38 protein-coding genes and 1 tRNA gene are annotated in these 43,357 nt (G+C 41.7%); 24 read left to right on the top strand and 15 right to left on the bottom strand.

Annotation, left to right across the window (positions count from 1 at the left end; all coding sequences use genetic code 11):
* From PHQ42_01300 to rpoC, 7 genes are all read left to right on the top strand, one after another.
* Positions 1-1,879 (top strand): peptidylprolyl isomerase (locus PHQ42_01300; GenBank protein ID MDD5071350.1); only part of this gene is annotated, 1,879 nt, incomplete at its 5' end.
* A 125-nt stretch (positions 1,880-2,004) separates the two neighbouring features.
* Complete coding sequence (gene secF / locus PHQ42_01295; protein MDD5071349.1) at positions 2,005-2,901, top strand: protein translocase subunit SecF; 897 nt, start codon at positions 2,005-2,007, stop codon at positions 2,899-2,901.
* 169 nt (positions 2,902-3,070) lie between these two features.
* On the top strand, positions 3,071-4,117 hold the full coding sequence (locus PHQ42_01290) for a peptidoglycan bridge formation glycyltransferase FemA/FemB family protein (GenBank protein MDD5071348.1): 1,047 nt from the start codon (positions 3,071-3,073) through the stop codon (positions 4,115-4,117).
* 97 nt (positions 4,118-4,214) lie between these two features.
* Positions 4,215-5,651 carry a UDP-N-acetylmuramyl-tripeptide synthetase gene (murE, locus tag PHQ42_01285; protein ID MDD5071347.1) on the top strand — a complete coding sequence of 479 codons (1,437 nt, stop codon included), beginning with the start codon at positions 4,215-4,217 and terminating at the stop codon, positions 5,649-5,651.
* Positions 5,652-6,143: 492 nt separating this feature from the next.
* Positions 6,144-6,623 (top strand): hypothetical protein, encoded by a 480-nt coding sequence (locus PHQ42_01280; GenBank protein ID MDD5071346.1) that lies wholly within the window; start codon positions 6,144-6,146, stop codon positions 6,621-6,623.
* A gap of 26 nt (positions 6,624-6,649) precedes the next feature.
* Positions 6,650-9,658, top strand: a complete 3,009-nt coding sequence (locus PHQ42_01275; protein ID MDD5071345.1) for a DNA-directed RNA polymerase subunit beta — start codon at positions 6,650-6,652, stop codon at positions 9,656-9,658.
* Between the two features lie 173 nt (positions 9,659-9,831).
* Entirely contained in the window at positions 9,832-13,791 is a 3,960-nt protein-coding gene (gene rpoC, locus PHQ42_01270; protein ID MDD5071344.1) for a DNA-directed RNA polymerase subunit beta', read from the top strand.
* A gap of 105 nt (positions 13,792-13,896) precedes the next feature.
* Here the strand turns inward: rpoC and PHQ42_01265 are convergent, their stop codons facing one another.
* The 3 genes from PHQ42_01265 to PHQ42_01255 all read right to left on the bottom strand — a co-directional run bounded on the left by PHQ42_01265 (position 13,897) and on the right by PHQ42_01255 (position 15,829).
* Positions 13,897-14,370 carry a hypothetical protein gene (locus tag PHQ42_01265; GenBank protein MDD5071343.1) on the bottom strand — a complete coding sequence of 158 codons (474 nt, stop codon included), beginning with the start codon at positions 14,368-14,370 and terminating at the stop codon, positions 13,897-13,899.
* 7 nt (positions 14,371-14,377) lie between these two features.
* Entirely contained in the window at positions 14,378-15,019 is a 642-nt protein-coding gene (locus PHQ42_01260) for a trimeric intracellular cation channel family protein (protein MDD5071342.1), read from the bottom strand.
* Between the two features lie 81 nt (positions 15,020-15,100).
* Entirely contained in the window at positions 15,101-15,829 is a 729-nt protein-coding gene (locus PHQ42_01255) for a hypothetical protein (protein ID MDD5071341.1), read from the bottom strand.
* 252 nt (positions 15,830-16,081) lie between these two features.
* On the opposite strand from PHQ42_01255, the gene PHQ42_01250 reads away from it, so the two are divergent.
* A complete protein-coding gene (locus tag PHQ42_01250) occupies positions 16,082-17,533 on the top strand; it encodes a hypothetical protein (protein ID MDD5071340.1) in 1,452 nt (483 codons plus the stop codon).
* A gap of 55 nt (positions 17,534-17,588) precedes the next feature.
* Here the strand turns inward: PHQ42_01250 and PHQ42_01245 are convergent, their stop codons facing one another.
* Both PHQ42_01245 and PHQ42_01240 read right to left on the bottom strand, forming a co-directional pair.
* A complete protein-coding gene (locus PHQ42_01245; GenBank protein ID MDD5071339.1) occupies positions 17,589-17,792 on the bottom strand; it encodes a hypothetical protein in 204 nt (67 codons plus the stop codon).
* Between the two features lie 26 nt (positions 17,793-17,818).
* Positions 17,819-18,010: a hypothetical protein gene (locus tag PHQ42_01240; protein MDD5071338.1), complete on the bottom strand. Its 192-nt coding sequence runs from the start codon at positions 18,008-18,010 to the stop codon at positions 17,819-17,821.
* Between the two features lie 138 nt (positions 18,011-18,148).
* Here PHQ42_01240 and PHQ42_01235 point away from each other — a divergent pair, with 138 nt between their 5' ends.
* The 10 genes from PHQ42_01235 to PHQ42_01190 all read left to right on the top strand — a co-directional run bounded on the left by PHQ42_01235 (position 18,149) and on the right by PHQ42_01190 (position 30,925).
* Entirely contained in the window at positions 18,149-18,337 is a 189-nt protein-coding gene (locus PHQ42_01235; GenBank protein MDD5071337.1) for a hypothetical protein, read from the top strand.
* 17 nt (positions 18,338-18,354) lie between these two features.
* Positions 18,355-20,271: an acetate--CoA ligase gene (gene acs / locus PHQ42_01230; protein MDD5071336.1), complete on the top strand. Its 1,917-nt coding sequence runs from the start codon at positions 18,355-18,357 to the stop codon at positions 20,269-20,271.
* A gap of 83 nt (positions 20,272-20,354) precedes the next feature.
* Positions 20,355-23,039, top strand: coding sequence for a GNAT family N-acetyltransferase (locus PHQ42_01225; GenBank protein MDD5071335.1), 2,685 nt, complete (start codon positions 20,355-20,357; stop codon positions 23,037-23,039).
* On the top strand, positions 23,036-24,688 hold the full coding sequence (gene murJ / locus PHQ42_01220) for a murein biosynthesis integral membrane protein MurJ (protein MDD5071334.1): 1,653 nt from the start codon (positions 23,036-23,038) through the stop codon (positions 24,686-24,688). The genes PHQ42_01225 and murJ overlap by 4 nt, the downstream gene beginning before the upstream one ends.
* A 177-nt stretch (positions 24,689-24,865) precedes the next feature.
* Positions 24,866-25,723 (top strand): 4-hydroxy-tetrahydrodipicolinate reductase, encoded by an 858-nt coding sequence (gene dapB, locus PHQ42_01215; GenBank protein ID MDD5071333.1) that lies wholly within the window; start codon positions 24,866-24,868, stop codon positions 25,721-25,723.
* 226 nt (positions 25,724-25,949) lie between these two features.
* Positions 25,950-27,791, top strand: a complete 1,842-nt coding sequence (gene lepA, locus PHQ42_01210; GenBank protein MDD5071332.1) for a translation elongation factor 4 — start codon at positions 25,950-25,952, stop codon at positions 27,789-27,791.
* A 70-nt stretch (positions 27,792-27,861) separates the two neighbouring features.
* Positions 27,862-28,299, top strand: coding sequence for a GxxExxY protein (locus tag PHQ42_01205; GenBank protein ID MDD5071331.1), 438 nt, complete (start codon positions 27,862-27,864; stop codon positions 28,297-28,299).
* 154 nt (positions 28,300-28,453) lie between these two features.
* On the top strand, positions 28,454-30,172 hold the full coding sequence (gene recJ / locus PHQ42_01200) for a single-stranded-DNA-specific exonuclease RecJ (GenBank protein ID MDD5071330.1): 1,719 nt from the start codon (positions 28,454-28,456) through the stop codon (positions 30,170-30,172).
* Between the two features lie 33 nt (positions 30,173-30,205).
* Positions 30,206-30,616 (top strand): ribonuclease HI family protein, encoded by a 411-nt coding sequence (locus PHQ42_01195; GenBank protein ID MDD5071329.1) that lies wholly within the window; start codon positions 30,206-30,208, stop codon positions 30,614-30,616.
* Between the two features lie 235 nt (positions 30,617-30,851).
* Positions 30,852-30,925: transfer RNA gene (locus PHQ42_01190), tRNA-Val, on the top strand.
* Positions 30,926-31,128: 203 nt separating this feature from the next.
* Here PHQ42_01190 and PHQ42_01185 read toward each other — a convergent pair.
* The 10 genes from PHQ42_01185 to PHQ42_01140 form a co-directional block, all read right to left on the bottom strand.
* Positions 31,129-32,061: a thiamine pyrophosphate-dependent enzyme gene (locus PHQ42_01185; GenBank protein MDD5071328.1), complete on the bottom strand. Its 933-nt coding sequence runs from the start codon at positions 32,059-32,061 to the stop codon at positions 31,129-31,131.
* 21 nt (positions 32,062-32,082) lie between these two features.
* Positions 32,083-32,469, bottom strand: a complete 387-nt coding sequence (locus PHQ42_01180) for a four helix bundle protein (protein MDD5071327.1) — start codon at positions 32,467-32,469, stop codon at positions 32,083-32,085.
* Between the two features lie 35 nt (positions 32,470-32,504).
* Positions 32,505-32,720, bottom strand: a complete 216-nt coding sequence (locus PHQ42_01175; GenBank protein ID MDD5071326.1) for a DUF2283 domain-containing protein — start codon at positions 32,718-32,720, stop codon at positions 32,505-32,507.
* Positions 32,721-32,822: 102 nt separating this feature from the next.
* The gene (locus tag PHQ42_01170) at positions 32,823-33,041 is read right to left on the bottom strand and encodes a DUF4258 domain-containing protein (GenBank protein MDD5071325.1); all 219 of its coding nucleotides are present in this window, start codon (positions 33,039-33,041) and stop codon (positions 32,823-32,825) included.
* An 11-nt stretch (positions 33,042-33,052) separates the two neighbouring features.
* Complete coding sequence (locus PHQ42_01165) at positions 33,053-34,120, bottom strand: pilin (GenBank protein ID MDD5071324.1); 1,068 nt, start codon at positions 34,118-34,120, stop codon at positions 33,053-33,055.
* Positions 34,121-34,125: 5 nt separating this feature from the next.
* The gene (locus PHQ42_01160) at positions 34,126-34,914 is read right to left on the bottom strand and encodes a pilin (protein ID MDD5071323.1); all 789 of its coding nucleotides are present in this window, start codon (positions 34,912-34,914) and stop codon (positions 34,126-34,128) included.
* Positions 34,915-35,131: 217 nt separating this feature from the next.
* Positions 35,132-36,355 carry a pyruvate ferredoxin oxidoreductase gene (gene porA, locus PHQ42_01155; protein ID MDD5071322.1) on the bottom strand — a complete coding sequence of 408 codons (1,224 nt, stop codon included), beginning with the start codon at positions 36,353-36,355 and terminating at the stop codon, positions 35,132-35,134.
* Positions 36,356-36,458: 103 nt separating this feature from the next.
* On the bottom strand, positions 36,459-36,725 hold the full coding sequence (locus PHQ42_01150) for a 4Fe-4S binding protein (GenBank protein MDD5071321.1): 267 nt from the start codon (positions 36,723-36,725) through the stop codon (positions 36,459-36,461).
* 44 nt (positions 36,726-36,769) lie between these two features.
* Complete coding sequence (locus tag PHQ42_01145) at positions 36,770-37,312, bottom strand: pyruvate ferredoxin oxidoreductase subunit gamma (GenBank protein MDD5071320.1); 543 nt, start codon at positions 37,310-37,312, stop codon at positions 36,770-36,772.
* Positions 37,313-37,400: 88 nt separating this feature from the next.
* Positions 37,401-38,099, bottom strand: a complete 699-nt coding sequence (locus tag PHQ42_01140; GenBank protein ID MDD5071319.1) for a thioredoxin domain-containing protein — start codon at positions 38,097-38,099, stop codon at positions 37,401-37,403.
* A gap of 298 nt (positions 38,100-38,397) precedes the next feature.
* On the opposite strand from PHQ42_01140, the gene PHQ42_01135 reads away from it, so the two are divergent.
* The 6 genes from PHQ42_01135 to PHQ42_01110 all read left to right on the top strand — a co-directional run.
* A complete protein-coding gene (locus PHQ42_01135; protein MDD5071318.1) occupies positions 38,398-38,547 on the top strand; it encodes a hypothetical protein in 150 nt (49 codons plus the stop codon).
* Entirely contained in the window at positions 38,544-38,987 is a 444-nt protein-coding gene (locus tag PHQ42_01130; GenBank protein MDD5071317.1) for a DNA polymerase ligase N-terminal domain-containing protein, read from the top strand. Before PHQ42_01135 ends, PHQ42_01130 begins: the two co-directional genes overlap by 4 nt.
* A 207-nt stretch (positions 38,988-39,194) precedes the next feature.
* Positions 39,195-39,947 (top strand): exodeoxyribonuclease III, encoded by a 753-nt coding sequence (locus PHQ42_01125; GenBank protein ID MDD5071316.1) that lies wholly within the window; start codon positions 39,195-39,197, stop codon positions 39,945-39,947.
* A gap of 20 nt (positions 39,948-39,967) precedes the next feature.
* Positions 39,968-40,090: a hypothetical protein gene (locus tag PHQ42_01120; protein MDD5071315.1), complete on the top strand. Its 123-nt coding sequence runs from the start codon at positions 39,968-39,970 to the stop codon at positions 40,088-40,090.
* Between the two features lie 113 nt (positions 40,091-40,203).
* A complete protein-coding gene (leuS, locus tag PHQ42_01115; protein MDD5071314.1) occupies positions 40,204-42,645 on the top strand; it encodes a leucine--tRNA ligase in 2,442 nt (813 codons plus the stop codon).
* 146 nt (positions 42,646-42,791) lie between these two features.
* Positions 42,792-43,357, top strand: a 566-nt coding sequence (locus tag PHQ42_01110; protein MDD5071313.1) for a hypothetical protein, incomplete at its 3' end; no start/stop codon positions are given.

Genomic DNA, 43,357 nt, shown 5'->3' with positions numbered 1-43,357 from the left:
TGAACCGATAGTCCAGGTTAACAAAACGACCATGGGCGATTATCGGATCATTGTGGAGCTGGCCGGCATTAAGGATGTGGATGAGGCTATAAAAATGATCGGCGAAACCCCGCTTTTGGAATTTAAAGAAGAGGGCGCGAGCCGAGAGTTAACGGATGAGGAGCGGAAAAAAATTGATGATTTTAACAAGGCCGCCGAAGCTAAGGCTGAAGAAGTTTTGGGCAAGATAATATCGGGCGGCGACTTTGCCGCTCTGGCCGGGCAGTACAGCGAAGACGAAGAGACCAAAGACAGGGGCGGCGATTTGGGTTGGATTATGGAAAGGGACAATCCGGACATCATTTCTTTGGTTAAATCTTTAAAGCCGGGCCAGACTACGCGGGATTTGGTCGCGGGCAATAACGGTTACGAGATTGCCAAGCTTGAGAACAAGAGGATAAAAAAAGACCCTTTTAACAATCAGGAAGAAATAGAGGTGAAAGCTTCCCATCTTTTGGTTTGCTACGAGGGCAGCCAGAGATGCGAAAGCGGCCTGCCCAAGGAAGAGGCTTATGAGAAAATTAAAAAATTAAAAGACGAGGCCACGCCCGGTAATTTCGTTGATTTGGTGAAAAACAATTCCACCGAACCGGGCGCCGAAACCAGCGCCGGCGATTTGGGCTGGTTCGGTTCGGGAATGATGGTCAAACCTTTTGAGGACGCGGTTTTTTCCCAAAAAGCCGGAACGATTTCCGAGATCGTGGAAACCGAATTCGGCTACCATTTAATTTATAAACAGGAAGAAAGAAAAATAGAAGAATATCAAGTTAGCCTTATTTTGATAAAAACAATGAGCAGGGAGGACATTGTGGGAAAGGAAGGCGAATGGAAGAATACTGAATTGACCGGCAAGTATTTAAAGCGGGCTTCAGTTGAATTCAACCCCAATGACAATTCCCCGGAAGTGGCCCTAGAATTTGACGGCGAGGGAGCGAATTTATTTGAAGAAATAACCGCTCGCAATGTCGGGAAGCCGGTGGCTATATTTTTGGACGGTTATCCTATCAGCGTCCCGACGGTGAATGAAAAAATTACCGGCGGCCGGGCGGTTATTACCGGCAATTTTAACATTAAAGAAGCTAAATTATTGTCCCAGCGCCTAAACGCCGGCGCTTTGCCCGTTCCTATCGTTTTGGTTAGCCAGAGCACAATCGGCGCCAGCTTGGGCCAGCAATCAATTTTTAACAGCTTAAAGGCGGGTATTATCGGCTTGATTTTGGTGGCGCTTTTTATGGTTGTTTATTATCGCCTTCCCGGCCTGTTGGCCGTTCTGTCTTTGGCGGTTTACGGCATATCGGTTTTGGCTTTCTTCAAAGCTATGCCGGTTTGGCTCTCTTTGATTTTAATAATTTTAATAAGCGGATTGCTGATTTCCACTTTCAGCGAGTTGAAATTTTTAAACGCCGGCTTGGCGGCCCTGATCATATTGGCGGGGATATTATTATTCTCTTTTGCTTATAGTTCCGTTACTTTGACTTTGGCCGGTTTTGCCGGATTTATTCTGTCTATCGGCATGGCCGTTGACGCCAACGTTTTGGTTTTTGAGAGGATGAAAGAAGAGCTTATGGCCGGCCAGCTCCTGCCCGCGGCGATTGATGAAGGATTTAAGCGGGCCTGGCCGTCAATCAGAGACGGGAATATCACGACAATTTTCATTTGTTTGGTTTTGATGACTTTCGGGACCGGTTCGGTCCAGGGGTTTGGCACAACCTTGTTTATCGGCGTGACCATTTCCATGTTTTCCGCAATTGTGGTAACAAGAAATTTTCTCCTTTTGGTCGGCCGGGAGTGGTTGGAAAAAAGAAACTGGCTGATTGGAGTTAAAATTAAAAATGAATAATTAAAAATGAATAATTAAGATGTCGCCCGTCTGCGCAGGCAGGCTATTGCGACAGAATTACTAAATAAATTAATAAGCAAATACAATAATTATTCATTATTCATTTTTCATTTTTAATTATTATTATGTATAAAATAATTCAAAAAAGAAAAATCTGGCTGTCCTTTTCCGGAATTCTGGTCGCCTTGTCGATTATCGCTTTATTTATGTGGGGACTGAACTTTGGCATAGATTTTACCGGCGGCAGCTTGTTGGAAGTAAAATTTTTGGAAAGCCAACCGTCCGTGGCTGATCTTAGGGAAAGTTTTAAAGACGCGGGTTTAAGCAGCTTAATAATTCAGCCGACAGAAAGCGACTCGGTTATTTTGCGGTTTCGGGAAAATTCCGAAGAAAAACATCAGGCCATAATGTCTAAATTAAGCGGTTATGATGCTGAAGGCGGCAGCGCTGTGGAAGAATTGCGTTTTGATTCAATCGGACCCTCAATTGGCAAAGAACTCAAAAGCAAATCTTTTAACGCCATAATTATTGTCTTGGTTATAATTATCGCTTATATCGCTTTTGCTTTTCGGAAAGTTTCCAAACCGGTTGCTTCCTGGAAGTATGGCTTATCGGCTATTATCGCGCTTTTTCATGATGTTTTAATCACCTTGGGAATTTTTGCGATTCTTGGCAAATTTTGGGGAGTGGAAATAAACACGCCTTTCGTAGCGGCGATTCTAACGGTTTTGGGCTATAGCGTCAATGATACGATTGTGGTTTTTGACCGCATCAGGGAAAACCTTCCCAGAAGCGAAGAAGATTTTGAAGGCACGGTTAACACCAGCGTCAATCAAACTTTAACCCGCTCCTTGAATACTTCTTTGACGACTTTGCTGGTTTTGCTTTCTATTCTTTTTTGGGGCGGGAATACGATAAGGGATTTTGTTTTGGCTTTGTCCATCGGCGTTTTTATCGGCACCTATTCTTCAATTTTTGTCGCCTCTCCGGTTTTGGTAATCTGGGAGAAATTAAAGAAGTAAGAAGGGGAGTGGATTAGGGGGAGGAAAAATCCCTCCTAACCCCCTTTGCCGAAGGGGGGCAATTTGAAGGGGAGCGGTTTTTCTGCTTCCTTTTCTTTTTGCCCGATGTGTTATAATCTAATAGCTTTTAGCTGTTAGCTTTTAGGTGTAGTGTGTTATAATAACAGATATGGAGATTATTGAAATAAAAGACAAGGATAAACTTGATGGTTTTGCCGCTGGTCAGAAACATAGTCAATTTTTGCAGTCTTTCTTGTGGGGAGAGTTCCAGAAAAAAGTGGCGGGCGAGGTTTTTCGTTTGGGAGTGGGAGAAGACCAAGACTTAGCCGCGGCGGCCACGATTGTAAAAAAATTTTTGCCCATGGGCAAGAGTTATTTTTATTGTCCACGCGGACCGGTTATTGAAAAATTCCGAATTCCGAATTCCGAATTCCGAACAAATTCAAATAACCAAATTCCCCCGGCCTCGCCAAGCGAAGCGGGGCGGGCGAATTCCAAACAAGTTGTTGAATTGTTGTTTTATGAGATAAGAGAATTGGCGAGAAAAGAGGGGGCGATGTTTTTAAGGTTTGAGCCGGAAGTTGAATGCAAGCTGGAGAACTGGGAAATAGAAAAAACTTTGGATGTGCAGCCGAGCAGAACTTTAACTTTAGATCTGATGAAAGCTGAGAATGAATTATTGGAGGATATGCGCCCCAAAACCAGATACAATATTCGGCTGGCGGAAAAGAAAAAAATAAAAGTGGAGGAGTCGGGAATTGAAAGTTTTGACAAATTTTGGGAATTAATGGGCCAGACAAGCGACCGCGATAATTTCCGTTTGCATGGGATTGATTACTATAAGGAGATGTTGAAGTTTGGCCGCGATTTTATAAAAATATTTTTTGCCCGGCACAAAGGCGAACCTATTTCCACCGGTATTTTTTCTTTTTTCGGCAATACCGCCACTTATATGCACGGGGCTTCAAGCAATGCCAGCCGCAATTTAATGGCGCCTTACGCCTTGCAATGGGAAGTTATAAAATTGGCCAAAAAAATGGGTTATAAATATTATGATTTTTTTGGAATTGATGAGAAAAAATGGCCGGGCGTGACAAGATTTAAAAAGGGTTTTGGCGGCCAGGAAATGAATTATCCCGGGACTTTTGATTTGATTTTTGATTCCGGCTGGTACAGCGTTTATAAAATGGTCAGGAAGGTGCGAAGGACTTTCTAAAATAAAAAATTAAATATAAAAAATCAAAAATTATGAATCCCGCCAGCAGGCGGGATGAGTAATTTTTACAAATATTTTTTATTTTTACTGAGCCTTTATGGACAAACTTTTACATATAATAAAAAGACTAATACCCCGCAAAATATTCAAAGCTCTCCAGCCGGCTTATCATTTTATTTTTAGCTTTTCAGCCGCTTTGTTTTACCGCTTCCCGAGCGAAAAATTAATCGTCATTGGCATAACCGGCACCACGGGTAAAACCACGAGCGCTTATTTAATTTCCAAAATGCTTAAAGCTGCGGGACATAAAGTCGGCTATACTTCCACGGCCATGTTTTCGGACGGGGAAAAAGAGTGGCTCAACGACAGAAAGATGACGATGCCTGGCCGTTTTTTTACCCAGAAAATTTTGCGCCAGATGGTTAAGCATAAATGCCAGTATGCCATTATAGAAACGACTTCGGAAGGAATAAGGCAGTTCCGGCACCGCTTCATAAATTATGACAGCCTGATTTTTACCGGACTTTATCCGGAGCATATTGAATCGCATGGCAGTTTTGTCGATTATAAAAAAGCCAAAGGAGAATTGTTTAAGCATTTGAAAAGAGGGAAGATAAAATATGCCGATAACGAAAAATGCGTTTGCTCGTCCGATTCGGGAATCAAAAGAACGGATTTGAATCGAGTGAAAAAAATTATTATCGCCAACGGCGACGACAAAGAGGTTAAATACTTTCTGGATTTTTGGGCGGAAGAAAGGATGGTTTATACGAAAAAGGGCGATTTAGGCCTGCCCAAAGCCGAAGAGATAAAGTATTCTGAAGTGTTTGCCGGCAGAGAGGGGACGAGTTTTTTCGTAAATAACCGCCGTCCGAGCCATAACCAAAGCCACCGCCAAGGCGGGGCAGGCGGAGCAAGTTCAAAAATCAATTTAAGGCTTTTGGGCGAATTTAACGCGGCTAACGCTATGGTCGCGGTTTGCGTCGGATTGTCAGAAGGCTTGGATATGAAAAAAATCAAGGAAGGCCTGGAAAATGTCGCAGGCGTGCCCGGTCGTTTTGAAAAAATAGAGGCCGGACAGAATTTTACCGTGATCGTTGATTACGCTTTTGAGCCGAAAGCGGTTGCCAAGCTTTATGAAACCGTTGAATTAATTCCGCGCGGAAAAATTATTCATGTCCTAGGCTCGGCCGGCGGGGGCAGGGATAAAGCCCGCAGGCCCAAACTGGGCGTCTTGGCCGGGCGGCATGCTGATTATATAATTATTACCAATGAAGACCCTTATGACGAAAACCCTCAAACGATTATTGACGAGGTGGCCCGAGGAGTCAAATCAAGCAAAAAAGTTTTTAAAATACTGGACCGGCGCGAAGCTATTCGCAAAGCCTTATCTTTAGCCGAAGAAAACGATATTGTTTTGATAACTGGCAAGGGGAGCGAGCAGGCGATTTGCGCGGCCAATGGTGAAAAAATAAAATGGGATGATCGGGAAGTGGCGAAGGAAGAGCTGGAACGCATAACGCATAACGCATAACGAGATTGATGTAGAATAAATAATTAGAAATAAATAAGTTAAAATATGGATAAGTGGAGATAATGGAAAAACAGAATTGGTTAGGGTGGCTACAGTAGCGCTAAAATTATTTTTGTTGTAGCCTGTGGATAACTTTTTTAGAAAAATTAAATTTTAGCTAGAAATAAAGAAAAAATTGGTAAATTTGATTTATTTTAATTATTTTGCTTATCCACCTTGACAAGCTTTTTCATATCTGTTAACATAAGAGAAATAATAAACTAATATAAGTTATATACAAAACGTTATAAAAAACGGAAATATTTGCGTCTTTAGTTTACGCTTGTTTAGCCGTTTTTTTGTTTTATTTTTTTGCCGAATATAACTCCCCATGCTTTTTAATTTTAAAAACCTCCCAAGGTGATTTATTTCTCTCTTTCTAACTTAATTAAATAACTTTTTCCAACTCAACCTAATAAGTGTTGAGGTTTTTTGTTGTCTGAAATTATTTTTATGCCCACCACTAAGACACAAAATATAAAAGTTGAAAAAAATACCATTGGCCTAGGAGAAACAATGCCCATGCCCGATCTGATAGAAATTCAGAAGGATTCTTATAATTGGTTTTTGAAAGAAGGACTGGCCGAACTTTTTGATGAAATTTCTCCGGTCACGGATTTTATCGGCCGGGATCTAGAATTATATTTTGAAGATTATTATCTGGACGAGCCGAAATTTAATGAAACGGAAAGCAAAACCAAAAACACGACCTTTGAGGCTTCGCTTCGTGTCAAGACTCGGCTTTCCAATAAAAGGACCGGGGAAACCAACACCCAGGAAGTTTTTTTGGGCGACTTTCCTTTGATGACAAAAAGAGGAACTTTTATAGTGAATGGCATAGAGAGAGTGGTTGTTTCCCAGCTTATCCGGAGCGCGGGCGTTATTTCACTTCCGACTTTATCAAGGGCAAGAAATGCTATGGAGCGAAAATAATTCCCAACCGCGGCGCCTGGCTGGAAATAGAGACCGACACCAATAAGGCTATTTGGGTAAGAATTGACCGAAAAAGAAAAGTGGCCGTAACCTCTTTGTTGCGGTCTTTTGGCTATGACAGCGATGAAAAAATAAAGGAACTGTTTGCCGCCAAAGAAGGATTTATTATCCCGGGCAGGGAAGAATCCAACAAGAAGGTTACGGATGAAGAGATAGCCAGTTATGTGGAGGCGACCATTTCTCGGGATGCGGCAAAGAATGAAGCCGAGGGATTGCAGGAAGTTTACAAAAGGATTAGGCCGGGAGATTTGGCCGCGACCGACAATGCCCGGCAACTGATTTATTCAATGTTTTTCCGGTTTGACCGCTATGATTTCGGTCGAGTCGGTCGTTACAAATTAAACCGGAAATTCGGTTTTGATATTCCCAACAACAAAGAAACCAGAATTTTAAGAAAAGAGGATTTGGTGGCGGTGATAAAAGAAGTTATAAGGCTAAATATTACCGGGGAGCAGGAAGATGATATTGATCACCTGGGCAATCGGCGCGTCCGGGCGATCGGGGAATTGATCCAGAACCGGTTTAGGGTAGGCTTGGCGAGAATGGAAAGAATTATTAAAGACCGAATGAGCACGGCCGACATTACCAGCTTAACCCCGAACAAACTGATTAACGCCCGGCCGGTTATTTCTGTGGTCAAAGAATTTTTTATGTCTTCCCAGCTTTCCCAGTTTATGGATCAGACCAATCCTTTGGCCGAATTGGAACATAAGCGCCGGCTATCCGCCATGGGTCCGGGGGGCTTAACAAGAGAACGGGCCGGTTTTGATGTTCGCGATGTACATACGACTCATTACGGCCGCATTTGCCCGATTGCCACTCCGGAAGGTCCGAATATCGGTTTGGTCGGCCATTTGGCCAGTTATGCCAAGCTTAATAAATATGGGTTTCTGGAAGCGCCTTATCGGCGGGTGCTTCATGATTTAAAAAATGACCCAAAAATTATTGCTGGCCAGATTGCCCGCCAGGATATTTGCGAGGTAAAAGAACTTTCTTCGGAAGATTTGGGCGGGGAGATGGAAATTTTTTACGCAAAAATTGAAGACAAAAAAAAAGGCGCTGTTATTGCCAAGGAAGGAGAAAGGATTAACAAAGCCCAGGCCGAGGAAATAGCAAAAAAGGTTGATAGCCGCGTCCTCATTCCCGTTAAGCCGGTAGTGACCGACGAGATTGTTTATTTAGATTCTTTTCAGGAAGAAAAATATATTACAACCGCGGCTACGACGCCGATTGACGCCGACGGCCATTTTTTGGTTGATAAATGCGAAGTTAGAAAATTCGGACAACCAGGGACAGAAGAAGTCTCAAAAATTGATTTTTTAGGCGTGGCCGCCAATCAAATTATCTCTATTGCCACCTCCTTAATTCCTTTTATGGAGCATAATGACGGGCAAAGAGCTTTGATGGGAACGAACATGCAACGCCAAGCCGTGCCTTTGATAGAGAATGAGGCGTCAATTGTCGGCACCGGAATTGAAGCCAGGGCGGCCCGTGATTCAGGGCACGTTATAATAGCGGAAGAAGACGGGGAGATAGTAAAGGCTGACGCTTCGACGATTGAGATAAAAAATAAAAAAGATAAAATAGCAAGATACGAATTAACGAAATTTTTACGGTCAAATTCGTCCACCTGCATAAACCAAAGGCCGGTTGTTTCTGTCGGCGACAAGGTAAAAAAAGATCAGATTGTAAGCGATGGTCCGGCCATTGCGGAAGGCGAACTAGCTTTGGGAAAAAACGCTTTAGTGGCTTTTATGACCTGGGAAGGCTTTAATTACGAGGATGCGATTATTATTTCCGAGCGCCTGGTCAGAGACGATATTTATTCTTCAATTCATATAGAAAATTACACGATTGACGTAAGGGACACAAAGCTTGGCCCGGAGGTGGTAACTAGCGACATCCCCAATATCAGCGAAGAAAAATTAAAGAATCTTGATGAAGAGGGCATAATTCGCATTGGCGCCGAAGTTTCTTCCGGCGATATTTTAGTGGGGAAGATTACGCCTAAGGGTGAAACCGAGTTGTCGGCCGAGGAAAAATTATTGCGGGCGATTTTCGGGGAGAAAGCCAAGGACGTGCGCGACTCTTCCCTTTATCTGGAACATGGCGAGCACGGCAAAGTAGTTGATATAAAGATTTTTTCCCGGGAAGAGGGCGATAAACTCTCTGCCGGAGTATTAAAGTCAATTCAAATATCAGTCGCCAATTTGAGAAAAATTCAGGTCGGGGATAAAATGGCGGGACGCCACGGCAATAAGGGCGTTATTTCCAAAATTGTCCCGGTTGAAGACATGCCTTACCTGGAAGATGGAACGCCGGTTGATGTAATTTTATCTCCTTTGGGAATTATTTCCCGCATGAATTTGGGGCAACTTCTGGAAACTCACCTTGGGTTTGCCGCTAAAAAACTTGGATATCGCATAGTAACTCCAGCCCTAAACGGCATTGGCGAAGCCAAAATAAAAGAAGAATTAAATCGCGCCGGTTTGCCCGAAGATGGAAAAATTATTTTGAACGATGGCAAAACCGGCGAGCCCTACGACCATAAAATCGCCGTGGGTTATATGTATATGTTGAAACTTAACCATATGGTTGAGGACAAGATCCATCAGCGTTCTATCGGTCCTTATTCCCTGATAACCCAGCAACCTTTGGGCGGAAAAGCCCAATTCGGCGGCCAGCGTTTCGGAGAAATGGAAGTTTGGGCATTGGAAGGCTATGGCGCCGCCCATACTTTGCAAGAAATTTTAACCATTAAATCAGACGATGTTCCTGGCCGGAGCAAGGCCTACGAGGCTATTATAAAGGGCGAGACCATAAATAAACTTAACGTTCCGGAATCTTTCAATGTTTTGGTGAGGGAATTAAAAGGTTTGTGTTTGGATGTGGATTTGTTGGGTGGAGAGAAAAGGGCGGAGAGCGACATTGATTCAGGGGGTGATATTAGGGAGAGGCATGAAAAGAAGCGATAAGAATATATACAGAAAGTAGAATTCCTAATTCACCTAATTTCTAATTTCTAATAAAATGTCTAAGGCAAAAATTTTTAATGTCAAAAACGTTTTTAATTTAGAAATTAGACATTTTGGAATTTGGAATTTTATTAGGAATTAGGTGAATTAGAAATTAGAAATTATTAAATATTATGTTAAATCCTATAAGAACAACTGATTTTGACGCTATAAAATTAAAATTGGCTTCGCCTGAAGTTATTTTGTCATGGTCTCACGGCGAGGTTATCCGGCCGGAAACAATAAACTACCGGACGCAAAAACCGGAAAAAGACGGGCTTTTTTGCGAAAAAATTTTTGGGCCGGCCAAAGATTGGGAATGTTCTTGCGGTAAATATAAAAAAATACGCTATAAGGGCATTATCTGCGATAAGTGCGGCGTGGAAGTGACTCGTTCAATTGTCCGGCGGGAAAGAATGGGCCATATTACTTTGCAGTCCCCTTGTTCCCATATCTGGTTTTTGCGGGGGATTTCTTCCAAGATCGGCCTAATCTTGAATTTAAGCATCCAGGCCCTGGAAAGAGTTATTTATTTCGCGAGTTTTATAATTACAGATGTGGACGAGGGCTTAAAGGCGGCTACTTTGGAGCAGATAAAAACAGAGTACAAGCAGAAAAAGAAGTCAATCGAAAATGACTTTAACCGGCAGGTTGGAGAAATAAAGAATAAGAAAGGGAAATTATTGCAGGAAAGCCGCAAAGAGGAGGAAATTGACGAAAAGCTTTCTTCGGAAATAGACGCCATAGCTTCAGCCAAGGAAGAAAAGATAGCCAAGCTTGATAATGCTTTTAGCCAGGCCCAGAAAGAATTAAGGGAATTAAAGCCGCTTTTGATTATTTCAGAAGATACTTACCAGAATTTAAGCATAAAATACGGCCATATTTTTGAAGCCGGCATCGGAGCCGAAGCAGTTAGAAAATTACTGGCAAGAATTGATTTGGAAAAGGATATAAAGGAATTGGAAGAGGGTTTGAAGATTGCCATTGATTCAAAGAAAGATAAAATAATAAAGCGCTTGAAGCTATTGAAGAGTTTGGCGGCTAATAATATTCGGCCGGAATGGATGATTCTAACAACCGTTCCCGTAATTCCGCCCGACCTGCGGCCGATGGTGGCTTTAGATGGCGGCCGTTTTGCCGCTTCCGACCTAAACGACTTATATCGCCGCGTAATCAACCGAAACAACCGGCTAAAACAGCTAATCGGCCTGAACGCGCCGGAAGTTATCTGCCGCAACGAAAAAAGAATGTTGCAGGAAGCGGTTGACGCCTTAATTGATAACTCCGCCCGCCGAAGCAAAACCGTGGTGGCTTCCACCGGGCAGAAACGCCAGCTTAAATCTTTGGCCGATTCCTTAAAGGGAAAACAAGGCCGTTTCCGCCAGAATTTATTGGGCAAAAGAATTGACTACTCCGGCCGAAGCGTTATTGTCGTAAATCCAAAGCTTAATTTAGACCAGTGCGGTTTGCCCAAAATTATGGCCCTGGAATTATTCAAGCCCTTTATTATCAGCAAATTGATAAAAAAAGAAGTTGTCCATAATGTCCGCAGCGCTTCCCGTTTTATAGAAGCCGGTTATGACGAGGTTTGGGATATTTTAGAAGAAATTGTAAAGAAATCTTACGTCCTTCTAAATCGGGCTCCGACCCTGCACCGTCTGGGCATTCAGGCTTTTAAGCCGGTTTTGATAGAGGGAAAAGCCATTCAAATTCATCCTTTGGTTTGCAGCGCTTTCAACGCCGATTTTGACGGAGACCAAATGGCGGTTCATGTGCCTTTAACGCAAGAGGCTTTGTCTGAAGCTAAAAATATTATGCTTTCTTCCCATAATTTATTAAAACCGGCAACCGGAGATCCGGTCGTAACTCCCAACCAAGATATTGTTTGGGGCGCTTATTATATGACGGGGGAAAGAGCCTCGGATAAGCCGGAGGAAAAACTAAAAAGTTTTACCAGCGAAGAAGAAGCGGAATTGGCCTATGAAACTGACCATATTCTTCTCGATGAGCCCATCAGAGTGCGGCTTGGAAAAGATGAAAAATTAACCAAGACCACAATCGGGAAAATAATTTTTAACAGCCTCCTTCCCGAGAAATTGCGTTTTATAAATAAAATTGTGGGCAAAGGAGAATTAAAAAATTTGATAAAAGATTGTTTGCGCCTTTACGGAGAAGAGGTGACGGTAAAAACCATTGACGGATTGAAAAACAAAAGTTTTGAATTTATCACCAAAAGCGGCCTTTCCTGGGGGATGGGAGATTTGCCGAGTTTGCCTAAAAAAGATGAATTAATTTCCAAAGCCAACGGGCAGGTGGAAATCATCCAAGAACAATTTGAAGAAGGGCTTTTGACCGAAAGCGAGCGTTATAGCAAAATTATTGAATTGTGGACCGGCGTCAAGGAACAAATAGCCGGTATCTGCAAAGAGGGTTTGCCCAGCGACGGTCCGGTATATTCTATGATTGAATCGGGCGCTCGCGGCTCTTGGGCCCAGCCAGTCCAAATTCTCGGCATGAAAGGTTTGGTAACTTCTCCCTCCGGCGATATTATTGAGTTGCCGGTAAAAGGCAATTTTAAAGAAGGTTTTGGAGTTTTGGAATATTTTATTTCCACCCATGGTGTCCGCAAAGGCTTATCCGATACGGCTCTGCGAACCGCTAACGCCGGTTATTTGACCAGGCGCTTGGTTGATGTCGCCCAGGACGTTATTATCACCGAAGAAGATTGCGGCGATACGGAAGGCATAGTTATTACGAAAAAAGAAAGTGATGAAGCAATGGGAGAAGATTTTTTCAAAAGAATTGTGGGCCGTTTTCTCGCTAAAGACATTAAAAGCAAAACCGGAAAAATTTTAATCAAAGCCGGCGAATTATTATCCGAAGAAATAGTGGAAAAATTAAAAAAGGAAAATATAGAGGAAATTTGCTTGAGGTCAACTTTGTCTTGTCGGCTGGCCAAGGGAGTCTGCGCCAAATGTTACGGCTATGACCTGGGCTATAATAAGCCGGTCGTTTTAGGCACTTCAGTCGGAATCATTGCCGCCCAGTCAATCGGCGAACCGGGCACCCAGCTTACCATGAGGACATTCCACACGGGAGGCGTGGCCGGGCATGAAGATATTACCCAGGGTTTGCCCAGGGTGGAAGAAATTTTTGAAGCCCGTCCGCCAAAAAGAAAAGCGATTATGGCTGATGTTTCCGGAAAAGTAAAAATAGAGGCCGCCCAAAAAGCCATTAAAGACGAAAATGGCAAAGAAATTTTGGTAGCCAATCCCCAGGTTAAAGTTTTAAAGATTAACTATAAGGGCGCGGAAGCGGAAAAATATTACTTTTCCGAAGTAAGCGGGGAGAGCAAGGCGGAAAGCAAGAGCGGGAGCAAAAAGGCGGAGACAAAAATTTTAGTTAAAGACGGGGAAGAAGTAAAAAAAGGAGACGATTTATTTTCGGCAGGAGGAAAGAAAATAAAAACCAAGGGAGACGGAAAAGTAAAAATTGAGGAAAAATACATAAAGATTTTTACCGAAGTGGATAAAATAAGGGAGTTTATGATTCCTAAGGGGACGATGATTTGGGTAAAGGACGGAGATGAGGTCAAAAAGGGCGACCAATTAACAGAAGGCAGCCTTGACCTGCACCAACTCTATAAGTTGCGGGGCCGTTTGGACACACAGAAATATATTATAAAAGAAATTCAGTATGTTTATTCTTCCCAGGGCCAGCCATTAAATGATAAGCACGTGGAAATAATCGCTCGCCAGATGTTTTCCCGTTATTTGATAAAAGATGCGGGCGGCACGAATCTTCTTTCCGGAGAAGTGGTGGAGGAGAAGGTTTTGCGCCGGGCAGACGAAAATATAAAAAAACCGGCGAAGACCGAACGTTTGCTTTTGGGCATAACTAAAGCATCATTGTCTACTGACAGCTTTTTGTCCGCTGCTTCTTTTCAGGAAACGCCGCGGGTTCTGATTGAGGCGGCCGTGAATGGCAAGATTGATTATCTGGAAGGCCTGAAGGAAAACGTTATTATCGGCTGCTTAATTCCGGCCGGTACCGGCTATAAGGGAAATAAAAAGAGAATTGAATACGAAAAATAAGTTAATAGAAAAATTAAATATAAAAAACGCTTCGTTGAGGAGCGTTTTTTATTTTAGAAAAATTTAAGGACTAAGTCGCTTTTGAAAAAATTTAATTCCCAAGTTTTAAATAAGATTTTTCACCAATTCGCCGACATAGTGAGTCATAGAAATAACCGCTAAAGCTATAAGCAAATGTTCTCCTACCGCCCCCAACCAGCCGTTTTCTTGTTCTTTGGCCATAAGAAAACTCATGGCGGTTATCAAGAATAACCCCCAGATGATGCTGACAACAACAGCGGATCCAAGGTATAAAAATAAAAATGGGATTATAAACAAAGAAGCGAAAAAGAATTTTGTTAAAAAAGTCATGATGGTTGCTACCCAAATTTCTTTTTTTGTGTGCTGGCCTTCGGCTTCTTCGGAAATATGGATGCCAAGCGCGTCGGACATGGCATCGGCAACGGCAATCGTGATAATGCCGCCGATAACAGCCAGAGCGGATCCAGTGGAAGAGTGGAGGCCGACAATCAGGCCGAGAGTGGTAATGACGCCGGAAGTGAGGCCGAAGCTAAAACCTTTTTTTATGGAATGGTTCATATTTATTTTAATAATTAACCTGTTTTTTGAAAAACGCCTTTCTTTTTTTATAGATTCCGAAAGGAGAAATAATTTCCCTCAAAATCAAGGTGGCGGCCATAGAAATAAAGACGGCCAAGGGATTATTAATAAACATCAGCAAATAAAAAAGAGCGGCTCCCCAGAAAGCGCTGGCAACGTAATTTGAACCTTCTTTTAAGGCAAATGGCGTGTCGCCCATGGTTGCGTCTCTCAAGATGCCGCCGCCAACGCCGGTAAGCATGCCCAAAAATATACAAGACAAGGCGGAGATTATGCTGGGGAGATTTAGGGGGGAAAAAAGATGGCCATAGCTTATTGAGGTTCCGATAATAATAAAAGTCGCCAAACCAATTGAATCAATAAAGCGAAAAATCGCATATCTTCTTTTGAAAAAAGCCGGCAGAAGATAGGTCGCCAAACCGGCGATTAGGCAGAGGGCGAGATAATAGGGGTCTTTCAAATAGAAAAGAGGGGTGCGGCCGATGATTAAATCTCTGACTGTGCCCCCGCCTACGGCCGTAATCGCGCCCAAAAAGATTACCCCAAAAATATTTAATTTTCTTGATTTGGCTTTATAGGCTCCGCCAATGGCAAAAGCCAGAGTGCCCAGGAGGTCAAGGAAGTACATGTAAAATTTTAGTATTTTTTAACTGTATAAAACTGGTCCAAAATCTTCGGAAACAGATTATTACATATTTAAGGCAGATAGTTATTTGGAAAATAATCTAAACATCCAACCAAGCAAGCTAAAACCCTTTTGCGCCGTTTCCAAAGAATTTTTAATTTCCAAACTAGCTTGTTCCAAAGTTTGAATCTGCCGGGTTAAATTTTGTTCATCATCCTGATTGGCAAGCTGGTTTTTGGTTTGGTTTAGTTGTTCAATTTGTTCACGGTTTTGTTCCAGAATTTTTTTAGCGTTATTTATTTCGTCGTAATTCGGTCCGACAAAAAATTTGGCAAAACCGCTTCGGCTTTGAATTTTTTGCAAGCTGGCTTCCAGTTTTTCCTGGTTCTGGACCTGCGCCTGGGCGATGGTTTTCACTTGTTGGCCAATACCGCCGTTTCTCTCGGCGACTTGGAGCATTTCCTGCACCGCGTTAGCGACCATACTTCTTCTTTGTTCGGCCATTTGCGGACCGTCCGCGCCCTTCATTTGAACCGCTTCCCGCTCTTGGCTTTGGGCCTGATTTGTTTCACCCTCATTTCTTACTTGGTTTTGGGTTTGGGCTTGGCTGTCCGCTCCGCTTTCATCCCGCAATTGTTCCTGGGTTTGTGTTTGCTGTTGGACCTGGATTTGGATGTTTTCCCCTTGATTAGCGGTTTGCGTCTGTTGCCCTGCTTGGTTTTGACTGCCGTCAGCGCTGTTAGCGGCGTTCACCGCGCCGGTAAACGCGAGCGTAAAGGCAGAAAAAACAATGATTAAAGTTTTGTTTTTCATACAGTTCTTTTTTCATTATAAAAATTTTATTAAAATCGTTTTTATATCACGTCTTTATATAAAATACAAAGACGATAATATCGCTCGGCCGTTTATGCGGATTGGTTTATTTTTTGTTTCAAATAAGGTAAAATGAATTATATATAAGTTAGCAAATCGTAATTAAATTATATAAATAATCAGGGGTTTTAGCAAGCCGGGAGATAGGATATCGCAAGTCCCCCAAGAGTTTATGATATCTGGGTTTGGTTTATGAAAAAAACAAGTTGGATTGTAAAATTTAGGATATTTTTGTGGTTGTTTCTAGTGGCGGCCGCGGTCTTCTTTTTGTATATGGCGATCGTGCCAACTGGGAAAATCACTTATGTTTATGATTTTTCCAAGGGCAATTACCAGTTAGCCGGGGAAAATAAATTTATCGGCCAATTAACGCCGAAGGAAAGAGTGGAAGAAGATAAAGATAATAGCCAAAAAATAATTGGGGATCCGGTTTATTTTTCTTTGCGCACCCCGAGGAAATTCAATAAAGCTAAATTTACTTTAAAATATAAAAACGAGAGCGGGAGGCCCTTAATTGAGATTGGAGCGCTGATGGATGAAATTATATGGCGGTATCAGTTACAACCCGTGGAAAACAAAATTATTGATAAATTGGCTTTGGTTTGGGATGTGGTCAAGGAAGATGAGACGATACTTTTACAGAAAGAAAAGAAATATGATACTTTGGATAATTTTTTAGCCGATTTGCCGCCGGCCGAGGAAATCGCCCTGTATAATTATAATTTAAATAAAGAATATTTACTTGAAGATTATGAAGCAAGCGAGGCCAAGCGGGAAATAAACCACTCTTTGCGCGGACCGTACCAATTTTATGCTTATCTTAAAAATGAAGATTTGAATTTTACTTTTACTTTTCTGGATTTAAATCGGAACAAAGACAGCGATCCCATTGATATCAATTTGTATTACGGCGACAGGTTGATCGCCAGCCGGCATTTGGACGATGATGGCATAAAAGCCGATAAGGGAGAGATAAGAGAAGCGAGAAGCCTTGATTTTTTTGAAGCCGGATTGCCAGAGGGAGTTTACAAGATGGAATTGCGCGCCAATGACGATATCGTGACCCAAAAAATAGAGACTAGCCAGAGTAAAATTTCTTTTTTAAATAGAATTTGGCTGGCCAGCGAAAACAATAAAGATATTCCCTTTTATACTGACAGCCGGCTGATCAATGCTCAAACTATTAATCCGGGGAGTTTACAGACAATTATGGCGGGGGATAAGGAATTAGAAATCAGCTCTACTTACCGACAATTCAGCCAGGTGCTTGAAAATGAAATCAGCGAAATAGGAATAGCCAGGGGCGATATAATTTTAGCCGGTAACGGGGTTTTTAGTTTTAATCCGGAAAGCTTATTCAATCCTAATTTCAAAAAAGTTGATGAAAGTTTTTTGCTTAACCCGGTTGGTGTAAATTATATTTTAGCCAAATATAAAATTCCGGAAGAAGAGGACGGCTGGAAAATAGGAGAAGCCGAGTTTGACCTAAGCAATGCTTACCGCAAATGGAATAAAAATAATTTTGTTATTTCCGTTCCGGGGCTTAGAGCCGATGATGAGATTAATGATAATATCCAAATAAAGGAAATAAAAATAGAACTGGAAGGAAAAAATTTGAAGGAAAAGTTGAAAGAAGTTTTTTAATAAAAAAGGCCAGTCGCCAGAACTAGCCTTTTCTTATCGCTTTTTGCGATAAGTTTCATTTTTTTATTTCCACCGCTGAACGCGGCACCCAAATTGGACACTCCCCATCTTTACCCTGAGCCAGACACTGGATCTTGTCCGCCGCAAAGGTGATAATGGGCAGGGTTTCACCCTTTTCAACCGTGATATTTGTTTCCGGATCGGTGAAATCCCTTAAAGGGTTAGCCGTTCTGCCGGCGGTTGTCTGGTTAGTTGCCATTTTTCCCCCTCTGTTTAAAATGAAAGTTATTCTTTTTTAGTTATATTTTTCGGCACCCAGACTATTCTGCGATTGAAAATCAGGCACTGATAGTGGGTTTCATTAAAACCGATTGTCTCCAGCGCCATGTTGGCATCAAGCGTGATTCCCGATTTTTGGTCAGTGAAATTTCTCAAAAGAATCGTCCCTGGCAGGCGCAAAGCTTCCCTGGTGTCCATTTTCCCCCATTATGATTTTTTGGCGTAAAATATAAATAGAAATTACCAAAAATTTTTTTGCTTGTCAATGTTATTTTTCGCTAGCGTGAAAAAGCCGCGCTATCCCGAGTACTCGGGATAGCGCGTGCGAATGGCTTTATGAGGAATATTAATTTAATTTTTAAAGAATTGTTTTATGCCCTAACCGGCGCTTTGGCGGTTTTTGTTGTTTTGGAATCGGCTTGGCCCGATGCGGTTTTGTCTTATTTAAATATTAACTGGACTTTGCTCGTCTGGCTCTTTGTTGGTATAATAGTATTAATAACAGAAAAAAACAGAATTTTATAATCACTTCCATTAATTTTATGAACCCCAAAAAAATTGATAAAAGGGAACTGGTTGATGTTTTGAATATCTCCCAAAAATTATACAGGCCTTCCAGGCAAATAATCAAGAATGCTCTTGTTAAAGATTATAAGGAGATTTCCAAGAAAGCTTCGGCTAATCCTCTTAAATTCTGGGAAGAAGCCGCCAAAGAACTGGAATGGTTCAAGCCTTGGAAAAAAATTTTTGTGGCTAGCGGAGCGCCTTTTTTTAAATGGTTTGTCGGAGGTCAAACCAATTTGGCTTATAATGCCCTTGATCGGCACATAAAGACTAAAATTAAAAATAAAACAGCTATCCTTTGGGAGGATGAGACCGGCCGCACCAGAAAATATACTTATTGGCAGCTTTATCAGGAGGTAAACAAATTAGTTAATGCTTTGCGGGGGGCAGGGATCAAAAAAGGCGATCGGATAGCCGTTTATATGCCGAATATTCCGGAAATCGCGATAGCTATGCTGGCTTGCGCGAAAATAGGCGCTGTCCATTCCGTGGTTTACGCCGGCTATTCGGCCGGGGCGTTGGCGGAAAGGATAAAAGACGCCAGGGCGAAAATATTATTTACGGCTGACGGCAGTTTTAGGCGGGGAAAGGCGATTAACTTGAAAGATATTGCTGGCGAAGCGGTAAAAAGTTGCCGGACGATAAAAAAAGTGATTGTTGTTAAGAATAATAGAAAAAAAGTGAAATTTAATAAGAGGCGGGATATTTGGTACCATGATTTTATCAAGGGCCAGGCGCCGATTGCCAAAGCGGCAAAAATGGAGGCGGAAGATCCGGTTTTTGTTCTTTACACTTCGGGCACAACTTCCAAGCCCAAGGGGGTGGTCCATGCCCATGGCGGTTATATGGTGGGCGTGCTTAGAACTATAAAATGGGTATTTGATTTGCACGGCCAGGAAATTTTTTGGTGCACGGCGGATCCGGGATGGATTACCGGGCATAGTTATATAATTTATGGCCCGTTATTGGCCGGCGTAACAACTTTGATGTATGAAGGCGTTCCGGATATGCCTAAACCGGATCGGATTTGGAAAATAGTGGAAAAGTATCGGGTTAATGTCTTATATACCGCCCCGACTTTAATAAGGGCAATGATGAAATATGGAGCTAAGTGGCCGCGGCAACACAAGATGCCGAGTTTGCGCATTTTGGGTTCAGTCGGAGAGCCGATAAATCCCGAGGCCTGGGAATGGTATTATAAATATGTTGGCAAAAAACGCTGCCCGATTATGGATACCTGGTGGCAGACGGAAACGGGTATGAACATGATAACTCCTCTGCCCAGCGTTCCCTTAAAAGCCGGAAGCGTTGGAAAACCTTTTCCCGGTATAATAGCGGATGTTTTGGATAAGAATGGCCGAAAAGTATCAGTTGGCAAGGGTGGGTATTTGGTGATAAAAAATCAATGGCCAAGCATGATCAGAACCGTTTTTAACGACCCCAAAAGGTATAAAAAAACATATTGGAGCCAGATTAAGGGCGTGTATTTTACCGGCGATGTGGCTTTCAGGGATAAAGACGGATATTTTTGGGTTCAGGGACGGATAGACGATGTTCTAAAAATAGCCGGGCACAGGATTGGCACGGCCGAAGTGGAGAGCGCTTTTGCCTCCCACAGGTCCGTGGCGGAGGCGGGAGTTATCGGCGTGCCCGACGAGGTCAAGGGTGAGGTGATAAAAGCTTTTATAATTTTGAAACAAGGCATAAAACAATCAGATTTATTGGTTCAAGATTTAAAGCAACAGGTGAGGAAGACTCTAGGGCCGATGGCGGTTATAAAAGACATTGCTTTTGTTGATAAATTGCCGAAGACTAGAAGCGGAAAAATCATGAGAAGAGTCCTCAGGGCCAAAGAATTGGGTTTGCCGCTGGGCGATGTAAGCGCCTTGGTATAGAATCATAAAATATTTCCTTTATTTGAAGGTTTGGAAAAAATATTAAACTTTTTAAATCCCCTGATAAGGCGAGAACATAAACTATGAAAAATCTTGATAAATTATTTAAGCCAAAAACAATTGCCGTGGTCGGAGCGAGCGACTCAAAGGGGAGCGTCGGCAAAGCCCTAATGGACAATTTAGTTGACGGCGGATACAAAGGAAAAATATTTCCGATAAGCATAAAAAGAAAAAAAATAAAAAATATCAAAGCCCGCAAATCAATCAAAGATATTCCGGAAAAGGTTGATTTGGCCATAATCGCCACGCCCGCCGGCACCGTTTTGGAAATAATTAAAGATTGCGGACGGGCCGGAGTTGGAAGCGCGATAATAATTTCTTCGGGCTTTTCTGAAACTGGCAGAAAGGGCGCTGCCATGAGCGAGAGAATATTGGAGACGGCGAGAAAATTTAATATAAAAATACTCGGCCCAAATTGTTTGGGTTTTATAATACCCTCGATAAATTTAAATGCGAGTTTTGCGAGCCAAACGGCTTTGCCCGGCCGCATTGCTTTTATCTCCCAAAGCGGCGCTTTGTGCACCTCTATCCTGGATTGGTCAATTAAGAATAATGTGGGTTTTAGTTGTTTTGTTTCAATAGGCGAGATGCTGGATATCGGCCTCCACGATTTGATTGATTATTTTGGCCGAGATCCGAACACTTCCAGCATTCTTATCTATATGGAATCCTTAAAAGAGGCAAAAAAATTTATCAGCGCCGCTAGGGCCTTTTCAATGACAAAGCCCATCGTGGTTTTGAAAGTTGGCCGCAGTCAGGAAGGAGCGTTGGCGGCCAAATCCCATACCGGAAGTATAACGGGCAATGATGAAGTTTTCAGCGCCGCCTTTGAAAGATCCGGGATTGTCAGGGTGGAGACGGTTGACGGCCTGTTCTATACAGCCAAACTCTTGGCCATGCAAAATAGGCCGGAAAACAATAGGTTGGCGGTCATAACCAATGCGGGCGGTCCCGGCGTCATAGCAGCCGACGCTATTGCGCACTCTTCCGCAAGGCTGGCGAGCTTGGAGAAAAAAACGGTTAAAAAATTGAATAATATTTTGCCTCCGGCTTGGAGCAAGAGAAACCCCGTAGACCTTTTGGGAGACGCCGACCATTTGCGATACAGAGACGCCGTCAAAATTTGCCTGGAAGACAAAAATGTTGATGGAGCATTGGCCATCTTAACTCCCCAGGCCATGACCGATCCGGACGCTATCGCAAAAGAATTGGTAAATATTTCAAAAAATACGAAAAAAATTTTAATAGCAAGCTGGATGGGGGGAGACAGCGTAGCCAAGGGAATAAAAAGATTGGAAACCGGGAATGTTCCGGCATATCTCTCTCCGGAAGACGCAGTCAGTTCGTTCGCGTCGGTATTCGGCTATTCGGAAAATCAAAATATTTTGTCCGAAACCCCCTCAACAATCCCCCATGCTTTTTCTCCCAAAACTAAGAAGAGCAGGGAGTTGATTGATTCCATAACAAGGGATGACAGGGACAGTTTAACGGAAGCGGAAGCAAAGGAACTATTGGCTAATTATAAAATTCCTGTAGCGGAAAACGGTATCGCCAAAACTTCGCGGGAAGCCGTAAAAATGGCTTTTAATCTCGGTTTCCCGGTAGCAATGAAAATCCTTTCGCCCGACATAACCCACAAAACAGATGTTGGAGGGGTAAAGCTCAATGTGAGTTCAAAAAAAGAAGCAAACAAGGCGTTTGAAGATATAATATCTTCAGCGAAGCGCCATAATCCGCAGGCCGATATTCACGGCGTATTTATTGAAAAGATGATAAATAAAAAATATGAGCTTATTTTAGGCTGCAAGAAAGACCCGATATTTGGTCCGGCTTTGGTTTTTGGCATGGGCGGTCTGGCTGTTGAAATTTTTAAAGATATCCGGGTCGGATTGCCGCCGCTTAACATGTCTTTATCAATGAGAATGATAGCTAATACAAAAATTTATAAAATGTTGAAGGGTTTTAGGAATATGCCGGGAGTTGATTTGCAGTCAATTCAATTTTTACTTTATAAATTTTCTTATTTGATAGTTGATTTTCCCGAAATAAAAGAATTTGACATAAATCCTTTTGCGGTTGATGAGCATGGGGGAATAGTGCTTGACGCCAAAGTCATATTGGACAAAAAAATAATAAAAGAGGGGAGCAAACCATATTCTCATCTGGCGATATCGCCCTATCCGAGGGAGTATGTCATAAAATATAAGTTAAAAAACGGGCAAAATATTAAAATCAGGCCGATCCGGCCGGAGGACGAGCCAATTTGGGTAGAGATGTTTAATAATTTTTCCAAAAAAACATTAAGGCAAAGATTTTTAGGCCAAACAGGGAAAGCTTCTTCTTACATGAGGCAAAGATGCAAGAATGTTGATTACGGCCGGGAAGTGGTTCTCGTAGCCAGGATAAAAAACAAAAAAAGCTTTACGGGGTCGATTGAGGCGAAAATGATCGGAGTTGTGGAACTAGTCAGCAACCCACTTGGCAAAGGAGCGGAATTTACAATCGCGATCGCGGATCGTTGGCAAAATTTGGGGCTGGAAGATAAATTCACAGATTATATTTTAGAGATAGCCGGAAAAAGAAAAATAAAAAATATATATGCGAAGTTTTTAAAAGATAATAAGGTCATGCTCCATATTTTCAAGAAAAAGGGGTTTAACATATTTGACGAGGGAAAAATTTATAGAGCTGAATTTTTTACAAAATGATTAAACGTTTGTTTGGCGGACAAATAAATAATATAACTGTCGCGGCCGGCTTAGTCGGGGCTTCGTCCCTGGTCAGCCGTTTTTTGGGTGTTTTTCGCGACCGGATTTTGGCCGGTCAATTCGGCGCCGGCGAAACTTTGGACGTTTATTACGCCGCCTTTCGGATCCCGGATTTAATTTTTAATTTATTGGTTTTGGGCGCTTTGTCCGCCGGGTTTATTCCTATTTTCGTCGGCCTTCTCAAGAATCCGTTGGAGAAAATTGTTGGTTTTTTCCCGGGCAAGGAAAATAAGAAAGCCTGGGAACTGGCCAGCAATGTTTTGAATATTTTAATCTTGGGCCTCTTGGCCCTTTGCGGCCTGGGAGTTATTTTTGCCCCCCACCTTACCAGAGTAATCGCCCCGGGTTTTTCCGCGGAAAAGCAAGCTTTAACCGCCAGTTTGACCCAAATAATGTTTTTGTCTCCTTTATTTTTGGGGATCTCTTCGGTCTTGGGCGGAATTTTGCAATCATTCAAAAGATTTTTCGTTTATTCCCTGGCGCCGATAATGTACAACTTCGGGATTATCATCGGCGCTTTGTATTTTGTGCCGGTTTGGGGAATCTACGGCCTGGCCTGGGGCGTAGTTTTGGGCGCTTTGCTCCATATGCTGATTCAGTTGCCGACCGCAGTCGCCCTAGGTTTCAGGCATAGTTTGAAGATTGACTTTAAAAATAAGGATTTGAGGAAAATCGGGGTTATGATGGCGCCGAGGACAATGAGTTTGGCTATTTCCCAGATAAACTTGGTCGTGATTACAATTATCGCTTCCACTTTGGTCGTCGGCTCTTTGACAATTTTTAATTTAGCCAATAATTTGCAATCTTTCCCAATCGGTATTTTCGGCATTTCTTTCGCCATTGCCGCTTTTCCCTCTCTTTCCGCCGCGGCTTTTTCCAAAAAAGACCTAGTGGAGAGTTTTTCTTCCACCTTGCGCCAGATTTTATTTTTTATCGTTCCGTCCACGGTTCTTTTGATTACCTTGCGGGCCCAAATTATCCGCGTTATTTTGGGCACCGGCCTTTTTGACTGGGAAGACACGGTTTTAACCATGAATACTTTGGGTTTTTTCTCGCTGTCCCTTTTCGCTCAAGCCTCCCTGCCGCTTTTGGTGCGGGTGTTTTACGCCCGGCATGATTCAAAAACTCCCTTTTTTATCGGTTTGTTTTCCGCTGTTATAAATGTGGCCCTGTCTTTGTGGCTGGCCAGGAGATTGGGAGTAGAAGGTTTGGCCTTGGCTTTTTCCCTGGCTTCCATACTTAATTTTGTTCTTCTTTGGCTGGCTCTGCGGTTCTCTCTTGGCAATATGGATGAGATGAAAATTTTGGTGGCGGTGATAAAGTTTTCCGCCGCGGCTTTGGCTTGCGGCATTACGGTCCAGGGCATGAAAATGTTGGTCGGGTTCTTTGTTGATATGGCCAAATTTTGGGGAGTTTTAACTCAGGGTGCGGTTGCTGGCATAGCCGGCATATTTATTTATGCCGCCGTCTGCTCGCTACTTCGTAGTGAAGAGTTTATGGCTATCTGGACGCCGATTAAATGCAAGCTTTGCCGCCAGCCCTTAAAGAAAGTGACGACCGAGGATCAGGGGGAAGCGCGGGGAATTTAGGAATTAAGAATTAAGAATTAAGAATGATTAAATGATTATAAGTGGGATTCTTAAGATTTTTAGGATTCTTAGGATTCTTGGGATAAGGGGTTTAGCTCCGAAGCTTCGGGGCTAAACCCCTTTTATAACTCCCTTTTTGTCCTTGACTTATTTTTAATATAATGATAATTTTATTTGATGTTCTTTTCGAAGTTGCCCGTTGGTTATCACCATTTAATAAAAAGGAGAAAGACAGTGGAAACTGTAAAGGTAACTGTGTTTGGCGCGGCCGGCAGAATGGGAAGCCAAATTGTTAAGGCGGTCAATGCCACTGGCGGAATTGAGCTGGCCGGAGCAGTTGAAAGGGCAGAAAAGCTGACGGATTTTCCGATTCCGGGAACGAAGATTTTTTTTACTCCCCGGGATTCTGACGACCTGCCCTCGGTTATTGCTTCGTCTGACGTTGTCATTGACGTAAGTGGTAAGGAATCGTTTATGGCCAACGCCGCCCTGGTCGTCGGCCAGGAGAAGCCGATGGTAATCGGTTCAACCAGCCTGAATGAACAGGATATGTCCTATCTTCGGCAGGTTGCCGAATGCGTGCCCTGCGTCTTGGCGCCGAATTTCAGCCTCGGGGTAAACCTTCTTTTTTGGTTGACCGAAAGAGCCGCATCCATTCTGGGCGAAGGTTTTGACCCTGAAATTATGGAGATTCATCATCGGCGCAAAAAGGATTCTCCCAGTGGCACCGCTAAGAGGCTAGCGGAGATTATCGCCGAGGTCAGAGGCTGGGATCCGGAAGAAGTTTTTCGTCATGGTCGTCAAGGAATGATCGGCGAGCGGCCGGATAAAGAAATTGGTGTTCACTCTTTGCGGGCCGGGGATGTTGTCGGCGACCATACGGTATTTTTTGCCGGAGCCGGTGAGCGGCTTGAATTTACCAGCCGTGTCGGTTCCCGCGACGCTTTTGCCCAAGGCGCAATTCGGGCGGCCCTGTGGATCGTAGGGCAGATATCCGGTCTTTACGACATGCAGGATGTTCTGGGCCTGCGGTGAATTGATAGGATCTTTGGGATTCTTGAGATTCTTAGGACTTTTAGGATGAGGGCGGACAGAGATGTTCGCCTTTTTTTATTTAGTGTTTAGGGGTTCGACCCCCAGTTTGGGGGTCGAACCCCTTTGTTTATCTATTTGACCAAAAGGAGAAAAAAAGATAAGATAAAATCAGTAGAAAGTAAAAAGTTATAAAGTTATAAAGCAAGAAAAATTGCTTTTGTTTTTTATGAACAATATTCGTAATTTTTGTATAATAGCGCATATTGACCACGGTAAATCAACCTTGGCCGATAGGATGCTGGAAATTACCGGAACGGTTGAAAAAAGGAAAATGAAAGAGCAGTTGTTGGACAGGATGGATATAGAAAGGGAAAGAGGAATAACAATCAAACTACAACCCGTGACGATGAATTATGAAGTAATCACCGCCAAGGCGGGACAGGAAAGTAAGAAGTCAGAGGAGAAAGAGGTTTATATTTTAAATCTGATTGATACCCCAGGGCATGTTGATTTTTCTTATGAGGTTTCCCGGTCTTTGGCCGCGGTGGAGGGAGCGGTTTTACTTGTAGACGCGACTCAAGGTATTCAGGCCCAGACCCTGGCCAATCTTTTTTTGGCTATAGAACAAAATTTGGTTATTATTCCGGTGGTTAATAAAATAGATTTGCCGGCGGCGGATGTAGCCAAAACAAAAGAAGAAATTATAAAATTAATCGGTTGCCCGGAGGAAGAAATAATTTTATCTTCCGGTAAAACCGGTCAGGGGGTGGAAGAAATATTAGAAGCGGTGGTTAGCCGCGTGCCGGCGCCGGAGACGCATAATCATGCGTCTCTACGAGCCTTGATTTTTGATTCCAATTATGATGAATACCGGGGAGTGGTCGCGCATGTCCGGGTTATGGACGGAGAAATAAAAAAAGGAGATAAAATTTTTTTAATAGCGACAGGAGCAAAAAGCGAAGCTTTGGATGTTGGCATTTTTAAACCGGAATATAAATCTACGGGCAGTTTGAAAGCCGGAGAAATCGGCTATATTATAACCGGTTTTAAAAATGTCAGCGAATGCCGGGTGGGAGATACCGTGACGATTTCAGATTTAAGATTTAAGAATGAAGAATTAAAACCTCTGCATGGGTATAAAGAAGTAAAGCCGATGGTTTTTGCCGGAGTTTTCCCTCGTGAAGGCAGCGATTTTCAGGATTTGCGGGAAGCCATGGAAAAATTAAAATTAAACGACGCCGCCTTGGCCTATGAGCCGGAACGCTCCGAAGCTCTGGGCTTTGGTTTTCGCTGCGGATTTTTGGGCCTTCTGCACTTAGAGATTTTTCAGGAAAGGTTGCGGCGGGAATATAATTTATCTTTAATTGTAACTTTGCCGAGCGTAGCCTATAAGGTCCAAAAAACGAACGGCGAAGAAATAATTATCCGCACCCCGCAGAGATTGCCGGACCAGGCGGAAATAAAGGAGGTGGAAGAACCTTGGGTATTTTTGGACGTTGTTGCCCCGAAAGATTATATGGGCGCGGTCATGAAATTGGTCCAAAGCAAAAGAGGAATTTATAAGAATACGGAATATTTGGAAAAAGACACGGTTATTCTTCATTACGAAATACCGATGGCCGCAATTTTGACAGATTTTTATGATAAAATAAAAAGTATCAGCTCCGGATACGCTTCTATCAACTATGATTATTTGGATTATCGTTCGGCCGATGTGGTAAAGTTGGATATTTTAGTGGCCGAAGAGCCGGTGGAGGCTCTATCAATGATTGTTTATCGCGATGAAGCTTTTCGGGAAGGCAAGAAGATTGTGGAAACCTTAAAAGAATCTTTGCCCAAACAGATGTTTGTTTTGAAATTGCAGGCCTCAATCGGCGGAAAAGTTATTGCCGCGGAAAGATTATCGGCTATGCGCAAAGATGTTACAGCCAAACTTTACGGCGGAGACGTGAGCCGAAAAAGGAAGTTATTGGAAAAGCAGAAAAAGGGAAAAAAGAAAATGATGGCGGCCGGCAAGGGAAGCGTGGAAATTCCGCCGGAAGCGTTTGTGAAGATTTTAAAAAGATAAAAGACACGAAGAGAACGAAAAAATACGAAAAAAACGAATGATGTCTTCATAATTTAATAAATGATAAAATATGTATCAAGGAGGGGAAATAATATATAAGGAGTTAAGTTATAAGGTTCAGGGTATATTAATAGAGGCCAGAAAAATATATGGCCCAGGGCATAAAGAGAAAGTCTACTGTAATATTATTGAGGAATTGCTGCAAAAGTATGGGATTAAATATAAGAGAGAAGTCAGCATCAACATTTATTCGCCATTAACAGGCAGAATCATCGGAGCTTATAAGCCGGATTTTATTATTGAGAATAAGATAATTTTAGAAGTAAAAGCAGTTGATATAATTCCAAGGAATTTTGTGGACCAGATATATAGTTATTTAAAAGTAAGTGATTTTGAGCTCGGAATTTTTGTTAATTTCAGAAGCCCAAAATTATACATTAAAAGAGTAGTTCTTACTAATGATCATAAACACATAGGAATAACCGGTAAGCGCAGAGAGGATGAGTAAGCGAATTCGTCCTTTCGTGTTTATTCGTTAATTTCGTGTATAACATATGAAACAACGCAAAATAATAAAAATTGTTTGGATGATTATATCGGTGATGATAATTCTTTCCATGGTAATCTGGACGGTCGGCCTAGCCTTGATGTAATTTAAATATATGGAAAAAATTTGGCAAGTGGTGCCGAAAATTAAAGATGAATTCATAAGTAAATACCCTGGCTATAATCGGGTTGTTTTGCAATTGCTTTTTAACCGCGGCCTAAAAGAAAAGGAAGCGATTGAAAATTTTTTAGATTCTGATTTTTCCAAAATTTCCGATCCATTTTTATTTAAAGACATGGAGGCGGCTGTTGAATTGATAATTAAACATATTAGAGAACAAAATAAAATTTTGGTTTATGGGGACTACGACGCAGACGGAGTTACTTCTTCCGCTCTTTTGGCGGAAGTTTTGAAAATCCTCAAAGCGCAAGCGGAGGTTTATATACCGGATCGGGTGAGCGAGGGGTACGGGCTTAACAGGAAAGCGATTGATGAGTTTATAAAGGGTAACATCAAGCTTATTATTACCGTGGACGGAGGCATCCGCGACAAAGAAGAAGTCGGGTATATTAAGAAAAAAGGGCTGGACATTATTATTACCGACCACCATGCCGCTCCGGAAAAAGAGAATTTACCGGATTGCCTCATAATTAATCCTAATGTCAGGGATGAAAGATATCCATCTAAAGATTTGGCCGGCGTGGGCGTGGCCTATAAATTGGTTTCCGCCATAATAGCCAAGTCCAAACTGCCGGAGGAGAAAAAAACAAAACTCAAAGAACGGACTCTTGACCTAGTGGCAATCGGCACAGTCGCGGATTGCGTAAATCTTTTGGGCGAAAATAGAATATTGGTAAAAGAGGGGCTTAAAGTTCTGAATAAAACTTCAAGATTGGGTTTGCGAAAATTAATAGAAGCGGCCCAAATTAGGGGGAATCTTGAATCTTGGAATATAGGATTTCAACTTGGTCCCCGGCTTAATGCCGCCGGGCGCATGGAACATGCCAATACCGCTTTTGGCTTGCTGGTTACCAAGGATAAGAAAGAGGCGGAAGACCTAGCAATAAAACTTAGCAAAAAAAATATTGACCGCCAAAGAATTACCGAAGAAATAATGGAAGAAATAGAGAAGCAAATTATTGCGGAAAATAAACAGGAGGATTATATTATTATTGGCGTCTGCCCTTTGCGGGAGAAGGAGCAAGAAGCCTGGAACGAAGGCGTGATCGGCTTGGTTGCCGGCAAGCTTTGCGAAAAATATTACCGTCCGGTTTTAGTAATTACCGAAGTCGGAGACGGGTACAAAGGTTCGGGCCGAAGCATTGAAGAATTTAATATTGTGGCCGCCTTGGAGGAGGCTAAAAAATTTTTGGAGAAATACGGCGGACATCCGGCTGCTTGCGGTTTTTCTCTGCTTTCTGCTAATTTGGATAATTTTATCGCTAAGATGCGGAAAGCGGCCAAGAGAGAATTGTCGCAAACAAATCTTCAGCCAAAATTAAAGATAGAAGCGGAGCTTAATTTGAACGAAATAGATGAGAAATTATTTGGAGGCATAGAAAAATTTTTGCCTTTTGGACAGGGCAATCCCCAGCCAAAATTTTTCACCAAGGGCGTTCAAATCAAAGATATTATGAATATGGGCGCAGACGGCCAGCATGTGAAATTTCGGTTCAACGGTTTTTGGGCGGTTGCTTTTGGCCGGAGCGAAGAATGGAAAGATTTTAAAATTGGTGATATGGTTGATATGGTTTATTATATAGAAAAGAATAATTTTAACTGCCGGAGCGAGGTGCAGTTGAAGTTGGTGGACGTAAAATCGCATAACGCATAACGCATAACGCATAACGCATAACGCATAACGATTATGTCTTATAAGAAATTAATAATCTACACGGATGGTGGGGCGAGAGGGAACCCGGGTCCGGGCGGAATTGGGGGAGTGATTTATGACGGGAATAAAAAAAAGCTGGCGGAAATTTCGGAACATATTGGCCACGCTACCAATAACCAGGCCGAATACAAAGCGGTAATTGCGACCATGAAAAAAGCCAAGGAATTAGGCGGGGAGGAGTTGGATTTTTATTTAGACAGCGAATTAGTGGTTAAACAGCTAAAAAGAGAATATAAGGTTAAGAATCCGGAATTAGCCCCTTTGTTTTTACAGATTTATAATTTGGAAATCGGTTTTAAAAAAGTAAGTTTTAATCATGTGCCTCGGGAAAGAAATAAAGAAGCGGACGTTTTGGCGAATAAGGCGATGGACAGGGGAGTCTGAGATTTAAGATTTATGATTTAAGAATTAAGAATGAATTAGGTATTTAGGTAATTAGGGATTAAGATTCAATTTAAATTCCCGGCCAGCTCCCCTAGCGGGGCAGGCTGTTTGAATCCCATGCAAAAAGGAAGAGGTGAAAAAAGAAAATAACTTTGGGCGTATAACTCAGCGGTAGAGTGCTGCGTTCACACCTGCCCGCTTTGCTTCGCTTAAATTATTTAAAATATTAATAAAAGGGTCTGTAGCTCAGCTGGTTAGAGCGTACGGTTCACATCCGTAAGGTCGGAGGTTCAAGTCCCCCCAGACCCACAGAAAAATGCAAAGCGAAGCAGGCGGGTCGTAGAAGTCTCTGGTTCGAATCCAGATACGCCCACTATTCATTTTTAGAACGCCACTCCCGTCCCGCCCGCTGGCGGGATTCACATTGTGGAGGTCAGAGGTTCTGGCCCTCTCAAGTCCACACAAAAAACACGCTTATACCGGCGTGTTTTTTATTTTTTATTTTTAATTTTCTATCTTAACCCATATTTGTCAATATTTTGGTCAGCTAGGGTTTGAATATAATTAATTTGCTCTTTACCTTTTTGATCTTTAAATAAATGTTTAAATCTGCCCTGGAGTTTTAAATACTCTTCTGCCTTTATCCGCGGCTGTGGGATTTTGGAAACATTTATTAGTTGTCCATTTTCATATTCCAAGAGAGGGTACAACCCGGTTTGGGCAGCCAGTTTTCCCATTTTTATGGTCTGGCTTGGTTCTATATTCCAACCAGGCACGCAGGGAGTTAAAATCTGAATATAGGCAGGACCTTTTATACTTAAGGCTTTTTTTACTTTGCGGGCAATATCTTCGGGAAACCCGGAAGTGGATTGGGCAACATAAGGCAGGCCATGCGCCAAAGCGATTGCTATCATATCTTTTTTTCTCTGGTGCGAACCAATGGCGTCAATGGTTGGGCCGGTTCCGGCTGGCGTCGTGGTCGTGCTGGCGGCCCAAGGCGTAGCGCCCGAGGCCTGGACGCCGGTATTAGAGTAAGCTTCGGTGTCGTAGCAGATATACAAAATATTTTCGCCTCTTTCCCACATGCCGGAAATTAAGCCGATGCCTATATCAAAGGTGCCGCCGTCGCCGGCTTGGGCAACGACCTTTGTTTTTTTATCGCCTTTCTGTTTTAGAGCCGCCAAAATTCCGGAAGCAACCGCCGAGGCGTTTTCAAAAAGAGAATGAATCCAGGGCATGCCCCAGGCGCTTTCCGGGTAAGGCGTGGTTGTAACTTCTAGGCAGCCAGTGGCGTTAGTAATAATGACATTGGGTCCCAGAGTTTCAGCTACAGTCCGGGCGGCGATCATCTGCCCGCAGCCGGCGCAGGCCCGGTGGCCGGGGGACAGGGGCCTTGCGCTTGCCTTGATATTTAATTTTTGACTGGAATTTATTTTTTTTATCATATCTATTTAAAGATTTAAGATTTATGAATTAAGATTTAAGAAGGACTTTGAAGAAGTTATTAAACCCTGCAGTAGTCTGTGGGCATCATTAGCTATTTTTGCTGAAATAGTAAAATCCTCTTTATTTATATAGCCGATATCTTTTGCTATTAATAACTGGTTTTTTAATTCCGTCAGAGAGCCTTGGGACAAGTAATAAAATTGAATTTTTTCTTTATACCCTTGCCTGCCAAAACCTTCAGCAATATTTGAGGTAACAGATACCGCTGCTCTTCTCATTTGGTTTGTCAGGCCATATATCTCATCTTTTGGGAAATTTTTTGTAATCTTGTAAATATGAATTGCTAATTCGTGACCGTTTTTCCAGGCGACTAAATCTGTAAACGATTTAATTTTTCCTTCATTCATAAATCTTAAATCCTAATTCTTAAATCTAATAAAAATTAACTCGCTGGGACTGTTTTTTCAATATTTTTTAAATCCCCGACTTTTATTTTATCAAGTTGCCCGACAAATTTAGAGGCGTCAAGAATTTCCACCAAAATTGGTTTGCCGGAAGAGGAAAGGTGAATTATAAAATTACCGAATTCCCGGGTGTGGTCAATTTTGCCTCCCGTTATTTCCCAGCTTATTAAATTGGTTTCATGGTCGTAGTACATAGTGTAATGCTAATCTACGAATAAATTCAAATCTACGAATACGAATTACGCGAATAATTACTATTAGTAATTCGCTGATTGACATTTATTTGTAGATTAGAATCATTGTTTCATTGGGTAAAACGTAATAATCCTTATCATCTCATCTTCTTTTTTATAAACCACCTTAATCCTATTCTTTTGCGCGGTTAAATACTTTCCTTTTTTTTCGGCTTTATCGGGCAGTTTCAAAGTTTCTTCTATTTGTTCGCGGGTAAAATAGACTTTATGCTTATTTAGAATATCAAATTTTTTTTCCGCGTATTTAGTAAAGTAAAGCATACTTATTGTATTTATTTAACGAGCACATCCCAATGGGCGTCGCCGTAATCCTCAAACGCATAAATAGCGCCGCTTGGCGATTCCCATTGTTCAGCCCCATCACTTCTCGTCCCAATTTTTTTAAAGTTATCTTTTATATAATTATCAAGATTTGTTCCGGGTCTTAAATCAACTTTATATCCATTGGCGTGACTATAAGTGCCGGTAGAATGGCCTGGCTCCGTACCGCCGGTAATAAATATTTCATTAGCCGCGCAACTTGTGCAATTTACGCCCAGTCTTACTATTTCTTCCAAAGTTTTGTTGTTTATTCCCGTTAAACTGACACAATTGGTGTATGGCCCACCCGAAGGGCAAGAAGGTTTAACGCCAATATTGTTGGTTTTTAATATTTCTTCCCGCGGGGGGCAGCAGCAAAGAACATAGTTTCCTGCCGGTTTAATCCCTTTGCAATTCTCTGATTCTTTAGTCTCCCAAGTAGCGGGATTTTCCCATTTTTCTTTTTCCGCTATGTCTTTGCAAGATTCAGCCACAAATTGGTAATCTGTGTAGCCAACTCCCCATCGGCATTCTTCTAGGCGAACTTCAATCGGTATTTTTTCCACCAACTTTATTTTTAAAGGATTTAATTTAACCAAATCCGGATTTATCTGGTATAAAATCATATAAGAGCATAACATTAAAACCAATCCGGAAAGAGAAGCGCCAATCCAGGCCTTGGCTTCTTTCACCCTTTCCGGACTGCCGCCGGCCGTGAGCCAGATTACCCCGCCGAACATTAGAACTATGGCCGCTAAAATTCCCACAATGCCGATCGCGTAATTATAAATACTGCCGATATATTCTCCTATCCAAGGAACGCAGGTTTTAGTCGGATCATCGGGGCACTCTTTTGGTTCGGAAAAAACAGTAAAGAAAAAGTTGTCAGTCGGATTTGTCCATTTTGTCTGGGCTTTTACCGGCGTATAAAACAAACTGGAAAAAACAAAAGCGCCTGTTTGCAGGATTATTAAAATCAAAAAAATAATAGTAAAAATTTTTGGGAATTTTTTATTAAAAAAGTTAGTACGACGGGACATAAATATTAGTATCCTAATTTAGTTTCGCATTTATTATTATCTACTTTTACCCAACCACCTCCTTCACAAACATCAACACAGGATTGGTTAAGCGGGATAAGGGCATATTTATATTCATATGTATCTGCCGTTAATTTTTTTTCGCAACATCTAAACGGTCCAACCTTTTCTTCTTCTGTGAGTCCGCATTTTGCGTATCCGGTGTCTAAAATACATTTTCCATCTTCCCATTTACATCCGGCTGAATATTTGCAATTTTGTTCATCTGTATAATATTCGCAAGTAATGTCTTCTAATTTTAATTTCGATTTTGGCACAATTTCCGGCGCTATCTCTTTAAAACTCACCAAATCCGGATTGATAGTATTTAAAATCATGTAAGAGCATAAAACTAAAATTAAGCCGGAAATAGAGGCCCCAATCCAGGCCTTGGCTTCTTTCACCCTTTCCGGGCTGCCGCCGGCCGTGAGCCAGATTACCCCGCCAAACATTAAAACCACAGCTGCCAAAATTCCGACAATGCCGATAGCGTAATTGTAGATGGCTTGGATATATTCCCCGATGGTTTTCCCGGTAATGGTATATTTAAGTTCTTCACACTTTTCTTTAGACGTGCCGGGAGGACATTCCACTCTTTGAAATTGGCTATCCGGTATGCTTACTTGCGGGTTGAATTTTACATCATCAGCCGCTTGGATTTTTTTGGGGATAGTAAGTGGGATAATTAAGTAGACCATTTGCAGAATGAAAACGGAGAGAAAAAGTATTAAGAAGATTTTTGGTAGTTTTTTCATAGAATTATATTATTCCTGCCTTCTTTGTCATTCCCGCGAAAGCGGGAATCCAGGTTTAATCCGCAGGAATCTTGATTTGTTAAAATGGTGAAAAACAAGGTGTTCGTGCCATTAGACTCTGGATCCTCGGGTCCCCGGCCAGCTCCCCCGCCACGCTTCGCATAGCGGGGCGTGGCGCTAGCGGGGCAGGCAAGCCCGAGGATGACAGGTGGGAAAATTATTTACCGATAAATCTTATCTTATCATCATTTTTTCTAACTTCAGCTATTATTTTTTTAATCATTTCCTTTGTCACGTCCCGTCCGCCCAAACCGACAATGAAACTCTGAATTTTGCTTTTAACTTTTCCTTGGCCAGCCGCTTTTATGTCGCTGGCTAAAGGGCCGATCTGGCCCAGAGAAATGGATTTATCAATAACCGCGATATATTTGGCCGGTTTTATGATTTTTAAAATTTCCTCGGCCGGGAAAGGCCGGAAAGTTTTTACTTTTAGGACGCCGACTTTGCTATTTAAGAAAGAAGAATTATTCTCGTCCATAACTTCTTTGATAGTGCCGACAACCGAACCCATAGCCGCTAAAATTATCTTCGGATTTTTCGGGCCGTAGTATTCAAGCAAGCCGTTTTCGCATAACGCATAACGCATAACGCATAACGCGGAAGAATTTTTATCATTTGTTTCAGAAAAAATTGTTTTATATTTTTTGTATTCCTCATTGATTACCTTTAAGCTGGAAATTAGGTCATCGTGCAGGTCTTGCCGGATTTCCATATAATGGGCCGGGGTGGCAAAAGCGCCCATAGTTATCGGATTGGCTGGGTCTAAAAATTGGCCGACCCTGGGTTTATAATCGGGCAAATATTTTTTTATTTGTTTAGCTTCGGGGATAACTACCGGTTCATAGGAATGAGTTAAAATATAGCCGTCGATATTTACCATCACCGGTAGGTTTAATTTTTCCGCCACTTTGTAGGCAATAATGTGCTGGTCAACCGCTTCCTGATGATTTTCCGCGAAAAGCATAATCCAGCCGGCGTCGCGAATAGTCACGGCGTCTTGCTGGTCATTCCAGATGCTTATAGGAGCCGAAACCGCCCGGTTAGCGCAGGTTATTACCACAGGCAGGCGCATGCCAGCGATATTAAAAATAACTTCGGTCATCAGAAGCAGGCCCTGGGAAGAGGTGGCGCTATAGACTCGCGTTCCGGTGGCGCTGGCGCCAAGAATAATAGATGCGGCCGCAAATTCGCTTTCCGCCCGAACATATTCATATTTGGCCTGACCGTCAGCTTTAAACTTAGCTAGATCTTCCACAATATGGGTTTGCGGAGTAATAGGGTAAGCGGAAATGACCGCCGGGTTGATGTTTTTTATTGCCAGGGCGATGGCATGAGAACCCTCCAAAATTTGGGATTTAGATGATTGAATATTTTTTGACATACAATTTAAATATTTTGGATTCTTAGGAATTTTACGATTCTTGCGATTCTTAGGAATTTTAAATATCCCAAAGATCCTAAAAATCTCAAGAATCCCAAGAATCTCACTTCTTGTCTAATTCCATTATAATCGCTTTAACCGGGCATTCGGCGGCGCAGACACCGCAGCCCTTGCAATAATCATAATCTATTTTTGGTTTTGGTTTTCCTTCTTTATTGTTTATCATCTCGACGGCGCCTTCCGGGCAAACTCTTGAGCAAATTCCGCAACCAATACATTTATTCAAATCGATTTTCGGCTTAAATGTCCGCCAGCCGCCGGTTTTATTTTTCATGGTTGATCCCGGTTTTGCGGTTATGTTAATTTTCATACTCCTACGAATTACGAATTAATTACGAATATACGAATACTATTTTAAGAATTGTAAGCTTTGGTTACGGCTTTAACGTTTTTTTCTATTATATCCTTGCCCTTATCTTTAAATTTTTGTTTTATAGCTTTTTTAAGGCCGTCTAGGCTGACTAATTTCGTTGCTTTGGCAAAAGCCCCCAGAATTATGGTATTAACAATATTTTTGCCGATTATTTCCAAAGCGATTTTTGTGGCGTCCACAGCGTGAATATTTTTTTCCGGCAAATTTATTTTAAGCTCGTTTTTATTTTTCGTTGTGTTTACTATAACCAAAGTGTTTTCGCCGGCGCCTTTGGCGACATCAACGGTATTAAGCAAAGAGGAATCCTGGATTATTAAAACATCGGGTTCATAAACATGCTCTCTGATTCTGATCGGTTTGTCGTCAATGCGGGCAAAGGATTCAATCGGAGCGCCGGTTCTTTCCACGCCAAAAGAAGGGAAAGCCTGGGCCTGTTTCCCGTCGGCAAAAGCCGCGATGGCGATTAATTCGGCGGCGGTTACCACACCCTGCCCGCCGCGGCCATGAATTCTAATTTGTTTCATATAACACTAATTTACACGAATAAAAACTAATAAAACGAATTCCACAAATCTTTAATTTATGATTTTCATGTTAAGTGGTTAAACTCAATTATTTTATCAATTCCTCAATTATCTGGATGAATAAATCATAGGGGATGTCGCCTTCAATTTTATAGCCGTTTATAAACCAGGTCGGCGTGCCCCTTATTTCCAAAGACTGCCCATCCGCATAATCTTTTTTTATGTCGTTTAAATATTTTTCATTGCTTAAGCAATCGTTAAATTTTGTTATATTCGCTCCGATTTGATTGGCAAAATCAGGCAACTGGTTTAACTCAAATTTTCCCTGCTGGGCGTAAAGTTTGTCATGCATCAGCCAGAACAATCCCTGCTCTCCGGCGCAACGCCCGGCTAAAGCCAGGTTTACCGAATTTTCATAAATCGGATAGTCCCTGAATATTATTTTAACATCATTTTTATATCTCAAGCTGATTTCCCGGATATTAAAAAATGAATTTTGGCAAAGCGGACAATCAAAATCGGCGAATTCCACGATTGTAATTTTAGGTTTGGCCGAACCAAGCCAATAGTTGTTAGCGCCGGTTATTGTTGGGTTGATTTTGGGCGCTTGATATTGGCTTAAATCAGCCAGCATTTTATCATTTTGCCATTGGCCGCTTTTCATCCGGTTGGCCGTATCAGCAATATAAAAAATTAAAGCCACAAGGACAATCAGAAATAAAGTGAGAAAAAGTATAAGCAAAATTCCCCACCATTTTGTATACCATTTTTTTTGTCCGGTTTCCATTGCTAAAATAGTGAATTTTATCTATGATAAAGATATGGATTTATGCACTTGAGTTAGTCAGTTATCTAAGTACTAACCCAGAAGTTAATTCTATATTTCTTGAGTTATTTCCTACAAATCCACAAATCCACTACAAATTTACAAATATTAATTGAATAATGATTATAAAATTTGTAGATTTGTGAAAAGATTTGTAAATTTATGGGAGATTAAGGTAAAAATTATTACATTTATTTTGGTAATTGAATTATGTGCCCATTTAAAGGCGTAAGTCTTATAATATTATATCATTTTTCCTATGAATAAACAAAATCATAAATTGAAACATACGGAGCTGGAAAAGAAGGTGGAAGAAAAGTATAGGAAGAGAGACAGGAAAAAAAGGCTAAAAATGAAAGTGAGCGGGGCTAGTGTGCGGAATTTGCAAAGGATTATCAAAAATAAATGATGCTTGATAAGTATAAGCAAAAACGGGATTTTAAAAAAACCTCGGAACCGAAGGCCAAAGTTAAAAAAACCAATTTTTCCCGTTTTGTTGTCCAGAAACATCAAGCTCGCAACCTGCATTATGATTTCAGGCTAGAGATGGAGGGCGCGCTAAAGTCCTGGGCCGTGCCCAAGGGCGTACCAGGGAAAAAAGGAATAAAAAGATTAGCGGTTCGGGTGGAAGATCATCCGGTTGATTACATTAATTTTTTTGGTGTCATTCCCGAAGGGGAATACGGAGCGGGGATAGTGGAAATTTGGGACAAGGGAAAATGGGAATTAGTTGAAGGTAGTTTAAAAAGTGGAAGTTTTAAATTTAATTTGCTTGGCAAAAAATTAAAAGGCCAATATGTCTTAGTGCGGTTCAAGGATAAAAAGAATTGGCTGATTTATAAAACATAAAAGAATTTAGACAAATTCACAAATTTGTTTATAAATATACACAAATTACAAATAAGAAATACGGAAACACACAAAAACACACGGCCTTCGGCCTCAAAACACAAAAACATAAGTGTTTTCCGTGTTTTAGTGTTTTTGTGTCTTTGCGAAAAGAAAGAGTTTGTTTGGTATTTGTGAATTTGTATAAAATTTGTAATTCGTAACATTATGGAAATATTATCCTGGAATGTTAATGGTATAAGGGCGGTCGCGCGCAAAGGCTTTTTGAATTTTTTAAAAAAGCAAAAACCGGATATTTTATGTCTGCAGGAAATTAAAATTTCTGATATTGCCCGGCTTAAAGAAAATTTTGATTTTGGGGGTTATAAAGAGTATTGGCATCCGGCCGAGCGGCCGGGATATAGCGGCACGGCGATTTTAGTAAAAGAGGGGTTGGCGACAAAAATTTTACCTTATTTAGACTGGGATAATGAGGGCCGGGTTCAGGTTCTGGACTGCGGCTTTTTTTATTTAGTTAATGTTTATTTCCCTAATGCTAACCATGAATTATCTCGTTTGGATTTTAAATTAAAGTTTAATGATAAGCTGTTAAAATATTTAAAAAAGCTGGAAGAAAAGAAGCCCCTTATTATAACCGGTGATTTTAATGTGGCGCATGAAGAAATTGATTTGGCTAGGCCGAAAGACAATATCGGCAACCCTGGGTTTACCCATGAGGAACGAAATTGGATGACTAAATTTTTAAGCTCCGGTTTTATAGACACTTTCCGTTATTTTAATAAAAATAAAGTCCAGTATTCTTGGTGGAGTTATCGATTTAGCGCCCGGGCCAGGAATATCGGCTGGCGGATTGACTATTTTTGCGTTTCTGCTAAATTTATAAAACAGGTAAAAAGAGCGTTCATTTTCGAAAAAATTCATGGTTCTGACCATTGCCCGGTTGGAATCGAAGTAGAATAAAAATCCAAAAGGAGGGGAATATGTGCCGTCAAACGGATGAGGAAAGACCACAATCGGATTTGGAAGCAATACCTCCGGACGACAGGCCGGTAGTTGAAGAGGAAGACGAAGATGAATATCCTTATCTTGGCGGGCCCTCTTAACTTTCGGCCCGCAACCAGCAAACACAAAAACATGCCCGAAGAACGAATCTTCGGGCATTTGATTTTTAAGGAATTTTAGGATAGTATTAAGATATAATTGTAATTTGAATTATATGTACGACCATAAAAAAATAGAGGAAAAATGGCAGAAGAAATGGGATGAAGAGAGACTGTATGAAACCAAAGACGATAAAAAAAAGAAAAAATATTACATTTTGGATATGTTTCCTTATCCGTCCGGAGCCGGGCTGCACGTCGGGCACCCCAAAGGTTATATTGCCACGGACGTTTTTGCCCGGATGAAGATGATGCAAGGATATAATGTCTTGCACCCTATGGGCTGGGACGCTTTCGGCTTGCCAGCCGAGAATTACGCGATTGAAAATAAGGTTCATCCCAGAGTAGCCACAGAAAAAAATGTAAAAGTTTTTAAAAATCAGCTCTTAAAACTTGGCTTTACTTATGACTGGGGCAGAGAAATTAACACGACTGACCCCGCCTATTATAAATGGACGCAGTGGATATTTTTGCAGATGTTTAAAAAGGGCTTAGCTTATGAGTCTTATGAGCCGATAAATTGGTGTCCATCCTGCCAAACCGGACTGGCTAATGAGGATTTGGAAGACGGCAAATGCGAACGCTGCGGTTCGGAAATTGAAAGGAAGCCGATGCGGCAATGGGTTTTGAAAATTACGGATTATGCCGAGCGCCTGCTTAATGATTTAGAAAAATTGCCGGACTGGGAAGAATCAATCAAGGAAATGCAGAAGAATTGGATTGGACGATCAGAAGGAGCAGAGATAGATTTTCAAATCAAAAATAGTGATGAAGCTATTCCGGTTTTTACCACCAGAATTGATACGATTTTTTCTGGAACTTTTTTAATTCTTGCTCCAGAGCATAGGTTGGTGCAAAAAATTACCACCAATGAACAAAAAAAAGAAGTTAATGGCTACATAAAAAAAGTTGCCAGCATGTCCGATTTAGAGAGGACTGAATTAAATAAAAATAAAACAGGTGTTTTTACGGGGACTTATGTTATTAATCCGGCTACGGGAGACGAGATGCCTGTTTGGATTTCCGATTTTGTTTTAGTTGGCTATGGCACTGGCGCGGTTTTTGCCGATGCCCACGATGAGAGAGATTTTGAAATGGCCAAAATTTACAATTTGCCCCTAAAAGTTTCTATCCGTCCAAAAGATAAAGATTCTAAATTGTGGGAAAGAGTAAAGAGCTTGGGAGAATGTTTTTCCGGAGAAGGAATATTGGTTAATTCAGGAGAGTTTGACGGCTTAACCTCGGCTGAAGCGCGACCAAAGATTATAGAGTGGCTGGAAAAACAAGGCAAGGCAAAGAAAACAGTTAATTATAAACTTCGCGACTGGGTGTTTTCGCGGCAGAGATATTGGGGCGAACCGATTCCGATTATTCATTGCGACAAATGCGGAGCTGTCGCCGTTCCGGAAAAGGATTTGCCGGTAAAGTTGCCGGATGTGAAAAATTATGCGCCGACCGGAACAGGCGAATCGCCTTTGGCTAATATCAAAGACTGGGTAAGCACTAAATGCCCTAAGTGCGGCGGGCCGGGAAAACGCGAAACCAATACGATGCCGCAGTGGGCCGGCTCCTCCTGGTATTGGCTAAGATATATTGATCCGAAAAACGATAAGGCGCTGGTAGATAAGAAAAAAGAAAAATATTGGTCGCCGGTTGATTTTTACGTGGGCGGGGCCGAGCATGCCACCAGGCATTTAATCTATGCTCGTTTTTGGCATAAGTTTTTATTTGACCTCGGCGCTGTCAATTATTCTGAACCATTTACGCGCTTGCAGCATGTCGGCTTGATTTTAGCCGAGGACGGGCGGAAAATGAGCAAGCGCTGGCACAATGTAATCAATCCCGATGATATCGTGGAAAAATACGGGGCTGACTCCATGCGGGTTTATGAAATGTTTATGGGGCCGTTTTCCCAGCCTTGCGCTTGGAGCACTAACGGTTTGATCGGGGCGAGGAAGTTTTTGGAAAAAGCGATAAAGATAAAAGCTAAAATCGGAAAAGCGGAAAATGATAGGGAGTTAAGCAATCTGCTTCATAAAACCATTAAGAAAGTGGGTGATGACATAGAGGAGTTTAAATTAAATACTGCCGTCAGCGCCATGATGATTTTGGCGAACAAGATGGAAGAAGCGGAAAAAGTTGACATTATTCATTATTCATTATTCATTATTCTTTTAGCGCCGTTTGCTCCGCATTTAGCTGAAGAATTGTGGCATGAGTTGGGTAATCACCGCCAAGGCGGGACAGGTAAAGAAAGTATTTTTAAAGCCAAATGGCCGGAGTATGATAAAAAATTAGTAAAAGACGAGACCATAAATCTGGTTATACAAGTCAATGGCAAATTGCGCGATACTATCCTCGCGGCGGCTGATATTTCCGAAAAAGAAGCTAAAGAAGAAGCGATGAAAAGCGAGAAAGTGAAGAAATGGCTAGAGAGGAAAGAAATTGTTAAAACTATTTTTGTAAAAGGGAAGCTGATAAATATTGTTATTAAATAAATTGCTTTCGCCGGCTGGCGGATTATTAAACTGATTATTGGCTGGGGGGGGGGATTACTTAAAGCAGCTAAATAGTTAAATAGTTGATTAGTTTTTTAATCAGAAACCCGTTTAACTAATTAACTATTTAACTAAGCGCCTAACCTATGTTCAAATATTTTAAAGGCAGAATTTCCCACGGGTTTGTTTCCCTTTATTCCGGCCGGATGGTTTTGCGCATTACCGACGGATTGTTAGGGTTATTTTTGCCGATTTTTTTATACGAATTATTTAACCTCAATTTAAGGTTCGTAATTTATTATTATCTTATCGGCAATCTGTTGTACGGCCTGACCGTTGCTTTGGGGGCCAAGCATTTGAACAAAGTGGGCCTGCGCCGATCTTTATGGGTAAGTATAATTTGGGGGGCTGTTTTTTACTTTATATTTTATCTTCTCGACCGGAAAGTTAACTCTTCCGAATGGCTTTGGAATTACAAAGAAGTGTTTTTTTTCCTCGCTTTATCTATATTTTTTCTTACTATTCACCGTATAATGTACTGGATACCGCTCCATACCGATTTGGCTAAATTTACAAGCAAAAGCAACCGGGCGAAACAGCTCGGTTTAATGGAGGCTACGGCTATTTCTTTGGGCGCGATTACGCCTTTAATCGCCGCCTGGATTTTATTCCATTATAATTACGCCATTTTTTTTTTATTTAGGATTAAAAA

The organism is Patescibacteria group bacterium (assembly GCA_028711655.1).
Taxonomy (GTDB): Bacteria; Patescibacteriota; Patescibacteriia; order Patescibacteriales; family JAQTRU01; genus JAQTRU01.
The sequence above is the reverse complement of the archived record's forward strand: the minus strand, read 5'-3'. Positions and strand labels throughout refer to the sequence as shown.

What these genes read in the sequence shown, in the direction of transcription:
- PHQ42_01235 (MDD5071337.1), top strand. Translation starts at nt 18,149, where the DNA reads ATGAGGAATATTAATTTAATTTTTAAAGAATTGTTTTATGCCCTAACC.
- secF (MDD5071349.1), top strand. Translation starts at nt 2,005, where the DNA reads ATGTATAAAATAATTCAAAAAAGAAAAATCTGGCTGTCCTTTTCCGGA.
- PHQ42_01140 (MDD5071319.1), bottom strand. Translation starts at nt 38,099, where the DNA reads ATGGAAACCGGACAAAAAAAATGGTATACAAAATGGTGGGGAATTTTG.
- rpoC (MDD5071344.1), top strand. Translation starts at nt 9,832, where the DNA reads ATGTTAAATCCTATAAGAACAACTGATTTTGACGCTATAAAATTAAAA.
- PHQ42_01145 (MDD5071320.1), bottom strand. Translation starts at nt 37,312, where the DNA reads ATGAAACAAATTAGAATTCATGGCCGCGGCGGGCAGGGTGTGGTAACC.
- PHQ42_01260 (MDD5071342.1), bottom strand. Translation starts at nt 15,019, where the DNA reads ATGTACTTCCTTGACCTCCTGGGCACTCTGGCTTTTGCCATTGGCGGA.
- recJ (MDD5071330.1), top strand. Translation starts at nt 28,454, where the DNA reads ATGGAAAAAATTTGGCAAGTGGTGCCGAAAATTAAAGATGAATTCATA.
- PHQ42_01170 (MDD5071325.1), bottom strand. Translation starts at nt 33,041, where the DNA reads ATGCTTTACTTTACTAAATACGCGGAAAAAAAATTTGATATTCTAAAT.
- PHQ42_01225 (MDD5071335.1), top strand. Translation starts at nt 20,355, where the DNA reads ATGAAAAATCTTGATAAATTATTTAAGCCAAAAACAATTGCCGTGGTC.
- PHQ42_01125 (MDD5071316.1), top strand. Translation starts at nt 39,195, where the DNA reads ATGGAAATATTATCCTGGAATGTTAATGGTATAAGGGCGGTCGCGCGC.
- murE (MDD5071347.1), top strand. Translation starts at nt 4,215, where the DNA reads ATGGACAAACTTTTACATATAATAAAAAGACTAATACCCCGCAAAATA.
- porA (MDD5071322.1), bottom strand. Translation starts at nt 36,355, where the DNA reads ATGTCAAAAAATATTCAATCATCTAAATCCCAAATTTTGGAGGGTTCT.
- PHQ42_01185 (MDD5071328.1), bottom strand. Translation starts at nt 32,061, where the DNA reads ATGATAAAAAAAATAAATTCCAGTCAAAAATTAAATATCAAGGCAAGC.
- PHQ42_01240 (MDD5071338.1), bottom strand. Translation starts at nt 18,010, where the DNA reads ATGGACACCAGGGAAGCTTTGCGCCTGCCAGGGACGATTCTTTTGAGA.
- PHQ42_01280 (MDD5071346.1), top strand. Translation starts at nt 6,144, where the DNA reads ATGCCCACCACTAAGACACAAAATATAAAAGTTGAAAAAAATACCATT.
- PHQ42_01135 (MDD5071318.1), top strand. Translation starts at nt 38,398, where the DNA reads ATGAATAAACAAAATCATAAATTGAAACATACGGAGCTGGAAAAGAAG.
- lepA (MDD5071332.1), top strand. Translation starts at nt 25,950, where the DNA reads ATGAACAATATTCGTAATTTTTGTATAATAGCGCATATTGACCACGGT.
- PHQ42_01180 (MDD5071327.1), bottom strand. Translation starts at nt 32,469, where the DNA reads ATGAATGAAGGAAAAATTAAATCGTTTACAGATTTAGTCGCCTGGAAA.
- acs (MDD5071336.1), top strand. Translation starts at nt 18,355, where the DNA reads ATGAACCCCAAAAAAATTGATAAAAGGGAACTGGTTGATGTTTTGAAT.
- PHQ42_01150 (MDD5071321.1), bottom strand. Translation starts at nt 36,725, where the DNA reads ATGAAAATTAACATAACCGCAAAACCGGGATCAACCATGAAAAATAAA.
- PHQ42_01245 (MDD5071339.1), bottom strand. Translation starts at nt 17,792, where the DNA reads ATGGCAACTAACCAGACAACCGCCGGCAGAACGGCTAACCCTTTAAGG.
- PHQ42_01205 (MDD5071331.1), top strand. Translation starts at nt 27,862, where the DNA reads ATGTATCAAGGAGGGGAAATAATATATAAGGAGTTAAGTTATAAGGTT.
- PHQ42_01175 (MDD5071326.1), bottom strand. Translation starts at nt 32,720, where the DNA reads ATGTACTACGACCATGAAACCAATTTAATAAGCTGGGAAATAACGGGA.
- dapB (MDD5071333.1), top strand. Translation starts at nt 24,866, where the DNA reads ATGTTCTTTTCGAAGTTGCCCGTTGGTTATCACCATTTAATAAAAAGG.
- PHQ42_01255 (MDD5071341.1), bottom strand. Translation starts at nt 15,829, where the DNA reads ATGAAAAACAAAACTTTAATCATTGTTTTTTCTGCCTTTACGCTCGCG.
- PHQ42_01165 (MDD5071324.1), bottom strand. Translation starts at nt 34,120, where the DNA reads ATGTCCCGTCGTACTAACTTTTTTAATAAAAAATTCCCAAAAATTTTT.
- leuS (MDD5071314.1), top strand. Translation starts at nt 40,204, where the DNA reads ATGTACGACCATAAAAAAATAGAGGAAAAATGGCAGAAGAAATGGGAT.
- murJ (MDD5071334.1), top strand. Translation starts at nt 23,036, where the DNA reads ATGATTAAACGTTTGTTTGGCGGACAAATAAATAATATAACTGTCGCG.
- PHQ42_01130 (MDD5071317.1), top strand. Translation starts at nt 38,544, where the DNA reads ATGATGCTTGATAAGTATAAGCAAAAACGGGATTTTAAAAAAACCTCG.
- PHQ42_01195 (MDD5071329.1), top strand. Translation starts at nt 30,206, where the DNA reads ATGTCTTATAAGAAATTAATAATCTACACGGATGGTGGGGCGAGAGGG.
- PHQ42_01120 (MDD5071315.1), top strand. Translation starts at nt 39,968, where the DNA reads ATGTGCCGTCAAACGGATGAGGAAAGACCACAATCGGATTTGGAAGCA.
- PHQ42_01290 (MDD5071348.1), top strand. Translation starts at nt 3,071, where the DNA reads ATGGAGATTATTGAAATAAAAGACAAGGATAAACTTGATGGTTTTGCC.
- PHQ42_01265 (MDD5071343.1), bottom strand. Translation starts at nt 14,370, where the DNA reads ATGAACCATTCCATAAAAAAAGGTTTTAGCTTCGGCCTCACTTCCGGC.
- PHQ42_01160 (MDD5071323.1), bottom strand. Translation starts at nt 34,914, where the DNA reads ATGAAAAAACTACCAAAAATCTTCTTAATACTTTTTCTCTCCGTTTTC.
- PHQ42_01250 (MDD5071340.1), top strand. Translation starts at nt 16,082, where the DNA reads ATGAAAAAAACAAGTTGGATTGTAAAATTTAGGATATTTTTGTGGTTG.